Source organism: Paenibacillus caui (genome assembly GCF_019904135.1).
Taxonomy (GTDB): domain Bacteria; phylum Bacillota; class Bacilli; order Paenibacillales; family Paenibacillaceae; genus Fontibacillus; species Fontibacillus caui.
The window spans coordinates 115,056-155,788 of sequence record NZ_JAIOGQ010000006.1 but is presented as its reverse complement, the minus strand read 5'-3'; the positions used below and the strand labels follow the sequence as shown (position 1 = coordinate 155,788).

Sequence of the window (40,733 nt, the reverse complement as noted above, 5' to 3'; positions counted from 1 at the left end):
CTAAAGGATACTAATCTGCTGACCGGACGGGCATACCGATTGAAGCTGGCCCTGCAGGAACTTTGGACGACACCCCACATCTTTGCAGATGTCTATCTTCGGGAGTGGATCGGCTGGGCTACACGTTCCCAGCTCCCGCCTATGATGAACTTGGCCAAAACCATTAAGCAACATGAAGAAGGAATCTTACGATGGTTCCACAGCAAGATGACGAATGGCTTGCTCGAAGGCATAAATGGTCTTGTACAAGCAGCCAAACGTCGAGCCAGAGGCTACCGCAACGTAGAAAACTTGATCGCGATGGTCTACATGACCGCCAATAAGCTCCGTCTTCCGGGGCTCGCGGCACGCCGAGCATAATTCCCCTTACCGCCTTATTACCCCGCTTCAGATGTTGAAACAGCGGTCAAGTTCTTTCCTTGAGGGCTGTTTCAACATCTGAAAATCTCTTAAAGGCGGAAGGGGTTATGAAACTAACATTCAACATTGTACCCACCCAGTAGAGCGAAGAGCCGTGTTAATTAACATTACAACGACTACTAACGCTACAAGAAAAGAACTAGTCAGTTTCTTAATATTCATCATTATATTATCCCTCCCTATATTGTTAATTATAGGATAAAATAAAATAAATAGACTTTCAACCATAAAGAGGTAATATTTTTTTAAGTTTGTGCGATTATATAGAAAAGTAGTGAACTTGAAGTATATTAGGATTTACAAGCCAATCTATAAAAACACTTTATAATGCATAATTTCAATATTATTGCATTTATTTAGACGCAATTAAAATCAAAATGTTGCACAAGTAGGATGACGATTTAGATAAAGGTCTCATTTCTCAACCGTATACTGGGATCAATTCTTAACGATTTCGTTAAGAAGATGCGTATAGATTCACGCAGTTCCGTGATTGGCCGGTCGTCCCTACGGAAGAACGCCTGAGGTACCAAGAATGATTTAGCGGAATGCAAGATGAACGTTGAACCGTACAAAGAAAGTTTTAACAATAGAGGCGAGTTATATTATTGGGGTATTCGGATTTTATGGTGGAATCGACAGTTTAAATTTCCAATTAAATCTAAACTAATTCCTATTTATTTTTCCTCAGCTTTAGTAAGTACGATCTTATATCCATCTACCTCTTCGATGGGAGTAACTTTAACAGAATGCTTCTCCGTTTCAATGGCGCACTTTTCCGATTCTTCTAAAATTTTTTCGTATTCACCCGCACGGATAGATACTAGGGGGATGGTATCCCACATTTCTACAATAAATAATTGTTTCAAAATTTGCGTGCTCCTCTCATTATAAAATTTCCATTAACCCTCAAAAATGGATTCGGAATTGCTATCATTCCACCATAAAATCCGAATACCCCATATATTCAATTCCTCCTTCGCTATATGCGTCAGTAATATGCTTTGCGGCCAGTCATTCGCTCATAATAGGCTCCAATTACCCGTTCCGCTCCCGGAGGTACAGATTCTATGCTTTGGGCATCCATCACCCGTGCAATCGCACCTAACTCTATCTGCCCATGCTGGTAGTTCTTACGCTCGGCAGCATTGTTTGCTGTTTGAATCATCTTTTTCAGATTGGCGAGAAACTTTACTTCTTCCGGATCGGCTACTTCCATGACTTCACCTCTTCCTACGCTGTATGCGTCTACTATTCACTTTGTTTCTTTCCATTATCTTGTAATAATGGATTTTGCCAAGAGATCATTCCACTACAAAATCCGAAGAGCCTATTATTGAAATTGTTCCGTCGAAATTTTATGAATCAAAATTTTGAGATCCGCTTGATCATGTCCCAAAAATATACAAAGGCTGAATCATAACCCTAACCTGCTGTGATCTCTCCTAAGATCTTCTTTAAAACAGGAAAATAGTACAGGACAAAAAGGGGGAAAGTTTCTGCTTACCCGAACCCGAACGTACCTACACTTTGAGTCCAGTTTACTGGAAGCCGAATTTGCTCTTGTATAGACCTGAAGCAATATGAAGAAAAGGTGAATGAAAGATGTTTGGAGTAAAAAAACGCCTTTCGGCGTCCTTTCGTCACTGATCCCAGACATAAATCAGCAATCGGTTCACGGCATAGGCCACGACAAGAACAGCGCCTAGGCCCAGCCGGCCGGCGGCATAGAGAGCTGCGGCGGCCAGCCCGAAGAGAACAATTTCCATGATCAGCTGGAGGGAAGGGGCGATAGAAACTGCGGCTTTGGGGGAAAGGAAAGTTCCCCAGATTACAGCAGCAAGCAGCGGCGTTCCTATACCGAGCAATGCTTGCACAATCCCGTTCTTCCCGGAATGGAAGCCCCAGTAGCCTAAAGAGGCTAACAAACATAATTCCAAAATAAACCGAACCGCTAAATTGGCATATTTGATAATCTCCATGTTTTTGCCTCCGGCATTATTCTTTTTGCGTCAAACAAGTCCGTGAACGAGCTTTAAGCTTATGCTTTGTTAGCCGATTTGGAACGGATGCCTGCAAGAAATATATCAATGAGCAGTTCAAGACTGTCGTCCGGATGAAGCGGGATATTAAAATTCCCCGTTCGCGCAAGCGCCGAGAATCCGTGAAGAATGCTGCGCAGACCGCGGACGATATGAATTGCGGCATCTCCTTCCAGCCCATAGACACGGAAGATCCGAACGATTAATTCAATCGGTTCCTCGCCTGCCTTCTGCGTCTCCGGATCCTGCCAATCCGCAGCGCGAACCGTGGCGTCATACAATCCCGGATGCTCCCGGGCAAAGGTGATATAAGCTTTGGCAATGGCATGAACCGCATCGTCTTCCGAACGCCCAACCGCCGCGAAAGTCATTGCTTCGTTCAATCGCTTCATCCCATAAACCGCAAGCTTGTGCCGCAAGCCAGGGAGCCCATCGATGTGGTTGTATAAGGAAGGCGGGCGAATACCCAGCTTTTTGGCAAGCGAAGCCAGTGTCACTGCATCCAGTCCGTTCGTATCGGCGATTTCAGCAGCGGCCTGCAAGATCTGCAACAAATCAAGACCCAATCTAGGCGACATCCATCTTCAACTCCTCGTTTACGATTTGACCGTGTTATATTCTCCAAGATTTCTTTCCGCTTCTGCAATAGCCCGGTTTATGGCGTTACCAGGCTGCTTTAACAGTTCTCCGTGACCGACGGCCAAAAGCGTGGGCTTCAATTGCTCCAGCTTGCGTGCGCTTTCCAGAGAAACCTGTTTGCTCCAGGTCGCCATCGCGGGAAACGGAAACAAGGGGCGCACCTGACCGGCTACAGCGATTCCGCTTCTAGTTTGAAAAGCATCCCCGGCAATCAATACACCGTTTCGCTTGTCATAAAAGGACACCGATCCCGGCGTATGACCCGGAGAACTAATCGTGACCAAAGAACCGATCTGATCGCCATCCTCCAGCAAAATATCCGGCTTGGTTTGTATTTTACCCGGCTTCGGAACATCGCCCTTGATAGGGGTGTCCGCTTCGCCCGGATCCAGGGACAGGTCTCCAACGAGCAGCCGGGAATCCCTGCGTGAAATATGAACGGGAACATCCGGCAAAGCCTGCTTCAGCGTATCCAGCGCTCCCAGATGATCGCCATGAGCATGAGTCAGCAAAATGCGGGCGATGGGTTTCCCCAATTTAAAAGCTGCCTGCAAAATTCCTTTTGCACTGTAAGGAAGAGCCGCATCAATTAAAGTCAGCCCTTCTTCTTCTTCCACAAAGTAACAATTCACAGGAAAAATACGAGGCAGAAACGTGAGCTGATATAGATTTCCTTCTTTTATCACACGCATTTTCTTCTCCTCCCAGACAAAACTAATAAGATTAGTTTAATAATAACTAATGTTATTAGTTTTCGTCAACTGTTTTTTCCAATACACTTTGGATTTGACGTTCTTTCGTTGTCGCCCGCGATTTTGAAAAAAAAAGCCCCGAAACCCGCCTTTACGGCAGAATTTCGGGGCCTCCTTGCTGATGAGCTAAACCAGCTTACTGTTTAAAAGTTATGCATCCTGAGCTGCAGCCGAAACGGATTTAGCCTGCTTCCGCTGTTTGGCCGACTTATGGAAGTGAAGCAGTTCATACATGGCCGGAACCACGAACAATGTCAGAAGCGTTGCCGTCGTCAAGCCGCCAATAACCACGATGGCAAGACTTTGCGACACGATGCTTCCCTGCTCGGATTGCCGGAACAATAGCGGAAGCATGGCGCATATGGTCGCGATCGCTGTCATCAGGATCGGACGCATCCGCACACTGGCCGCTTCAATAATCGATTCACGAATCGTCATATGCTGTTCGTTATGCTTGATGCGGTCAATCAGCACGATGGCATTGGTTACGACGATACCGATCAGCATCAGGGCGCCGAACAAGGCGGTGAAATCCGGTGAAACTCCGGATACAAGCAGTCCGACAATCGCTCCAATAGCAGCCAGCGGCAGCGAGAACATAATAGCCAGCGGAGCGCGAAGCGTTTTAAACGTGAGCACCATAATCAGGTAGACAAGCCCGATGGAAATCAAAGCCGTCATGCCCAGGTCGCTGAAGTCTCCAGCCTGATCCGCAGACGCCCCTCCTGCAAACAGCGTTACGCCTTTCGGGAGCTCAATCTTGTCTGTCTGCTTTTTAATGTCGGCCCCGACAACGGATACCTTCTTCGGATCCACCTCTGCGGAAACGCGCACATAAGTTTTTCCATCCTTGTGATACAGCAGACTTGGTTCATTATTCACTTCAAGCTTAGCCAGTTTTGAAATCGGAACCGGCCCCCCAGCAGTCATGATCGTCATTCCGTTCAAATCCTGCTCGGTTTTTGGCTGCACCATAGGCTCAAGCATTACATTGGCCGAGTTGCCGTTCAGTTCGATTTGTCCGAGCGGCATCGGTCTCAGCATCGCTCCAAGCTGCTGGACAATTTCCTGACCGCCCGCCTGGGACGGATCCACATTAAATGTAAATACGGGCTTCGTCTCCTCCATATTGCTGGAGACCTTTTGTACCCCATCCAGCCCTTTTATTCCACTTTCAACTTTGGCTGCAACCGAACTTAGGGCATTGAGATCGTCACCGACAATATCGATGTACTCGACCGTTTGGCTGCCGCCAAAAATACCTGACTCATTGGCGGTCAGCGTTGCGCCCTCGTATTTATCTTTTTGCGCCAGTACATGGTCAATCAGCTTTTGCGCGTTGGCGCCTTCCTTGACGGCGATCGTAAAGCTGACTTGTGTAAGGGAGGAGACATTTCCCCACTGCGCCGAGTCGGAGCTGTTTCCGGAACTAAGCAGAACAGTCTTAACCTCTTCCTGTTTGATCAAATCCTGCTCAAGCTGTTTTCCCTTCTCCAGCACATTTCTGACAGGCACATCACTCGGATAGCTGAGCTGGACCGCAACAAATTCGGCGTCCGAAGAATCGAGAGCAGCCTTGGGCATCGTTATATAGGCCGCAATGGAGCCGGCAAACACAATCAGCGTTACCGTTAAAGTAATCCACTTAAACTTAAGGTTCCATCTCAGAAACGAGGCAAACCGGGCAGACGGCTTGGGCTCACGGAGATGCGAGTTTCTCAGCATCCAGGAGCTCAGCAGAGGAACTACCGTCATGGCGACTACAAGACTGGTCAGCAGCGAGTAAGTAACCGTCAGGGCAAACGGCAGCAGAAAGGCTTGCAGCGAACCGCGCAATAGACCCATAGGCAGGAATACGGCAACTGTAGCAATGGTCGAGGAAGTAATAGCTCCTGCGACTTCCTTCGTTGAACTGATGATCATATCCAAAGAGAAGGGCTCTTTCTGCAGCCTTCTGTAAATGTTCTCGATCACAACGATACTGTCGTCCACCAGCCGTCCGACCGCAACAGCAACGGCCCCAAGCGTAATAATATTCAAGGTAATGCCGGACATATCCAGCAGGTAGAGCGTAACGGCAAGCGACAAAGGAATGGCGACTGCCGTTACCAATGTTGCCCGCAGGTTGCGAAGGAACAGCAGAATGACGATTGTGGCGAACAAAGCGCCCATGAGCACTTCTCGCATCATGCTGTTTACCGAATCAACGACCATATCCGAAGTGCTGAATACGACTGCAACTTCCGCATTATTAACCGTTTTGCTGAGATTTTCGGCCTCTTTCTGCACCTTCTTGCCGACATCCACGGCATTCGCGTTGGCTTCCTTGGTTACAATGGCAAACAATACATCCTTGCCGTTGGAACGGCTGATGCTCTCCTTCTGCTGCTTCAACTCGACCGAAGCGACATCCTGTAGGGCAACGCCCGCCGCAACCGGCAGCTTCTTGAGCGTATCGACGCTATCTACGGTTGCCGTGACGTTCACGTTGCCCGCTTGCCCGCCGATCGTCTGCTCTCCGATCGAAGCCGATACGGTTTTGCCTTGAAGCACCGTCATGAGCTGCGGGTAGGCCACTCCTTTGGCTGCCATTTTTTGCGGGTCTGCCTTGACGCTCACAACGGACAACGGTTTTCCGTAAAGGCTGACATTGGCTACCCCTTTAATTTTCTGCAGCGCCGGAATAATCTCTTCTTCAGCAGTTTTGACGTTGGCTTCCGTTAAACCGTCCTTAAACGAAATGGTAACCTCGGAAACCGGGATCATCGAGGTGTTGAGCTGAAGGACGAAAGGCTTCATCACGCCCTGCGGAAGCTGCAGAGAATCGATCGCTTTCTGAACCTCCTGCGTCGCATCCTTCATATTGGTTTTAGAGTCAAAATTCATATTAACCTGAGCATATCCGTCCCCGGAGGTGGAGAACATTCCGGTCTTGCCCTTCACACCGCCAACAGCCTGCTCAATCGGCTTCGTTACTCCGCTCTCCATAGCATGTGCGTTCTGCCCTGGTCCGAGCGCCGTAATCGTGACTTGCGGATTATCCGCCTCCGGCATAAATTCCATCGGGAGCGATGTATAGCTGATCACCCCGACTACGAGGGCCATGACAATCAGCAGCCCAACCGCAGCTTTGTTTGAAAAAGCCCATTTCGTCAATCTTACCATTTCAGTTGTTTTCCCCTTCCACTCTGTGTTTGATTATGTATTTGAACTTTCGCTCCTGTAATTGTAAACGGAGTGAAAGCATTTCAGAAACCGACTATCGGCGGTTTTTGGACCTGGACCTAAGACGGAGGAGAAGTAAGACCCTGGGCTTGGAAAGAAACGGAAGAAGCAATCGATCGCGGGAGAGAGCCGGAAAGTTTTGCATTGGGACCGGCATCGGCAACTGCAGCGGTATGACCAAAACATAACATATTACGTTATAATTAATCCTATTAAAATAATTGGATTTGTGATATTATAATGTCTGTAAATCGATAGGGGCTGCTGTCCTCCTTATCGTAATCAGTTACGACATTATGCATAATTCAAGGGGGAAATGAAGTATTATGGATGCTTTGCGTATCGGCATTAATGTAGCTGTTATGCTTGTTCTGATCGGCGTTCTGTTATGGATGCAGAAGAAGCACATTTCTTTTACAAAACGGGTGTTTACCGGGCTGGGGCTCGGACTCGTGTTCGGGGTTGTCCTGCAGCTGCTGTACGGAGCGGGTTCGGAGGTCATTTCGCAATCCAGCGACTGGTTTAACCTCGTAGGCCGCGGTTACGTCGGCCTTCTGCAAATGGTGGTGATCCCGCTGATCATGGTGTCGATCATTTCCGCGATCATGAACTTGAAAGGCAAGCAAAACCTGGGCAAAATGAGCGGACTGATCATTGCCGTGCTGCTCGTTACGACGGCGATCGCCGCTTCAGTCAGCATCGCAACCAGCCTTAGCTTCGATCTGAAAGCGATCGAAATCACGGCGGGAGACAAGGAGAAGCAGCGGGGCGCTTCCCTGGAGGAACGTCTCGTCGATGTGGAAGACAAAACGATTCCGCAGCAAGTCCTCGACTTTATCCCGACGAATCCGTTTGCGGATATGACCGGAGCGCGCAGTACCTCCACGCTGGCGGTCGTTATTTTCTCCGCCTTTATTGGAGTAGCGGTTCTTGGCTTGGACAAGAAGAAACCCGAGCAGGCCGATTTGTTCCGTAAAATAGTGGAATCCGTATACGCGGTAGTTATGCGTATCGTCACTTTGGTATTGAGATTGACGCCGTACGGGATTCTGGCGCTCATCACGAAGGTGGCGGCCACGACAAACGCGGAAGAAATACTGAAGCTGATCAAGTTTGTAGGAGCTTCCTACGTAGCGCTGATCGTGATGTTCATCATTCACCTGATCCTGCTGGCGCTGTTCGGATACAACCCGGTGCAGTATGTGCGCAAAGTGCTGCCAACGCTTGTGTTTGCCTTTACATCGCGTTCCAGTGCGGCAACGATTCCGCTCAATGTAGAGACCCAAACCAAACGACTGGGCGTGCCGGAGGGAGTAGCCAATTTGTCGGCTACGTTTGGCGCAACGATCGGGCAGAACGGCTGCGCCGGCATTTACCCGGCCATGCTGGCCGTCATGATCGCGCCGACAGTCGGTATCAATCCGATTAGCTGGGACTTCATTCTGACGCTGATCCTCGTCGTTACGATCAGTTCGTTTGGTGTAGCCGGGGTCGGCGGGGGAGCGACCTTCGCTTCGCTGATCGTCCTGTCGACGATGAATTTACCAGTGGCGCTGGCAGGTTTGCTGATCTCGGTCGAACCGCTGATCGATATGGGCCGTACCGCCCTGAACGTCAACGACTCCATCACCGCCGGCGTCATTACCGGGAAAATCCTTGGCGAGAACGATACCGAGGCGTTCAAAAGCAAGGCTGATCTGGACGTCGTGCAGGCGTAAGCAGGCGTTCATCGTCCCCACGAAGATAACACATGTATAAAAGAGCCGTTTCCAGGCCACGAAGATGACCGGGAACGGCTCTTTTTTTACTTGCCGGAAAAGCTGTTCCAAATATTTTGGAACTCGGTAAACATTTGATCCTTAGTAATCTGCTTGCCGATATAAGCCTGAATCTGGCTGGCCATTTGAGAAGTATTGGCCTCATAGCCCGGATAACGCTGCCATAACCATGGAAGGGTCTTGCCTTCTTTGGTGTAAGTCAGAATATCCGCCGCCAAAGGTCCAAGCTGCTCGCTGCTCGCGTTAATGCTCTTGAAGGCCGGAATAAACTTGGCATCGTCAACAAGGAATTTCTTCCCGGCATCGGAGGTAACCATCCAGTTCAGGAATACCTTGGCTTCATCCTTCGCCTTGGAATTTTTGTTCACGACCCAGTAGTTCGGCACGCCGACCTGCAGCTTATCCATCGCCTGCTCATTATCGTTGATCGGCATCGGAAGAAAACCGATATTCAGATCCGGATGGATCTTGTCGATCTGCAGCTGTGTCCAGACGCCTTGCTGCATCATGGCTGCCTTGCCATTGGCAAAATCCGTTACCTGCGTGTTATAGTCGGTCTGCAGCGGGTTCTTCTGTCCGTATTGAACGGTCAGATCAACCAGGTTGGCCCACTCGTTCAGCGTTTCATTCCCGGGGATTTTAGCTTTGGCGGATTTAACGTCCTCGATATAGCCGACAGGGTCCTGCTGCTGGGCAAAACCGACATTGACGAGATGGTTCCCGAGCACCCACCATTCGGCATAACCGTTCTCAAACGGGGTGATGCCTGCCGCTTTCAGCTTCTCTGCAGCGTCCTTCAGTTGGCTCAGCGTTTTCGGCGGCTGGGTAATTCCCGCTTTATTGAACAGGTCTTTATTATAGATAAATCCCCATCCTTCAAGCCCCAGCGGCATCCCGTAAATTTTGTCCTCCTTGGTAATCGGAGGCTTTGCCAGATCAACCATGTCGCTCACCCAAGGCTGATCGGACAAATCCTCAAGATGCTCCTGCCACAAATCAAGGTCGCTAAAACCCGCCACAAAGAAAATGTCAGGCTCGTCGCCGGAACTGAACTTGGTTTTCAGCCCGGCGCTGTAGTCGCAGCCGCCGCCGCAGGTTTCGGGGATGACCTTAACCCCGGTTTCTTTCTCATATTCGGCAGCCAGCTGATTCAGTTGCTCGGCCACTTCTACTTTAAAATTGTACAATTTGACCGTTTTTCCGGAGCTTCCGCTGTCAGCGTTTTCATTTCCGGATGAAGAGCTTTGAGTTTGATTGCCATTGCCGCTGCCGCCGCACGCCGAAACGATCAGCACGAGTAGCAGGGTGAAAATGCCGAGCATGAAACGTTTTGATCTTCTCATCTGGTAAGCCTCCCTAATTGGATTAGATGGACGAGATACTGCATAATCAGTATAATCTGCCACAAAATTTCCTTCTTCTTATCCTTTTACAGATCCGGCCGTAATTCCTTCCACAATTTGTTTCTGCATGAACAGAAACAGCAGTACGATCGGGGCTACGCCCAGCACCAGCGCGGCCAGAGCAAGATCCCATTGTTTGGTGTATTGGCCGAAGAAATTATAGGTAGCCAGCGGAATCGTCTGTAACTCCTTGCCGTTTAGAATCAGGGACGGCAGCAAATAGTCGTTCCAAATCCACAGGCTGTTCAGCAGCACAATCGTGACGGTCATCGGCTTCAGCAGAGGGAAGACGATCCTCCAGAATACGCCATAGGTGCTGCAGCCGTCCACTACCGCCGACTCCTCAATTTCCCTGGAAATAGATTTGATAAACCCGTGATACAGAAACAGATTCAGAGGCAGGCCGAAGCCAAAATAACAGATGATCAGCCCTGTTCTGCTGTTGATCAGATCCGCCATGTTCGCAACCTTCACCAGCGTAATCATGATCGACTGAAAGGGAATGACCATTGCCGCCGTAAAAAGGATGAACAGAAACGAAACTATTTTCCCCGGAGAACGCACCATTTTATAGGCTGCCATGGAGCTCATCACGATCAGTCCTATATTGCTGAACACGGTAATCATAACCGAATTGGCGAACACTTTCGGAAAATCCATAATGGTCCATGCCTTCCGAAAGTTGTCCAGAATAACGGGCGACGGCAGCGCTGATGAATTCGACAAAATCGCCGCATACTCCTTCACGGAGTTGATGATAACGTAATAGAACGGAACAAGAAACAGGATAGCCAGGATCAGCGTGAACATATGCAAAATCATTTTCCCGGGACGGACCGCCAGCTTCCTGCCCCGTTTCTTGTCTAGTGCCACGGAAGATGACGAAACATGTGCAACGGGCCGGTCCATTAAGCCTGCACCTCCTTCCGCTTGGTATAAATCACCTGGGCGGTCGTCACTAGCGCTACGATAATGAAGAACACCAGCGCCTTGGCGGTTCCAAGGCCATAATTATTGTTGCGGAACGCTTCATAATAAATATTCAGAGCAACAGACTCCGTCGAATTAAACGGCCCGCCCTTCGTAAGCGCCAGATTCAGGTCGAACGCCTTGAAGCAGGTGGAAATCGTCAGGAACAGGCAGACCGTGAATGCGGGCATGCTGAGCGGAATAATGATTTTGCGCAGCACGGTCATCCGTGTACCCCCATCGATCCGGGCGGCCTCCAGCAATTCTTTCGGAATATTCATCAAGGCCGCGATATAGATGACCATCACATAACCGGCCATTTGCCAGGTCTGCACGATCACAAGGCCCCAGAATGCCGTCGGCGCGTCCCCGAGCCAGGGAAGCTCGAAGAACGGAAGATGCGTCAGACTGCCGAGCGAAGCAAATCCTTTGACGAAGATAAACTGCCAAATAAACCCGAGAAGCAGCCCCCCAATCACGTTCGGCATAAAAAATATCGTTCTGTATACGTTTCGTCCTCTCATTGCCCGGGTCAGCAGCAGTGCCAGTCCAAACCCGATGAAATTAATGAGAACGAGCGAAACCAGCGTGAATTTCACCGTGAACCAGAAATCTTTCCGAAACAGGCTGTCTGAAACAAGATGCGTAAAATTGTCAAACCCCACAAAGGTCACTTTGGAGCTTACTCCATTCCAGTTCGTCAGCGCGTAGTACATGCTCATGAAGAACGGAATGATCACAATCAGAGTAAAGAACACCAGCGCCGGTCCTATAAAAACCGCATACTCCGAGCCCGATTTCCATCTTCTCGCTGTCACCTCATCCGCACTCCCTTCCTCCCGAATGAAAACGGTTAACTCATTGCAGTTCTTATTATAAAAGACAGGACCAGCCGGCAAATACAAATAGCCGTGACCGATTTTGTGTAAATTATTGATCTTGGAAAAAGGCGGTGCTACACTGAGGACAAGCTGTCAGGAAAGGGATGAGCTGGAAATTCATGTCTATCAAGCACAGTATCCGGAACAAGCTGATAACGTTTTTATCCATTGCCATTATTTTGCCGATCGCGGTCTCTATTCTCCTGTCCTATCTTTACACGAAGGAATCCCTTAAAAGGGATGCCATACGCGAGAATTCAAACATCGTCTATCAAGGAAAAATGAGCATTAGCAATTATTTCGATCTGGTCAACAACATTTCGCTTTCCGCATACAGCAATATCCAAATGAGCAACAGCATTTACGGGATTCTGATCGGCGGTAACGACGACTTCAAAACGGAGCAGGAAATCTACTCCGCCCTGCACGGGATAGCCCAGTCGGACAAGGATATTCGGCAGGTGTATCTCTACTCCGGCAAAGCGAACCGATCTTTTCTGCTTGTTAACGGGTATTTGAAGCGCGTAGAAGGAAGTCCGGGTGTGGCCCCCGGGTTCGTCCCTCCTGTGAAGAAGAGCGATCCCGTGATTGAATCGACGCATCCTTTCGGCGGATACGGCATGAAGGACTTCTCTTCGGGCCCTCCTGTTTTCACGGTCCATCGTCCGATTTACCGCGCGCCGCTCAAAGAGCAGATCGGGCTTATGTCCATTGACTTTAGTCTTGATAATCTCCGCCGGATCTGCGATATGCTCTATACGCGGGGAGCCGAAAATATATACCTGCTGGATGGAAAAGGCGGTGTATTGTATTCCTCCCGTCAGGAGGAGATCGGCGGCACGCTTGCGGACAAATGGATGAGGCATATTCAGGGCCTTTCCGCCGAAACGGGTCATTTTGAATGGGATCAGGACGGTTTCAAAGGCATCACCGTTTACGGAAAAATCACGATGTTCGGTCAGTCGTGGATACTGGTCAAGCAAATTCCCGATCAGTACTTGTACAAAAATGCGCAGCAGCTGCTCATGATCAATGCGCTGGTCCTGGTAACCTTTTTAATCATCGCCATTATGGCCACTGTCTATATTTCCTTCAAGTTGACGTCCCCGATCAAACAGCTGACGAAATCCATCAAACAAATCAAGCTGCGGAAGCTGAAGCTGGACATCGATTCGAAAAGTACGGACGAAGTGGGCGTTCTGGCGGATGCCATCCGGTATATGGTAGAGACGATTGATTCGCTCATCATGCAGGAGCTTCGGCTGGAGCTGGCCAACAAGGACAATCAGTTGAAAGCGCTTCAGGCCCAGATCAATCCGCATTTCATCTACAACACGCTGCAGTCGATCGGAGCGGTAGCCCTGCAAAATAACGTTCCAAAAATCTATTCGCTGACCTCTTCGCTCGGGATGATGATGCGCTATAATATGAACACTAACGAGTCGGTCGTCCCGCTGTCCAAGGAACTGACCCATGTGGAATCCTATATTGAGCTTCAGAAGCAGCGCTTCAAGCAGCGCCTGAGCTTCGTGATGGAGTCCGGGAAAGAGGTGCTGCATGTCAAAGTACCCAAAATGATCCTGCAGCCGCTTGTGGAAAACTGCTTTAAACACGGGTTCGAACACAACAAGGAAGCCTGGGAGATTCGTCTCTCCGTTCAGGCCGAAGACGATGGGGTACGAATCGCGATTGAAGACAACGGGATCGGCATCCCGCAGGAACGCCTTTCGTTTCTGCAAAAGCAGCTGTCCAGAGCTCCGGCTTCCCCCGATACCGGCGGCAGCATCGGTCTGATCAATGTCGTATCCAGAATCCAGCTCTTTTTTAATCAGGAGGCCCGAATTGAGATATCAAACCGCGAGCCTTCCGGGTTTGCCGTTGTCATCTGGTTCCCTGCGGATAAGGAGGAGGAAAGAACCAATGAAAGTGTTGATTGTTGATGATGAAGAGGATGTCAGAGATTCGATAAGATTGCTTGTGGATTGGGATGCGCTCCCGATCGATCGGCTGTATGAGGCGCCTGACGGCGTGTCAGCGATGGAAATCATCAAGCGGGAAAAGCCGGAAATTATTTTCACGGATATGAAGATGCCTCAAATGGACGGCATGGCGCTGGTGGAATGGATTCACGAATATGCTCCAAGCTCCAAGACCATCGTCATTAGCGGCTATGATGACTATCCCTATGTCCGCCATACGATGAAATACGGCGGAATCGACTATTTGCTGAAGCCGATCAACCAAAACGAGCTGCTTGAGTCTCTGCATAAAGCCATTGCCGCCTGGAAGGAGGAAGAGTCCAAGCTGCAGGTGCATATTCGGCAGCTCGTCGAGCGGAATCAGAGCAAGCCCGTATTTCGGGAAAAAATGCTGTCGAGTGCGCTCTCCCAGCCCTCCTACTTCAAGTCGATCCAGGAGGAGCTTGTCAAGGAATTTAACTGGTCCGGCATCCGTCACTGCCAGGTGGTCGTGCTGAACACCGAGCCTTTGCCTCGCGGCACGTTAACCAAGTTTGAAAGCAATCCCGATTTGCTGTATTTCCTGATCACCAACGTCTGCAACGAGGTCATTGGCGAAACGGGCAATGGCTACGCTTTCAGGCACACCGGTTACGAGAATGAGATCGTGTTCATTCTGCTGCGCGATTTTGAGTCCTTGCCGCGAAAGCTGGCCGCAGCCAACGAAGCATTTCGGAAAATTCTGCATATCCGCTTCCATTTTGCCGCAGGACAGGTCAAGCCTTTTCCGGAAGGGTTATGCAGCTCCTTTGACGAAGCCAGGCAAACGTTGAAGGAGATCAATTATTTGCAGGGAAGAACGCGGCTCTATACGTTTTCCGGCGACAAACCTGCGCATGACGTGAGACTTCTGCTCGCCGACTACGGTGATCGGATTTCCCTGGCCATCCGGGGCGGAAACCAGAGGCAGATCGAAGCTGCGGTCGGCAGGTGGATCGAGGCCGTAAACAGCCTTGCGGCGATCACGCCCGAGCATCTGAACAGCTGGCGCTCCGAGCTTTATGTACTGATGAGCAAGCTGTTCCTGGAGGAAGGCGCTCCGCCCCCTTTTCAGGAGAACGACCAGCGCCTAATGTTTCCTTTCGATGAGGAAGGCACCTTCGATATCGCCTTATGGAAGAAAGAGCTGACCATGGCTTGCATGGAGCTGGCCGCCGCCTTGCGGGAGCGGAAGCAAAAGGATCACCATGTGATCCATGAAATTAAAGCGTATATCGACAGCAGCTATGATCAAAATTTGATGCTCCAGGATATCGCCGATCTATTCTTCATCAGCCGGGAGTACATTTCGCGGAAGTTCAAGCAGGAATTTCAGGAAAATATCTCCGACTACATCGAACGGCTTCGGGTCGAGAATGCCAAGGTTTTACTGTCGGGCGACCAATATTCCATTTCCCAAATTGCCGGCATGGTCGGGTATCAGGACAGCCGCTATTTCAGCAAAATCTTTGGCAGATTGACGGGGCTCTCGCCGAGAGAATTTCGGAAAAAAAATAAAGCGCCCGGCAAATGACATCGCCTGCCCAGGTAGGAATGTCATTTGCGGGTGCTTGTTCTCACTGCTCTTTTACCGGATCCAAAATTTCCATTTTGTACAGCTGCGGCGGATTCAGCTGCGGCAGCGTTTCGCGCTCGCCGTGGCTCTCCAGCAGCTTCAGCAGCATCTCGCGCATGACGATGCCCGGCTTATCCGAATACATGTGCGTCTCCAGCCGCTGCGTTACATCAAGCGCCACATTGGGCTCCGTGGACTCCAGCACCTCCAGGTCTTCAGCCACCACGGCGCGGTCGAAGGCGATGACCTTCTCCGCAGGCACCTGCTCCTCCGTATCGTTCCGGAACACAAACTGGGTCAGCATGCAGGAACCTTCTTCGATCGGCGTAACGCAGGTTACGATGGAATTTACCAGACCGGTCGGATAGGTAATATCCGTCTGGCGGATAAATGGCATAAACCATCTGGAATGCGTGGTGCGGACCGTCTCATCGCTTTCCACATTTATCGCCTTGACTTCCTTGTTCAGCTTGTTCGTCACGTTGATCTCGCTGAACATTTCGAAGCCCCATTCGTTCTGAACCAGATTGATCTCCGCCGGAATCGGGTCGTTGTTATCGCCGAACGTATTGTGATGCACGAAAGCGATATGGGCGTTGTCGAACGAGTTCTCCATCATCCGCAGCCCCGAGCAGTTCACCACATGGTAAAATTCATGAATCTGCCGGAAGCCGGGTTCGCCGAACCGCTTGAACTCTGGAATGCCCGTCAAAGGCTCTTCCAGCGCAACCCATACATAGCCGTAGCGTTCCTCGCACCGGTAAGCCTTGATTTTATATACCTTTGGCGGGTTCTCCAGTTTGGATTGGGGAAAATAGGTGCATTTTCCTTCCCCGTTAAAAGCCCAGCCGTGGTATGGACAAACGACGCTCCCGTTTCTGATCGTCCCCTTGGACAGCTTGGCGGAACGGTGGCAGCAGCGGTCTACGGCAGCGGCTGGCTTGCCAGCCTCATCAAGCCACACCACAAGCGGCTGGCCAAACATCGTGATCGGTTTGGGTCCATCCTTCAGCTCGGACATAGGGATGACGGGATAATAGAATTTTCGGAGTACGGGATGTTCGGTTTGCAGCATGAGCTTCTCCTCCTTAACGTAATCTTTGCATGGCGGCCTTAGTGAAAAGGGGAAGCTCCCGCTTCCCCTTATCCAATCCCTATATTATTTTGATGGCAGGAACTGAGTCGTAAACGCCTTGTTGATATCTTCGTTTTTCTTGATGACACCCACGTCCAGAAGCTGCTTTTGCAGTTCCGACCAGCGGGCTTCTGTAATAACCCCTGTTCCCATTGTTGCAGCATCTCCGCCATAGGCGAACTCTGCACCCTTCTCGACACTGTATTTCATCATATCGAGGCTCATATCAGGATTTGCCTTTTGAATTTCCGGGTTGATTTCGTCCGAATGATCCTTGTAGTAGTCCCAGCCTTTAACCGAAGCTTCAACGAAGGCCTTCACTTGTTCTGGATGTTCCTTGATCATCTTCTCGGTCGTAAAGTAAACGCCGGCGTAGATGTTATAACCGGAATCGGCATTCAGCAGAATGCCGTAATCTATCTTTTGCTGATTCAGCGTGTAAGTTTCGGAAGTGACGTAACCCTGAATCACGGCGTTCGGATCGTTGAGGAAGTTCACCAGGGAACCTGTATACTTCATTTCCTGCGCTTTATCCAGCTTGTATTTGTTCTTCATAAACTGCCAGTAGCTTGCTGTCGCTGCCACATACACATCATGGCCGTTTAAATCGGAGAAGTCCGAAATGCCCGACCCTTTATGATAGAAAAGAGCCTGCGGACTTTTTTGGAACGCTGTTGCGATGGCCACAATCGGAATGCCCTGTTCTCTTGCCACCAAAATGTCATCGCCGTTCGCCATGCCGAATTCCGCTTTGCCTGAAGCAACGATTTGGGTGGATGAAACGGAAGGACCGCCAGGCATAAGTGTCATATCAAAGCCTGCATCCTTATAATATCCTTTGGCAAGAGCGGCAAAGTTGCCGCCATGTTCCGGTTCCGGGAACCAGTTCAGAACGAGTGTTGCTTTTTTGACTTCAGGCGCCGCAGAAGCGCCGGAAGCAGCTGGCCCGCTTGATTCTCCCGAAGGACTTGACGAGTTTGACGACTTGCTGCCGCATGCGCTCAAGATGCTCATTAACAGAACAATACTGAGCAATAATACAACACTGCTCTTCCTGGAATTACGTGTGAAATAACCTTTCATGGTTCTCCCCTCCGTTTGGCCTCTTCTAATTTGTGTCTTGATTTTATACAAGGATTATAATTTTCACGTTAAAAATGAGTCAATCTATCTAACATAGAATTGTAATTCTCAACAATTTAAGAAGAGTAAATTGTATTTATTCCAGATATGTCATGTTATATTACACTATTATGTCAGACCGTCCCTATGACAACTCCCAGTTCTTTCAACCACCTGCGGTAGGCGACAGAAAAAATATCGACGCGATGATTCAGTTCGGCCTGCAGATCCAGCGGAAGCAGCTCGGGCTTTTGCGTCTCAATGACACGGGCATCCTGGTCGAAGACGATATCCTGAAATTTGATAAAATTCTCGTCAGGCACATCGAACCCGTAGTTCCGGGATACCATCATAAAGACCTTGCACTCGTCCGCGGACACCGGAGCTACCGTCAGCAATATCCACAGCGTTTGCCCATTGCTCGGATCGGTTTTGGAAAGCCAGCCGGATAAAGGACGATAAACCTCTTTGCGGTATACGTAGGTCGTCCCTTCTTTTTTATCCGAACCCGAATGCGCCACCGGCTGGAAAATCGGGATATTTTCGATATATATCCGGCCATCTTCTTTATGTACCTCGATCGGCGGCAGCTCCGCATAATCCGGATGTCCGAGCAAATCCTGATGAACGAACATCAGATGGGCAAAATCCGTAAAGTTCTCAACGACTCTTGTTCCTGCCGCTTTTACATGGTATGGACCGCAAGGAAGCGGGCGATACTCGGGATTCGCAAAATACTCCAGGTGGGGAACAGGGCCCGAGGGCTCGCCGATGCATACCCAAATAAATCCGTACTTCTCCTCGCAGGCATAGGCTACCGCTTTGGCTCTTGGCGGGATTCTCTCCCCCTTGGGCTGCGCCGGAATACAGACGCATTGGCCGGAGGAGTCGTACTGCCAGCCGTGGTAAGGACAGACCAGGGACTCCCCTTTTATCCACCCTTCCGATAGCATCGCGCCGCGGTGCACACACAAATCCTGCAGGGCATGAACGCCTTCGGAGTTCCGGAATAAAGCGATTCTTTCCCCCAGAAGAATTACGCCCACCGGCTTATCCTTCAGCTCGGAGGCCAAATAGACGGCGTGCCAATCATTTTCCAGTACCGGATCGTGAAGTCTGGTCGTTTGCATGGTATCATCCCATCTTTCTTGTTGGATTATTGTTAGAAGTCGCCGCCGAATACGGGATAACGCGCGGCCAGCTTGCCCCGCAGAACATCGACGCGGCTCTGGGCGCGGCGCAAAATTTCCGCTTCGTCAACGAGCGTGCACTTTCCGCTCTCAACCGCAATTTGGCCGTTGACGATGACCAAATCCACATCATTGCCGTTTGCATTGTATACGAGCGCGGAGCTGACCCGATGAACCGGAGCGATATGCGCCTTCATCAAATCCACGGTTACGACATCCGCTTTCTTCCCCGGCTCAAGACTGCCTAGCTCGTCCTCGCGGCCCATCGCTCTGGCTCCATTGATCGTTGCCATCCGGAGCACATCCATTGGAGGCAGCAGCGTCGCATCAAGCGCGTTCACCTTATGCAGACAAGCCGTAAACTTGAGCACCTCCAGATTGTCCTGGCAGTTGTTGCTGCCGGGTCCGTCTGTGCCGAGCGCCACATTAATACCCATCCGCTGCATTTCGGGCACTCTGGCAACGCCGGAGGCAAGATACATATTCGAAACCGGGCAATGCACAACGGTCGCCTTATGTTTGGCTATCGTCTCAAGCTCTCCGTCATCCAGCCAGATGCCGTGGACGACCTGCGTTTTGTCACCCAGCAGGCCGATATCGTTCAGCAGCTCCAGATTGCGCATGCCATAGTTCTGCATCGTATTGCCGATCTGTTCCTTCGTCTCCGCCACATGAACATGGGAAATCAGATTGCGGTCCTTGCTGAATTTGGCCGCTTTCTCCAGGTAAGGGCGGGAGCAGGCGTATAAGTTAAGGGGACCGAGCGCGATGCGGATCCGGTCCGACGCTTCGCCTTCCCAGCGGTCCAGCAGCTCATCCGTATGGCTGAAAATTTGCTCATCCGTTTCGCGCAGACGGTGCTCTCCGCAAAGATCCGATCCTCCTCTGGCCAAATGCCCGCGGATTCCCGAATCTGCAATGGCCCGCAGGACCCCTTCCGTATTCTCCAGAGAAGTATGGATATAATGATGGTCCATTAGATACGTAGCGCCGGATTTCAGATTTTCCATGCAGCCGATTACAGCGGCCAAATAAAAATCCTCAGGTTCCATCGCGACGCTGATCGGCCAAATAATTTCGCGCAGCCACTGCGCAAGCGGCAGATGGTCCGATACCCCCCGCATGAAGGTCTGGAACAGATGCGTATGGGTGTTGACGAGGCCGGGAATGACGGCCTTGCCTTCCGCATTGTAGCGAAAGGAAGCCTGTTTCAGCAGATGATCCAGGCTTCCATCCTCTTTCCATTCGCCGACCTCGCGAATAAGGTTGTTCTCGATGTACACATAACCGGGCTTGAAAATCCGGTTATCCGGGTCCATCGTCAGCACCGTGCCGTTATAAATCAATTTTGCGCTCAACGCACAGCCCCCTCTTTGGCCGGAGCGGTCACCGCATCATAGACGTCAAGCGCCGCCTGCAGCGCCTCTCCGGCCGGCAGCTTGTGCCCGCAGCGAATCAGGACGGCTTCCAGCGCGCCGAGCAGATGCAGGACATTCGTTTGGCGGCAGCTGTAGCCCATAGTCCCGATCCGCCATATTTTTCCTTTCAGCGGCCCAAAAGAGCTGGCGATTTCGATCCCGAAATCCTGCAGCAGCTTTGTTCTTACTTGCTCTCCGTCAATGCCGGCAGGGATGCTCACACAGGTCACGACCGGCAGCTTGGAGTCCGGATCTCCGTACAGGCATAATCCCATCGCCGCAAGTCCCGCCACCAGCGCTTTTTCATGCAGGCGATGACGGGCGAAGCGCTCCTCCAATCCTTCAGCCAGCACAATTCTTACGCCTTCGCGCAGCGCATATAGCATGGAGGTCATTTCGGTATGATGGTTCAGCCGGGCAGGGCTCCAGTAATCCTGCAGCTGGCTGAGGTCCAGATAATTGCTCTGGATTTGCCGAAGCTTCGGCCCTGAAGCCGCAGTTCCGGGCTCGTCCGGCTCCGTCCGGAGTCCCCGTTCTACTTGTTTGCGGGCGTTGATTTTGCGTTCTGCCCGTTCATTGTAAGTCACAGGAGCCATGCCGGAAGGAACGGAGATGCATTTCTGGCTTCCTCCGATCACCGCGTCGATTTGCCATTCATCAGTCAGGACCGGAACTCCCCCGATCGTGGCGACCGCATCGACGACAAGCAGGGCGTCCACCTCGCGGCAGGCCGCTCCGATTCCCTCCATAGGCTGCATCCGTCCGGTAGATGTCTCTCCATGCACCATAGCCACGACATCGGGACGATATTCTTTAATGGCGGCTATGACGTCCTCCGGCGCAAAGACGGTTCCCCACTCCCGTTCGATCGTTACCACTTTGGCGCCGCAGCGTTCCGCAATCTCATGCAGCAAATGACCGAACCGGCCGTAAATCGGGATAAGCACGGTATCGCCGGGCTCAATCAGGCTGGTCAGCACCGCTTCAATGCCGGAGCGGGAAGTGCCGTCAACCGGGAAAGCCCAATGATTGGTTGTCTGAAACAGCTCTCTCAGCATCTCCATTACGTCGTTCATCATATCCGTAAACTCGGGATCGAATTGGCCCAGGACCGGATACGACAAAGCTCTTAGCACTCTGGGATCCACTTCAACAGGACCCGGTGTCATAATCGTTCTTTGAGACGGCGAAAATTCCGCATATGGTTTCGTCATCGTTAACCCCCCTGTCAATAAGCAAGTTGATGAAGCAAGACAGCAAGCAAAGCGGCGCCTTCGGTCAAATGCTCCGGAGAGGTGAACTCCTCCGGCGAGTGGCTGATGCCGCCGCGGCTGGGAACAAACAGCATCGCTGACGGGCAAAGCGAGGCAAGCAGCTGGGCATCATGCCCGGCACCGCTCACCATCCGGCGGTAAGGCAGCTTGAGCTCGCCGCACAGCGATTCGAGCCGCTCCTTGATGGCGGAGTCCATAGGCACGGGCTCTGTTTCCAGCTGCAGCTGCAAATCCAGCCCCAGCCCACGTTTGCGGGCGATCTGCTCGAACGCCGTGCTCACTTTGCTGCAAAATGCCGTCAGCTCCTCCTTCGTATCATGGCGAATATCCAGCGTAAAGCTGACTTCGCCGGGAATGACGTTGGAGGTGTTCGGGCTGGCGGCAATTTTGCCGACCGTCGCCACGAGAGGGTCGCCGGCTTCACCCGCCATGGCCTCCAGCCTAAAGATCATTTCGGCTGCGCCGGCCAGCGCATCGCTGCGCATATGCATCGGCGTCGTCCCGGCATGGTTGCGCTCGCCGGATACCGTAACGGTATACCGGTGCTGGCCGACGATCGTTTCCACGATCCCGATCCGCTTGTTCATCCTCTCCAGCGCAACTCCCTGCTCGATATGCAGCTCAATATACATGCCGAGATCATCGCGCAGCGGACTTTGCTGCTCAGCAAGCCCAAACCCGGCGCCCAGCATCGCTTCCCGCAGCGAGATTCCCGCTTCGTCCCGTACCTTCCCGGCTACGGCCGGATCATGAAATCCGGTCACGCTGCCGGAGCCCCAGAACGTTAGCGGAAAGCGGCTGCCTTCTTCCTCGCACAAGGCGACGACTTCCAGCGTTCTGGACGGCTGCCCGAACTTCTCCTTCAGCTGGGTGAGCGCGGTCAGGCCTGCGGCTATGCCAAACGCGCCGTCATATTTTCCTCCGCTGCGCACCGTGTCGATATGAGAACCGGTCAATATAACCGGCAAATCGGCATCGCGTCCGGGAAGCCTTCCGTACAGATTGCCTACACGGTCAAAATGGACCTCGAGACCGGCCTCCCTCATTTTATCCGCCAGAAAGCTTTGCGCTTCTACCCAGGGCTTCGTATACAGCAGTCTTGTCACACCGCCGTCCTCTTCCATGCCAAAGCCGGCCAGTTCATCCAGCAGATTCACTACTTCGGAAAAGTCGGATTTATCCTGCAAAAGATGGGGCGAATTCATGCGAGAGGCCCCCTTTCCGCATTCCCGCCTGACGCCTGCGCCGGAGCGATCCATTTCCCTTCCGCTTTCGAAACGATTCCCTGGCCTTCGCGGTACACGGCACGCCCTCTGCAATAAACCTCCGTAACCTTGCAGGAAAAGGTTCTTCCAATGTACGGGCTATGCGGATGCCGATGCAGCAAATCCTCCCGTGAAAGCGTGTAGTTCCGGTTCGGATCGATAAGCACCAGATCGGCGTCAAACCCTTCGGCGATCTCTCCCTTGCGGGGATAGAAGCCAAAACGTTTAGCCGGATGCAAAGAGAGCAAGCGCGAAATGGCCGGCAGCGGAATTCCCCGTTTGTGCCAGCCTTCATCAAGCATCAGCTCCAGGCTGTTCTGCGCCCCGGCAATGCCTCCCCATGCGTCGAAAAAGGTTCCGTTCGCCATATCCTTCATGGATTCCGGACAAGGCGAATGATCGGATGTGATGAAATCAATCTTGCCCGCTTCAAGCCGTTTCCAAAGCTCCGCCTGCCGCGCTTCATCCCTCAAAGGCGGCGCGCATTTGGCCACCGGTCCAAGCTCCTCCATATCGGATGCCGTCAACACCAGATAGTGCGGACACGTTTCCAGCGTGACATCCATTCCGCGGCGCTTGGCGGCGTCGATCACATCCACCGCTTCCGGCGAGCTGATATGAACAAAATGAAGGCGGCAGCCGGTCTGCTCCGCAAGCTCCAGCGCTTCGGACACCGCCTCGACTTCAGCCTCCACCGGGCGCGATTCCACAAAAGCCCTGGCATCCGTCTTGCCTGCGGCTCTGGCGGCTTCCGCGAGCTTCGAGGTCATCTCTTCGCTTTCCGCGTGCAGGGCAAGCACGCCCTGTGCCGCGGCGATGCGTTTCATGCCTTCGTGCAGCGTCTTTCGGTCGACTTCGCGAAAACGGCCTTCCCCTTCTCCGCCCGGATTGGACATAAAGGCTTTAAAGCCGATAACGCCTGCTGCGGCCAGCCCCTCGATCTGATCCAGAAAGCCGGGCATCAGGCCGCCCCAAAAAGCATAGTCGACGGCGGAACCTTCCGCCGCCAGGCGCTCTTTGATTTCAAGCGCGGGAAGGGTGACGGTAGGCGGATTTCCGTTGAGCGGCATATCCGCAAACGCGGTGCATCCGCCCGCAGCCAGAGCTGCGGTTCCGGTCTCAAAACCCTCCCAATGCCCTAAATTCGGTTCATTGAAATGAACGTGAGCATCGATCATGCCGGCCATAACGAGCCGCCCCTCCGCATTGACCGTGTCTGCCGCAAGATGGGATTCGATATGGTCTGCGAGTGCCGCTATTTTTCCGTTTTGAATGCCGATGTCCATTTTACGAACCTCATCAGGAAGAACGACCAAACCTCCGTGTATGATCAAGTCGTAGCGATCGCTCATCATTCCGCCCTCCTCCAAATGTAGTTCTTTTAACTGCCCCGATATGTGCTGTAGCCGCCAGGAGCGACCAGCAATGGAACATGGTAATGGGCTTTGGGGTCGCTGACCCGAAAGCGGATCGGGACCTGCTCCAGAAACAGTTCTTCTTCTTTAAGCCCGAAAACCGGGCTTTCCCTGAAATAACCGCCGGCGTCAAAAACCAGCTCATAAAGCCCGGCTTCAAGGGCGCCTTCCGAAAGCAGCGGCTGATCCAGGCGGCCGTCCGAATTTGTGTCCGCCTCACGCAACAATTGCCTGCTCTCTCCGTCCAGCCTGAACAGCCTGATATGCATGCCTGCCGCCGGAACACCTCTGGAGATGTCAAGCACATGCGTGGTGAGTTTGCCCGCCATTCAACCTACCTCCAGCAATTTTTTTAATACGGCATTCCTGCCTCTTAATCTGGCTGTTAATCCGACTGTCAACCGACGATAATGTTGTTTAGTCTGATTTCGGTAATGCGCGCAATTTGTTTCATCGCCTGCTTACGCTCGGCTTCATAGCTGTTGTCAAGCCTTTCTTCCATGGACGCAACGATGTCCTCCTTGGTTTTCCCGGTAACGGCGAGAATGAAAGGAAAGCCGAACTTCTCCATATAAGACTGGTTTAAACGGGTAAAGCGCTCGAATTCCTCCGTGGAGAGCTGGCCCAGGCCGGCGCCCTGCTGTTCTTTGGCAGAGTAGGCGCCTACTTTCATGCGGGTGGCAAGGTTGGGATGCACCCGGATAAAGTCAAGGATTTTCTCCTCCGGCGATTCCTCAACTACGCGCAGCATCGCTTCGTGCAGCTCCCGAACCGACGCGAAAGGCTTCGCCTCAAAGGCACCCTCGGCTACCCAGGGAGAATGTTCGAAGACGCTGCCGAAAACCTCTACGAATTCAGGCTTCGACAGCGCATTGATCTCGGCAATCGTCAAATTCATGATCTTCCTCTTTTCTCCAGTGATTATTTGGCAATACGCCGCTGTGAATAATCAATCTTCGTCCGGAAGGACGCTTCTGACATCATTCTGAACGCTGCCGCCTGTGCCTGTAAAGCGATTTTTTCCTCATCCAATCCTACAAGCCTGCCCTCTTTAACGACGACTTTGCCGCCGACGACGGTCATATCAACGGACTGCGACAAGCCTGTAACGATTGGGAGCGCAGTATCGTCAAACAGCGCACCTGCGAAGCCGAGCTGGCGGGTATCGATCATAAACAAATCGGCCGCTTTGCCAACTTCGAGTGAACCGATATCGTCTTCCCATCCCAGCACCGAGGCTGATCCCATCGTAGCCAGATGCAGACTGTCCTCAGCGCTGATTGACAGCGGTCCGTGCATAAGCTTGTGCAGCAAATAAGCCGTTCTTGCTTCCTGCAGCATATTGGATCCGTCGTTGGAGGCAGAGCCGTCCACCCCCAGTCCAACCTTTACTCCCGCCTTAAGCATATTCATGATCGGGAACACGCCGGAGGAGATCTTCATGTTGCTGGTCGGACAATGCGCAATCCCGCAGCGGTGCGCGCCCAGCCGGTGAATTTCCCCTTCATTAAAATGAATGCCGTGCGCAAACCAGACATCCTCGCCCATCCAGCCGTTTTGCTCCAGAAAATCAAGCGGTCTTGCCCCAAGCTTCTCCAGGCAAAAATCCTCTTCGTCGATCGTCTCCGCCAGGTGGGTGTGAAGACGGACCCCGTAGCTTCTCGCCAGATTAGCGGATTCCCGCAGCAGGTCTGCCGTAACCGAAAACGGCGAACACGGCGCCACGCCTACACGAACCATGGCGAACCGCTCTTTGTTGTGGTAACGCTCAATCACCCTCTGCGTATCCTTCAAAATAACGTCTTCGCTTTGGCATACTTCGTCCGGCGGAAGCCCGCCTTTCGAACGCCCTAGACTCATGGACCCGCGGGTCGGGAAAAAGCGAATGCCCAGCTCTCCCGCCGCCCGGATTTCCTCGTCGATGAGCTCTCCCGAAATGCCGTTCGGGAAGCAGTAAAAATGGTCCGCGGCGGTCGTGCATCCGCTCTTCAGCAGTTCGCCGAGGCCAACCGCGGCGCTGATATAAACATCCTCAGGGCGCATATGCCGCCAGATTTCATAGAGTGTAATGAGCCAGTCAAACAAGGTGCAGTCCTGGGCAAACGGTATGTTGCGCGTCAGCGTCTGATATAGATGATGATGCGTATTGATGAGTCCGGGATAAACGATTTTGTGGCTGGCATCAATGACGGTGTCCGCATCCTCGTAGGGAATGTCTTTTCCCATCGCAATGATCTTCTGACCGTCCGCGTACAGGCTGCCCCCTTCGATCCGCCGGCGCTCCCCATCCATCGTTACAATTGATTTCGCATTTTTGATCAGCAATGTGGACATAGGCTCTCCTTGGAATTCGCGTTTTTTTGGACTGGTGTTTATCCGATTTTGCCGGGATTCAGCAGACCAAGCGGATCATTGACCTGCTTCTTGAGCCGCATGCTGGATACAGCTCCCCGGCCGCCGTTATCCAGCATCCAGGTGTGCGGGTCATAAATTTCGACGCCGTTGGCCAGAAACTCATCAATGATTTCGTACAGTCTTGCTTCCGTCGTAAAACGAACCACCGGCAGCGCGTTCGGCGACAGCACGCCTCCGTTTCGGATCCATTCGAAATGCATCAGCACTTCGTCCCCGAATTTCTCCTTGAGGATTTTGACCTGCTCCAGGTAGCGTCCCGGCGCAAATCCCGCCTGCAAATAAGTCCATGCCGGATCAGCCGTAAGCGCCCACAGCGTCGTGTGGTTCCAGGTGAAGTCCGAAAGCCCCATCGTTTTACGGTAACGCGCCGCTTCGATCACATGACCGGTCTTCCCGCCATAACGCTTCGCGAGCTCCGCCGTTTTATCCAGCGATCCATCCGCGATTTCAACGAAAACAACCGCAGCGTCCGGCTCAAGCACCTTGGCTAGCGGCTTGAAGAAGGACGGCAAGGGCCATTCCATCGGACTGACCAGTCTTTTCGGAATGGACATGTCCTCGCTCAGCGCTTCGCCAAACTCGACCGCCCCCATAAAATCCGCAAATTGAAATACAACCTGCACCCAATCCGTTTTCTGGGCCAGCGGAATGACGACCTCCGTTACAACCCCGGTTGTTCCGTAATTATGGATATAGTTGATCAGATCTTCACCTTTCACGACAAGCTTCTGCGGATGCTCCTCCATGGTGTAGGCCGTCACCTCAAGCACGTTGCCGTCCCACAAATTGCCCCAGGTTACGGAGCCTATGCCGCCCGAGCCGCCGCACACAAATCCGCCGATCGTCGCTTTGGCGAAGGTGCTGGGATAGATCCGCAGCTCCTGGCCCGCTTCTCTGGCCGTGCGCTCCAGCACGCCCATACGGACACCGCTTTGCACCCGCGCGTAGCCGTCTCCGAGCTCAACAATTTGGTTCAGCCCGCTCATATCGAGCACAATTCCGCCCTGCAGCGGAACAGCCTGGCCATAATTGCCGGTTCCGGCTCCGCGAACCGTTACGGGCACCTGAAGACGGTAAGCCAGGGCCATCGCCTGCTTGACCTCTTCCTCATTTTGCGGAGCAATGATGACATCGCCGCGCTTATCCTTCAGCTTTTTGCCGAGAACCGGAGAATACCAGTAAAAGTCCTTGGAGAACTTTTCAATGGATTCCTCATCGGTGTAGAGCTTCGCCGTCCCCAGGCTTTCATTTAAGTTCAAGTCCGATTTCCATTCGACCGACATGCTCGCCACCTCTTTCTGTGTGTAGATAAAATGATCTCTAAATGATCTATTGTTACTCTGCTCTGACCGGATTCCGAAGCGGCATGAACCCGTCGATCCGGCACTCCGCCGTGTCGCCTTCATGGATTTCGATGGAGCCCGGCGTTCCGGTCATCATGATGTCGCCGGGAAGCAGCGTCATCATTTTGGAGAAGAATGATACGATAAACGCAGGCGAATAAATCATATTCGCAACGCGGCTTTGATGAACAACCTTTCCGTTCAGCGCCGTTTCAACCGAAAGGTTTTCCAGATCGGGGATTTCGTCAGGCGTAACAAGCTGCGGGCCGAAGCTGAAGAAAGTGTCAAAGCTTTTGGACCTTCCGAGAAAACGCGGATTTCTCGCATGAATATCCTGTGCAGTCATATCCAGCGTCGTGGTATATGCAGCGATGAATCGGTGCGCCTCTTCAGGCTCGATGTTTTTGCAGGTTTTGCCGATCACGATGCCCAGTTCCGCTTCAGCCGTAACCCTGTCCGATTGCTTCGGAAGCACGATGGCATCCTCTTCGCCGATCAGGCTCGTGTTCGGTTTCATAAAGCAAATGGGCTCCTGGTCGGGAGGCGTGACCGCCATCGCTTCGGCTTTCTCGACATAGTTGGCGCCAATCCCCCAAATCTTGCCCGGATTGCGGTAGGGGGGAGCGTACCTCAGATCGCCGAACGTCTCCAACTGCTTGATTTGCCCATAGCTTTTGCTCTTGTACCAGCCCTGGATTTCTTCCAGTTCGCCGAATTTCAGAATGTCGAGCAAATCCGTATGCCACCGTGTTCCTTCGGCTTCATTGATGCTGCGAATTGCGATGTAACTGCCTTCCGTTATAATGGCTGCCTCTTCGGCGCCGCCGTGAATGACCGATGCTAGCTTCATCCTGTTAAACCTGCGCTTTCTTGTCCCTGACGTCCGAGACGGAGAAGCTGCACAGCTCCGTAAAGGCTTGGGCCAGACAATCGGTCACCCGCTCCTGAATGATTCGGCCTTTCTCCTCACTCGCAAGAGTGGCGTCTCCGCAAACTCCGCTCTCCGAGATATCCGGCGTGCGCCAGGCGAAACGGATTTTGCCTTCAATGGTCAGGAACCGGTAATCCGACATATCCGGAATATCCTTGACCGCCCATTCATCCTTAACCCAGCCCGGCTTGACAGCCTTGACGATCGAGGTTTCGTAGTCGCCGCCATGAATCCCGTATTCCAGCTCTTCCGCCGAGATCAAATCGCTAACGTCAGCCAGAGTCGAAGGGCTGAGTGAAAATACGGTCATGCCCGTTTCAATCCGGATTTCGCGCGCAACGACATTTAGCAAGTCGGTATTCCCGCCATGCGTATTAAAGAGAAGAAGTTTATGAAACCCGCTTGCCACGAGGCTGCGGGCAATGTCCATAATCACGCCTTGAAGGGTTGCGGCCGATAAGGAGATCGTTCCCGGCATCCCTATATGCTCATTGCTTTTCCCATAAGAAACCGGAGGCAAAAGCCACAGTCCCGCATCCCGATCCGCTTTATCCAGCGCCTGCGTCAGCGTCGCTTCGGCGATCAGCGTGTCGGTCATGACCGGCAGATGCGGACCATGCTGCTCCACCGCTCCTACCGGAAGGATGACCAGCGCTTTTTCCTTATCCATCTCGCGAATTTGCTTGCTTGTCAGACGTGGCAGAAACCGCTCTTCCCAAGCCCTGCCTTCATATCGCATAAACATCGGAATACTCCCCTTTATAGTTAAAATTAAGCCGATTTCGCCGCTTCCACCAGAGCGGGAGCCAGCGTTTCGTGGATCCATGCCAGAAGCTCACCGTCGAGGCCCCTGCCCGCGATGAAGGATAGTCCGATCGGCAGTCCGTCCGGTTCGGCAAAGGGAACCGTCACCTGCGGAAATCCGGTAAGTCCGGCAATGCAGGACAGCTGCATGACCCGGGCCCGCGTATGTTCAATTTGTTCGGAGACAAGACCGAGCTGCGGTGCCTGACAAGGCGCGGTCGGAATAATCAGCAGTCCGTCGTCTCCAAGCAGTTCTTCCATATATGAAGTGATTTGCTTGCGGACGGCTTTCTTCCGCTCGAAATCTTCCTGCGGAATCGTCTTCGTCCAGGCAAACCGCTCTGCAATATCCGGTCCGAATACCGGATGTTCTTTCTCAATCCATTCGCCATGCTCAGCCCAGATTTCATATCCCTGAATAGTCCGAAACGCCTGGAACCATTCAGGCAGTCCCTTGTCAGCAAGCGTCATCCAGTTTCCCTTACCCAGCAAGCTCTCAATTACCGGCACCGCTCCAAGAAGCGTTCCCCGGGATCCCGGCTCCAGCGTGTCCCAAGCATCGGACGCAAAATGAATCCGCTTAAATGTTCCAGTACCCTTACCGCTCTTCCAAGCTTTCAGGGCGTCTCCCACTTGGCGCAGCGTCTTTGGATCCCGGGCCATCAAGCCCACGGTATCAAAGCTTCTGGCCAGCGGAATGACGCCTTCTGTAGGAATCAGCCCGTGCGTCGGCCGAAAGCCGTACAATCCGCAATAGGAAGAAGGAATACGGATCGATCCTCCCGTATCGGTGCCGAGCGCGAAGTCGACCATGCCTGCCGCAACCGCTACCGCCGAGCCGCTGGAAGAACCGCCGGGGATCCGCTTTGGATCTTTGGGGTTCACCGGAGTTCCGTAGTGAAAGTTCTCGCCGTTCAAGCTGAACATCAGCTCATCCGTATGAGCCATACCTTGAAGCCTCGCCCCCTGCGCGAGCAGCGCCTCGACAACAGCCGCGGTCGCCTCGGCGGGTTCGTGTGTCCTCAGCCAATCCGGATTTCCGGCCGAATTGGTGTGCCCTTTAATCGCAATTACATCCTTGACGGCGAACGTCAATCCTTCTAAAAATCCTGTTCCGGAAGGCTCAACACTGAGATCCTCCTCGATGAAAGCATTCCACTTGTCTGACTGCATACCAAGCCCTCCATCTGCTATTTTCCTTTCAATACTGCCAGGTCGTCTTCGTCAAGGCTGGCAACCGGACCGGATTTGATCAGATCCGAAAACTTTTCATCAGGTACCATAGTTGTAAGCACATACAGCCGACCCTTGCCCGTGTTCCGCACCTCATGATTGTTGCCTGGCGGAACAATGAAGAAGGAGCCGGTCTTGATCGGCATTTCCATATCGCCCACGACGGCAATTCCCTCGCCGGAGATGACGTAAAAATATTCATGGGCCACCGCATGCTCATTGGGCGGCGTCTTCCCGCCTTCGTCAAAGATCTCGATGACCGAAACAAAAGGAACCTGCGTACGGTCGCATAAAAGCACAAATTTGTTGCTGTCTTTCGGAGAAATTTTACGGACAGGACACTGTTCGAAATGACCTGCAACCAAACCTTCAATCGCCATCGTTCATCATCCCTTCGTCTTTGCCGCGGCTATCCCGCTTAGTAAAGCTTCCGAGTCAGATACAAAGCCGTAGCATTGCTTGATATTGTATAAGGTTGCTTCGATGCAAAAATCCGGTGAGCTGGTAGCGCAGCAATCGTTCAGTAAAATCCCTATCTGGCGCTACATGGCCGATTCATGCCAGGATCTGAGCAGCCATTTGGATATGGCATTTACGATCAGGAAGAAAGCAATGCCGAGAATCGAAGCCGCCAGGCCGCAGGCAAACAGGTAAGGCGTTTGCAGATGGGTCGAAGCCATCGTAATCGCGTAGCCGAGGCCGCCGTTCCCGCCGCCGATCCCCGCTATATATTCGCCGACGATCGCGCCTACTACGGACAGGGAGCAGGAAATCTTCAGTCCGGCCATGATATAAGGAAGTGCCGCCGGAAAGCGAAGGCGTATAATCGTTTGGATTTTGCTGGCGTTATAGAGATAAAACAAATTTTTCATGTTCTGTTCGGTAGAATTAAGTCCGATCAGCGTATTTGATAGTATGGGGAAGAAGCTGATCAAAAAGGCGATAACCACAATCGCATTCATGCCGGCGCCAAACCAGATGACAATGATCGGCGCAACGGCGACGACCGGAATCGTCTGCAAAATAATCGCGTACGGATAAACGCTCCGTTCCACCATTTTCGACAGCGCCAGCAATACCGCAAGGGCAATGCCCAAAACGACGCTGACCACAAATCCGACAACCGCCTCCGTAATCGTGGTGCTGACGGAAACCATCAAATTATGCCAGTTATCCGACGCAGCCCTCACAATATCGGATGGCTTGGGAAGAATGTATGGCGGGGTTCCGATCAGTCTTACGACCAACTCCCAGCCGCCAACGAATATTATAAATACTACGAGAGACGGAATGACGCCACTCATTCCCTTTCTCAGCACGTCTTTGAAAGACTGGCCAGACCGCGATTTGGCTGACGGTTCTGCGGAAACGGACTGTACGGGCTCACCAAGTGTTCCTGCTGCCTTATCCACGTTCAATTTCTCCTTTCGAAACGGCGCTGCCGTATAGTTTAATGTTGTAATTCTTCCGAGATTTTGCGAACGTATTCGCCGAACTGCGGCTGCGTGCGGAAATCATGCTGCCGCGGGAACGGAAACGGAATATCGACCACTTCGGAAATCTTCCCCGGTCTTGGTGTCATAACGACAACCCGGGTTGAAAGGAACACCGCTTCAAACACATTGTGCGTAATAAACAAAACGGTCATTTTCTGATCCTGCTGCCAAATATTCAGCAGCTCATCCTGCAGGATCTGCCGCGTAATCTCGTCGAGAGCGCCAAAGGGTTCGTCCATCAACAGCAGCTTCGGCCGCGAGATGAGCGCCCTGGCGATGGAGACGCGCATTTTCATACCGCCCGAAATCTGGCGCGGCAGCACCTTGCGGTAGTCTTTCAGGCCCACCAGCTCCAGCACCCGTTCTCCCTCTTCAACCCGCTGTTTTTTGGGTACGCCCCGCAGCGTAAGCGGCATCGTCACATTATCTATTAATTTGGCCCAGGGAAGAAGCGTATGCTCCTGAAAAACAAAAGCGATTTCGTTGTGCTTCCGCGCTTCCTTGGGTGAAGTTCCAAGAACGGACAAATTTCCGGAGGTAGGACCCGTCAATCCGGCAATCATATTAAATATTGTAGACTTTCCGCATCCGGACGGTCCGACGAAGCACAGAAATTCTCCCTCACCTGCTTGCAGGTTCGCATGCTGGACGGCCACCGTTCCGTTCGGGTACACTTTGCCGACATCTTCAAGACTAACGAGCGTTTCGCCGGTTACAATCTGCCCCTTCCCCGGTTCCGCAGCTGTGAACATTCCCATCGTTCCATTCCCTCCTCGTTCATATCGAGCTAACGTTTTAAACTAACTTGTGTCACATTTTATAACGCAAGCGAGGAGACCAACAATCATTTTGACACACTTTTGTAAATAAAAACAAAGAAAACGCCTTGAAAGAGGGACGATTTACAATTTTAGAACCTATTCATGTAATGTTTTATTACACAATAAAAAACCTCGCGCAAAGTTCAACACCTGCACGAGGTTTAATCCTACCTGTCTCCTTACGGAACAACAGCTTCTTATTTCTCCAAAAATCCGGTTGTGCGCAGCGACTTCGCCACTTTGGCCACCCGGGTGCCCAGGCGGCCGGCCATGACAAGCTCCCGCTCATCGGGCGTTCTGGAGCTGTCCGGTCCGGCAAGCGTAGAGGCTCCGTAAGGAGTGCCGCCAATGGGGTCGGCCGTCAAATATTCTGGATTTTCCGTATAGGGGAGCCCAACAATCAGCATGCCGAAATGAAACAGCGGCACCATCGCCGTGAGCAGCGTCGCTTCATGCCCGGTGTGGATCGAACCGGCGCTCGTCATGATGCCCGCCGGCTTGCCTTCAAGCCCGCCCGAACCGCACAGATCGGTGGCGAACTCCAGAAAGAGCTTGACCTGCGACGGCATCGACCCGTATCTCGTGGGGAAGCCCCATACAATACCGTCCGCCCAAACCAAATCGTCATTGGTCGCAATCGGAATGTCCTGCTGCAGCGCAAGCGCTTTTTCGTATTTCTCGAAACGGGCTACCGTCTTGAACCGGGTGCCCAGCACGGAAAAGTCCGAGCCCCTCTCCCTTTTATCCAGATAGGGAGTACGGTTGTTCTCGGATTCCATTTCCGGGATACGGCGAATCCTGACTTCACAACCGGCCTCCTCCGCCCCCTTTGCCGCCGCTTTTGCCATCTCGAAAATATGACCATAGGCGCTGTAATAGATAATCAGTACCTTTGCCTGGCTCATGACTTGCTCCCTCCGTTCTCTATGAATTCCTTTGCCTACACGCTCACAATGCCGGGGCGGAATGAAAATTGGGCGGAGATTTCCTCCCAGCTCCGGTTAAGTCCCGGGTCCAGCCATCCGGTTTTGGCCATGGCCAGCTTGATGCAGCTTCCTCCGCGGCAAATCCAGCGCCGTTCCGGGAGCTGGGTGAACAGCTCTTCGGGAGTCTCACCGTCAAGCACCACAAAGTCCGCTTTGCCGCCGACTTTGACGCCATAATCCTCGAGCCCCAAAATGGTAGCAGGCGTCTCGGTCATCATGCGCAGCAGCACGCGCAGATCTGCGGGTCTTCCCATGTGCGCCGCATACGCCGTGAGCAGTCCGATCTGCAGCAGGTCGCCCCGGCCAAAAGGATGGAACGGATCGTGGATGTTATCCGAGGCCGTTGCAAGCGGAACGCCGGCTTCGAGCAGCGCTTTAACACGGGTCACCCCTCTTCGCACCGGAAAATCGTCGTGTCTTCCCTGCAAATACATATTGGCTCCCGGCAGCGTCACGGCGAACAGTCCGGCCTCCACCATGCCGGCGATCAGCGGCTCGGCTTCGGCCCAAGTCATGGCAGCGAGCGAGCACAGATGATCGACGGTTACGCGGCCTGAATACCCGAGCTCGATCGTCCGTTTCGTCATGTAAGCGAGTGTCTTGACGGTCGGATCGTCGCTCTCATCCGTATGGAAATCGACCGGACAGTCGTACTTCTCCGCAAGCTTGAAAATGCGGTCAATGTCCGCTTCAGGCGTAGGCGACAGATGCGGGGCGCTTCCGATACCCGTCACGCCCATGCGCAGCGCTTCCTCCGCGACACCCAGCGCTTCGTCCGTCAGCACATTATAAGGGAGCAGCGGGAACAGCTGGATATCGACAAAAGGAGCCAGCTCCTCTCTGGCCTCCAAAGCCGCCTCTACCGTGCGCATCACTACATCTGCGCCATATTTGGCATGGAAATCCAGGTGGGTCCGCATCGCGGTCGTTCCGTACGATACGGCCTGCATAGCCGAGCGCTTGAAGCGCGTTTTGATGTCGGCTTTGGTGATGTTCGGCACGAAATTGGAGTAATTAAGCACCGCTTCCTCCAGCGTACCCGATACATTCCCGACCTGCGGCAGGCAAAAGGACTTATCCAGATGCATGTGGGCGTCGACAAAGCCCGGCAGCAGCGTTTTGCCCTGCAGATCAAGGACAGGAACCTCCTGCCCGTCCCAATTGTCGATCAAAACGGCATCCGCTGCGGGCAGCTCTTCACTCTGCGCAGTGACCTCCGTCCATTTGCCGTCTTGAATCTTGAGCGTAAACAAGCTCATCTCGTCAATTAGCGGAAGACTTACATTCACCAGCTTGATTCCTGTTTGCACCTTAAGCCAACTCCTTTTCTGCTTGAGATTGAGGATTTCCCGTAGTCCCCTTTGTCGGTTGTCACTTGTCACTTGTCGCTTGTCGTTTTCTTTTTATCTCACCGGCAGTTCAACAACGGACGCCGCTCCCGGACGGCTTGACACCGCAACCGTAGCGATATGAAGGTCTGCGGCCGAAAGGCTGCCGGCATCCCGGACCGGCGCGCCGTTCGGATGGCGGATCAGGATCGGGAACGCGCTTCCAGTCAGCTCCAGCCGCAGCGCCGCGCCTTTAGGAAACTCGGCTGCAAACGGCCGCATGGGGATGTCCGCTTCTTCCCAAGGGCTGATCCCTTCCGCGCCATCCGCCTTGCCGATCTCGGTCCGTCCGACAGACAGAAACGATGCCGTTCCGTCCGGCAGCAGCATGGTCAGCACGGCAACCAGATCCGTCGGTCCGTCCATCGCCTGGCAGGATACCTTGACCTTCGGGGCACCGATCACGTTCAGCGGCTCCTCGAACGATCCGCTCGTATAAACCAGAATTTCCGGGCGGTCCTGCTGAACGCTCCGGTCATCAGGCAGCCAGGAAGATAGCTGCATAGGCAGTCTTGCATCATAAACAAATACATCGGGGGCGGCATTCTCTTCAATGTCACCGGCGGCAGCCGTCAGACGGCCCCCTCCCAGCGCACCGTTTGCCGGCGTTTTGGCCGATGATAAATAAAACGGTTTGCTTTCGGCTCCACGCGTCAGGTCGGGCAGAGCTTCCGCTTCCTTCCACTCCATGCTTCCCCGCTCGTAATAACGGATCGGCGGCTCTTCAAACATGCCGTTGTCCCTCTGCCCCTTCAGCCAATAGTCAAACCATTGAACCTGTCTCACATGCATATTGCCTCCGGCATCCGGTCCATGGTCTTTTCCGCCCGGCTTTCTTCCCCAAGGAATATGTACCCAAGGACCGATATCCAGCTTGTGAAAGAAGTCGGCCGAGCGGGTCTGCCCCTCAAGCTTGCTGTAGGACTGAAGCGTACCGTCCAGGAGAAAATCGTACCAGCCTCCGATATGAAAAGCCGGAACAGGCTTCTCAAGAAACCGCCCCATCCAGTCCAGCCGCGCCCAGTATTCGTCGTACTCCGGACGGTTCACCCAATCGAAATACGCCGGGCAATATTTCTCCAGAATCGGATGGCCCGCGTTGTAGGGCAGCTGCCCCAAAACCGCTCCCGGATTCCCCATCACCTGCGAGCAGTAGCTTTCCGCCTCAGTGTCGCCGGCCCGCCGGGCGGAATCCCGCGCGAGCTGGTAAGCCCACGGCAGGGCGCTCTGGACATAAAAGCTGCCGTAAGGATACATCCAGCCGTGATAAAGATCAGCGGCGCACATGCTGGGCGCGATGGCGTATAGCTGCGGCGGATGCTGCGAAGCGGCAGCCCACTGGGCCGAGCCTTGGTAGGAGAAGCCGTACATACCGACGCGACCATTTGATTCCGGCAGCTCCGCCGCCCATTTTACGGTATCGAAGCCATCCTCGGCCTCATGCATAAATGGGATGAACTCCCCATCGGAATCCCCTCTCCCGCGCACATCCTGAACAACCACGATATATCCCTGGCCCGCATACCAGACCGGGTGGGCATGGCTGACTGTTGAAGCGATTCTTCGTCCATAGGGCTGTCTTAGCAAAAGCACGGGATACTCCCCTGAAGCCGCTGGCCGATACACATCGGCATAAAGCGTCACTCCGTCCCGAAGCACACAAGGGACCTTCCGTTCAACCCTCACATTTCCAAACTCCAAATCCGCAGCCCCTTTCAATTCCAGGATTTTGAACATTTTTATGTGACTTTTTATAACATATTAAAAAGGGGGATCACAGCCTAAAAGCATCTTTTTGTATACCACGACAATGAAAGCGGTATAGTATCGGTAATTTTACGAAATCAGGTCCTTCCCATGTTAGCTTATATAACCTCGATCTGTAGGGCAGATATATTGGCGTAACCAAGGACATGGACTTAAAGCCGGCCACCAAGCAGAAGCACTCTCAAAATTGATCGCAGGCAGGAAAGGAGCCCAGGTTACAACAAAAGCACCTTCAATTCCACGTGCAAAGTGGAGATGAAGGTGCTTTTTATGGTGAAATAAAGCTCTAAGCGATGGACCAAGCAGAAACGGAAAAGCCGTCCTTTACATTTGAAAAATCACAAATCGGCTTTTGGGACAGCCCCTCAGGGTTTACCAGCCGATGGCCGATCCGTCGCAGCGCGGATCGCAGCCGCCGAGGCGGCTGCCGTCCTCTTTGATCATAATGGCCTGCGCGTGACCGGTAATGCCGTCGTAATCGCCAACATGTTTCACCGCATGTCCGGCAGCCTTCAGTTTATCGGCGACTTCGGAGGGGATCCGGCTCTCCAGCTTGAGCTCCTGCGTTGCTTCTCCCCAGGTGCGTCCCCAAACCCACCGCGGCGCGCTGATCGCTTCCTGCGGGTCCATGCCGTAATCCACCATTCTCGTAAGCAGCGCGGTCTGCGTCTGGGGTTGTCCTTCCCCGCCCTGCGTTCCGTACAGCAGATATGGGCGATCCTCCCGCATGGCCATGGCCGGCATCAGCGTGTGGAACGTCCGTTTCCGCGGTTCCAGCGCATTCACATGATCAGGGTCAAGCGAGAAGAACGAGCCCCGGTTCTGGAGCAATATGCCTGTTTCTCCGCCCACAAAGCTCGATCCGAACTCGAAATAGAGGCTTTGGATGAAAGATACCGCGTTGCCTTCGCTGTCGACTACGGCGGCGTACGCCGTATCGCTGCCAAGCGGAGCACCGTCAAGCGACAGGGCCCGCTGCATATCAATCTGCGCCGCAAGCTTGCTGCAGTAGGCTTTGTTAATCAGAGAATGTACCGGAATATTCCGGAAATCCGGGTCGGTCAGCTCGCGGTTCCGGTCCCTGAAGGACAGTTTCAAGGCTTCAATCAGCAGGTGATAATATTCATAGGAACCATGCTCGATATTGCCCATATCGAAATTCTCCACAATATGCGCAGCCATAATGCCCGTAAAGCCCTGCGAATTCGGCGGCATTTGATGCAGGCGAAAGCCGCGGTACGAACCGGTAAGCGGAGTTACCCAGTCGCCGGAATGATCGGCGAAATCATCGGCAGTCAGCACACCGCCGGCATTTGCAAGGGATCTGGCGATTTCCAGGCCAATCTCCCCCTTATAGAAGGCGTCCCTGCCTCCTGCTGCGATTTTTTGTAAGCTGCGGGCCAAATTGTGCTGTACAAACCGGCTTCCGCGCTTGGGTACCGCTCCCGCCGGAGCATAAATCGCCGATGTTTCCGGCATGCTCAGCAGCATTTCCAGACGTTCCGCCGTATTGTTGTGCTGGTCCAAAGAGAACGGAAATCCTTTCTGCGCATAAGCAATAGCCGGCTTTAGAACCTCGGCCAGCGTCATTCGTCCATAGGCGTCAAGCACCGCCGCCCAGCCGTCCACCATTCCGGGCACCGTTACCACGCTGCGGGCTCCCCGATTCGGAATAGCTTTCTCGCCCAAGTAGGCTTTACGGGTCGCCTGATAACCCGATCTCCCGCTGGCGTTATAGCCGCGCACGGATTGTTCCGACTCGTTGTACATGAGCCAAAAGGAATCGCCGCCGAGTCCCGTCATATGCGGATATACGACGGCCAGACACGCGCTGACCGCAACAGCCGCATCATAAGCGTTGCCTCCACGCTCCAGAATTCTCGCCCCTGCCGTTGAAGCAAGGGAATGCGGACTCACTACCATAACATCTGTCCCAACAGCCGAACGCAGCATGTCAATCTCCCCTTCAACTCGAATTGCTAACTAAAATATCATGAACCTCGCGGTTCGCACAATCCTTATTTCAAAAAAACGTAAACAAAATTAAAAATAAATATTGATATAGAAACCATTAAAGAATATATTTATACAAAACGAAATTAATTGATACCATTTGCTTTCGTACCGAAGCGTGAATCAATCAAATTTCCAATTTTTGATTATACAACAAGCTGCAAAGGAGAAAAAATGCATGAAACATGACTACGGAGATTTATGCGCCGCGATGCTGCGGACCGGACTTCTTGGTTTCGGGGGCGGCCCATCGACCATACCGCTGTTCCGGCATGAAGCCGTAACCCGGTATGCCTGGATGGAGGACGAAGAGTTCGGGGAAGTGCTGGCCATCGCCAATACGCTGCCCGGACCGATTGCCACAAAGCTTGCCGCTTATCTGGGATATCGTCTGAAAGGCACACCCGGCGCTGTCATTGCGGTTTTGGGACATATCCTGCCTACGTGCCTGGCGATGGTGCTGCTGTACTCCTTTATTCAATTTTTCAGTTCTTCACCGCTTTTAAGAGGAATGATCAATGCCGTGACCCCGGTGATCGCCGTCATGCTCGGCCAAATGGGCTATCAGTTTGGCGAAAAGGCCGTCAAAGGACTTGGGATCTATGCCGCTGCCGGTTTCTTCCTGATTTCTTTTGTTTTGCTGGAACTCGTCAAGGTTCACGCCGCCATCGTCATTGTCCTGTTTCTGGCCTACGGGGCCTTTCATTACAAGCTTCTTGCGAATCGAAAGGCGGCAGGCGCCAAGAAAGGGGAGCGAGGCTTATGATTTGGCTGTATTTGCTGCTCGGCTTTTTCCTGTCCAATCTGTTTGGATATGGAGGCGGGCCGTCTACCATTCCTTTAATGTACCGTGAAATTGTTCCGCATTACCATTGGCTTACGAATGCCGAATTTAACGATATGCTGGCTCTCGGCAATTCCCTTCCCGGTCCGATCGCCACCAAAATTGCGGCTTATGTAGGGTATAGCACCCTGGGATGGTTCGGTTTTGCCCTGGCTATTTTCGCCACTGTCGCGCCATCCGCCATCGCCTTG

36 protein-coding genes (1 of these 36 only partly in view) are annotated in these 40,733 nt (G+C 52.8%); 6 read left to right on the top strand and 30 right to left on the bottom strand.

What is annotated here, in order from left to right:
• A partial coding sequence (locus K7397_RS05705; protein WP_223066972.1) for a transposase occupies positions 1 to 360 on the top strand: 360 nt, incomplete at its 5' end.
• 737 nt (positions 361 to 1,097) lie between these two features.
• On the opposite strand, the gene K7397_RS05700 is transcribed toward K7397_RS05705, so the two are convergent.
• The 6 genes from K7397_RS05700 to K7397_RS05675 all read right to left on the bottom strand — a co-directional run bounded on the left by K7397_RS05700 (position 1,098) and on the right by K7397_RS05675 (position 7,018).
• Complete coding sequence (locus K7397_RS05700) at positions 1,098 to 1,289, bottom strand: hypothetical protein (protein WP_223066971.1); 192 nt, start codon at positions 1,287 to 1,289, stop codon at positions 1,098 to 1,100.
• A 122-nt stretch (positions 1,290 to 1,411) separates the two neighbouring features.
• On the bottom strand, positions 1,412 to 1,639 hold the full coding sequence (locus K7397_RS05695; protein ID WP_223066970.1) for a hypothetical protein: 228 nt from the start codon (positions 1,637 to 1,639) through the stop codon (positions 1,412 to 1,414).
• Positions 1,640 to 2,063: 424 nt separating this feature from the next.
• A complete protein-coding gene (locus K7397_RS05690) occupies positions 2,064 to 2,402 on the bottom strand; it encodes a YrdB family protein (RefSeq protein WP_237690699.1) in 339 nt (112 codons plus the stop codon).
• Between the two features lie 59 nt (positions 2,403 to 2,461).
• On the bottom strand, positions 2,462 to 3,040 hold the full coding sequence (locus K7397_RS05685; RefSeq protein ID WP_223066969.1) for a TetR/AcrR family transcriptional regulator: 579 nt from the start codon (positions 3,038 to 3,040) through the stop codon (positions 2,462 to 2,464).
• Between the two features lie 18 nt (positions 3,041 to 3,058).
• Positions 3,059 to 3,793: an MBL fold metallo-hydrolase gene (locus K7397_RS05680; protein WP_223066968.1), complete on the bottom strand. Its 735-nt coding sequence runs from the start codon at positions 3,791 to 3,793 to the stop codon at positions 3,059 to 3,061.
• Positions 3,794 to 4,003: 210 nt separating this feature from the next.
• Positions 4,004 to 7,018: an efflux RND transporter permease subunit gene (locus K7397_RS05675; RefSeq protein ID WP_223066967.1), complete on the bottom strand. Its 3,015-nt coding sequence runs from the start codon at positions 7,016 to 7,018 to the stop codon at positions 4,004 to 4,006.
• A gap of 386 nt (positions 7,019 to 7,404) precedes the next feature.
• Here K7397_RS05675 and K7397_RS05670 point away from each other — a divergent pair, with 386 nt between their 5' ends.
• Entirely contained in the window at positions 7,405 to 8,796 is a 1,392-nt protein-coding gene (locus K7397_RS05670; protein WP_223066966.1) for an L-cystine transporter, read from the top strand.
• An 86-nt stretch (positions 8,797 to 8,882) separates the two neighbouring features.
• Here the strand turns inward: K7397_RS05670 and K7397_RS05665 are convergent, their stop codons facing one another.
• The 3 genes from K7397_RS05665 to K7397_RS05655 all read right to left on the bottom strand — a co-directional run bounded on the left by K7397_RS05665 (position 8,883) and on the right by K7397_RS05655 (position 12,046).
• Complete coding sequence (locus tag K7397_RS05665) at positions 8,883 to 10,199, bottom strand: ABC transporter substrate-binding protein (RefSeq protein ID WP_223066965.1); 1,317 nt, start codon at positions 10,197 to 10,199, stop codon at positions 8,883 to 8,885.
• Between the two features lie 78 nt (positions 10,200 to 10,277).
• Positions 10,278 to 11,081, bottom strand: coding sequence for a carbohydrate ABC transporter permease (locus tag K7397_RS05660; RefSeq protein WP_223066988.1), 804 nt, complete (start codon positions 11,079 to 11,081; stop codon positions 10,278 to 10,280).
• An 86-nt stretch (positions 11,082 to 11,167) separates the two neighbouring features.
• On the bottom strand, positions 11,168 to 12,046 hold the full coding sequence (locus K7397_RS05655; RefSeq protein WP_337926676.1) for a carbohydrate ABC transporter permease: 879 nt from the start codon (positions 12,044 to 12,046) through the stop codon (positions 11,168 to 11,170).
• Between the two features lie 182 nt (positions 12,047 to 12,228).
• Between K7397_RS05655 and K7397_RS05650 the strand changes: the two genes are divergently transcribed.
• Together K7397_RS05650 and K7397_RS05645 are read left to right on the top strand one after the other, a co-directional pair.
• The gene (locus tag K7397_RS05650; protein WP_223066964.1) at positions 12,229 to 14,049 is read left to right on the top strand and encodes a cache domain-containing sensor histidine kinase; all 1,821 of its coding nucleotides are present in this window, start codon (positions 12,229 to 12,231) and stop codon (positions 14,047 to 14,049) included.
• Positions 14,030 to 15,640 (top strand): response regulator, encoded by a 1,611-nt coding sequence (locus tag K7397_RS05645; RefSeq protein WP_223066963.1) that lies wholly within the window; start codon positions 14,030 to 14,032, stop codon positions 15,638 to 15,640. The genes K7397_RS05650 and K7397_RS05645 overlap by 20 nt, the downstream gene beginning before the upstream one ends.
• Before the next feature lie 43 nt (positions 15,641 to 15,683).
• Here the strand turns inward: K7397_RS05645 and K7397_RS05640 are convergent, their stop codons facing one another.
• The 21 genes from K7397_RS05640 to ggt all read right to left on the bottom strand — a co-directional run bounded on the left by K7397_RS05640 (position 15,684) and on the right by ggt (position 39,638).
• Positions 15,684 to 16,757, bottom strand: a complete 1,074-nt coding sequence (locus K7397_RS05640) for an aromatic ring-hydroxylating dioxygenase subunit alpha (protein ID WP_223066962.1) — start codon at positions 16,755 to 16,757, stop codon at positions 15,684 to 15,686.
• A gap of 84 nt (positions 16,758 to 16,841) precedes the next feature.
• A complete protein-coding gene (locus K7397_RS05635; RefSeq protein WP_223066961.1) occupies positions 16,842 to 17,900 on the bottom strand; it encodes an ABC transporter substrate-binding protein in 1,059 nt (352 codons plus the stop codon).
• A gap of 173 nt (positions 17,901 to 18,073) precedes the next feature.
• On the bottom strand, positions 18,074 to 19,069 hold the full coding sequence (locus tag K7397_RS05630; protein ID WP_223066960.1) for an aromatic ring-hydroxylating dioxygenase subunit alpha: 996 nt from the start codon (positions 19,067 to 19,069) through the stop codon (positions 18,074 to 18,076).
• Between the two features lie 32 nt (positions 19,070 to 19,101).
• Positions 19,102 to 20,487 carry an amidohydrolase family protein gene (locus tag K7397_RS05625; protein ID WP_237690698.1) on the bottom strand — a complete coding sequence of 462 codons (1,386 nt, stop codon included), beginning with the start codon at positions 20,485 to 20,487 and terminating at the stop codon, positions 19,102 to 19,104.
• Positions 20,484 to 21,761, bottom strand: a complete 1,278-nt coding sequence (locus K7397_RS05620; RefSeq protein ID WP_223066959.1) for a pyridoxal-phosphate-dependent aminotransferase family protein — start codon at positions 21,759 to 21,761, stop codon at positions 20,484 to 20,486. The genes K7397_RS05625 and K7397_RS05620 overlap by 4 nt, the downstream gene beginning before the upstream one ends.
• Before the next feature lie 14 nt (positions 21,762 to 21,775).
• Positions 21,776 to 23,026 carry an allantoate deiminase gene (allC, locus tag K7397_RS05615; protein ID WP_223066958.1) on the bottom strand — a complete coding sequence of 417 codons (1,251 nt, stop codon included), beginning with the start codon at positions 23,024 to 23,026 and terminating at the stop codon, positions 21,776 to 21,778.
• Positions 23,023 to 24,438: an allantoinase gene (locus K7397_RS05610; protein WP_223066985.1), complete on the bottom strand. Its 1,416-nt coding sequence runs from the start codon at positions 24,436 to 24,438 to the stop codon at positions 23,023 to 23,025. Before K7397_RS05610 ends, allC begins: the two co-directional genes overlap by 4 nt.
• Positions 24,439 to 24,467: 29 nt before the next feature.
• Positions 24,468 to 24,830, bottom strand: a complete 363-nt coding sequence (gene uraH, locus K7397_RS05605; RefSeq protein WP_223066957.1) for a hydroxyisourate hydrolase — start codon at positions 24,828 to 24,830, stop codon at positions 24,468 to 24,470.
• A gap of 68 nt (positions 24,831 to 24,898) precedes the next feature.
• Positions 24,899 to 25,399, bottom strand: a complete 501-nt coding sequence (gene uraD, locus K7397_RS05600; protein WP_223066956.1) for a 2-oxo-4-hydroxy-4-carboxy-5-ureidoimidazoline decarboxylase — start codon at positions 25,397 to 25,399, stop codon at positions 24,899 to 24,901.
• 23 nt (positions 25,400 to 25,422) lie between these two features.
• Entirely contained in the window at positions 25,423 to 26,835 is a 1,413-nt protein-coding gene (locus K7397_RS05595; protein WP_223066955.1) for an 8-oxoguanine deaminase, read from the bottom strand.
• Between the two features lie 38 nt (positions 26,836 to 26,873).
• Complete coding sequence (locus tag K7397_RS05590) at positions 26,874 to 28,199, bottom strand: FAD-binding oxidoreductase (protein WP_223066954.1); 1,326 nt, start codon at positions 28,197 to 28,199, stop codon at positions 26,874 to 26,876.
• 52 nt (positions 28,200 to 28,251) lie between these two features.
• Positions 28,252 to 29,109: a fumarylacetoacetate hydrolase family protein gene (locus tag K7397_RS05585; protein ID WP_223066953.1), complete on the bottom strand. Its 858-nt coding sequence runs from the start codon at positions 29,107 to 29,109 to the stop codon at positions 28,252 to 28,254.
• Positions 29,110 to 29,113: 4 nt separating this feature from the next.
• Positions 29,114 to 29,935 carry a creatininase family protein gene (locus tag K7397_RS05580; protein WP_223066952.1) on the bottom strand — a complete coding sequence of 274 codons (822 nt, stop codon included), beginning with the start codon at positions 29,933 to 29,935 and terminating at the stop codon, positions 29,114 to 29,116.
• Positions 29,936 to 29,961: 26 nt separating this feature from the next.
• Positions 29,962 to 31,167, bottom strand: a complete 1,206-nt coding sequence (locus K7397_RS05575) for an amidase (RefSeq protein WP_223066951.1) — start codon at positions 31,165 to 31,167, stop codon at positions 29,962 to 29,964.
• Positions 31,168 to 31,184: 17 nt separating this feature from the next.
• Positions 31,185 to 31,607, bottom strand: a complete 423-nt coding sequence (locus tag K7397_RS05570; protein ID WP_223066950.1) for a cupin domain-containing protein — start codon at positions 31,605 to 31,607, stop codon at positions 31,185 to 31,187.
• Positions 31,608 to 31,769: 162 nt separating this feature from the next.
• Positions 31,770 to 32,546, bottom strand: a complete 777-nt coding sequence (locus K7397_RS05565; RefSeq protein ID WP_337926680.1) for an ABC transporter permease — start codon at positions 32,544 to 32,546, stop codon at positions 31,770 to 31,772.
• A 131-nt stretch (positions 32,547 to 32,677) separates the two neighbouring features.
• Positions 32,678 to 33,481: an ABC transporter ATP-binding protein gene (locus K7397_RS05560; protein WP_237690697.1), complete on the bottom strand. Its 804-nt coding sequence runs from the start codon at positions 33,479 to 33,481 to the stop codon at positions 32,678 to 32,680.
• A 260-nt stretch (positions 33,482 to 33,741) separates the two neighbouring features.
• Positions 33,742 to 34,449 (bottom strand): NAD(P)H-dependent oxidoreductase, encoded by a 708-nt coding sequence (locus tag K7397_RS05555; protein WP_223066949.1) that lies wholly within the window; start codon positions 34,447 to 34,449, stop codon positions 33,742 to 33,744.
• A gap of 35 nt (positions 34,450 to 34,484) precedes the next feature.
• Positions 34,485 to 35,840 (bottom strand): amidohydrolase family protein, encoded by a 1,356-nt coding sequence (locus K7397_RS05550; protein WP_223066948.1) that lies wholly within the window; start codon positions 35,838 to 35,840, stop codon positions 34,485 to 34,487.
• A 93-nt stretch (positions 35,841 to 35,933) separates the two neighbouring features.
• The gene (locus K7397_RS05545; protein WP_237690696.1) at positions 35,934 to 37,655 is read right to left on the bottom strand and encodes a CocE/NonD family hydrolase; all 1,722 of its coding nucleotides are present in this window, start codon (positions 37,653 to 37,655) and stop codon (positions 35,934 to 35,936) included.
• A gap of 402 nt (positions 37,656 to 38,057) precedes the next feature.
• Positions 38,058 to 39,638 (bottom strand): gamma-glutamyltransferase, encoded by a 1,581-nt coding sequence (gene ggt, locus K7397_RS05540; RefSeq protein ID WP_223066947.1) that lies wholly within the window; start codon positions 39,636 to 39,638, stop codon positions 38,058 to 38,060.
• Between the two features lie 238 nt (positions 39,639 to 39,876).
• Between ggt and K7397_RS05535 the strand changes: the two genes are divergently transcribed.
• Together K7397_RS05535 and K7397_RS05530 are read left to right on the top strand one after the other, a co-directional pair.
• Positions 39,877 to 40,464, top strand: a complete 588-nt coding sequence (locus K7397_RS05535; protein ID WP_223066946.1) for a chromate efflux transporter ChrB — start codon at positions 39,877 to 39,879, stop codon at positions 40,462 to 40,464.
• Positions 40,461 to 40,733 carry the 5' portion of a chromate efflux transporter ChrA gene (locus K7397_RS05530; protein WP_223066945.1) on the top strand. Its footprint extends 267 nt past the window's final position, so the window shows 273 of its 540 coding nt (coding positions 1-273); it begins with the start codon at positions 40,461 to 40,463; its stop codon lies beyond the right edge, outside the window. The genes K7397_RS05535 and K7397_RS05530 overlap by 4 nt, the downstream gene beginning before the upstream one ends.

Excerpts from the sequence above, each read along its gene's own strand:
- K7397_RS05635 (WP_223066961.1), bottom strand. The coding sequence starts at position 17,900 with ATGAAAGGTTATTTCACACGTAATTCCAGGAAGAGCAGTGTTGTATTA.
- K7397_RS05610 (WP_223066985.1), bottom strand. The coding sequence starts at position 24,438 with ATGAGCGATCGCTACGACTTGATCATACACGGAGGTTTGGTCGTTCTT.
- allC (WP_223066958.1), bottom strand. The coding sequence starts at position 23,026 with ATGAATTCGCCCCATCTTTTGCAGGATAAATCCGACTTTTCCGAAGTA.
- K7397_RS05665 (WP_223066965.1), bottom strand. The coding sequence starts at position 10,199 with ATGAGAAGATCAAAACGTTTCATGCTCGGCATTTTCACCCTGCTACTC.
- K7397_RS05645 (WP_223066963.1), top strand. The coding sequence starts at position 14,030 with ATGAAAGTGTTGATTGTTGATGATGAAGAGGATGTCAGAGATTCGATA.
- K7397_RS05595 (WP_223066955.1), bottom strand. The coding sequence starts at position 26,835 with ATGTCCACATTGCTGATCAAAAATGCGAAATCAATTGTAACGATGGAT.
- K7397_RS05580 (WP_223066952.1), bottom strand. The coding sequence starts at position 29,935 with ATGTTTATGCGATATGAAGGCAGGGCTTGGGAAGAGCGGTTTCTGCCA.
- K7397_RS05585 (WP_223066953.1), bottom strand. The coding sequence starts at position 29,109 with ATGAAGCTAGCATCGGTCATTCACGGCGGCGCCGAAGAGGCAGCCATT.
- K7397_RS05590 (WP_223066954.1), bottom strand. The coding sequence starts at position 28,199 with ATGTCGGTCGAATGGAAATCGGACTTGAACTTAAATGAAAGCCTGGGG.
- K7397_RS05680 (WP_223066968.1), bottom strand. The coding sequence starts at position 3,793 with ATGCGTGTGATAAAAGAAGGAAATCTATATCAGCTCACGTTTCTGCCT.
- K7397_RS05575 (WP_223066951.1), bottom strand. The coding sequence starts at position 31,167 with ATGCAGTCAGACAAGTGGAATGCTTTCATCGAGGAGGATCTCAGTGTT.
- K7397_RS05630 (WP_223066960.1), bottom strand. The coding sequence starts at position 19,069 with ATGCAAACGACCAGACTTCACGATCCGGTACTGGAAAATGATTGGCAC.
- K7397_RS05545 (WP_237690696.1), bottom strand. The coding sequence starts at position 37,655 with ATGTTCAAAATCCTGGAATTGAAAGGGGCTGCGGATTTGGAGTTTGGA.
- K7397_RS05695 (WP_223066970.1), bottom strand. The coding sequence starts at position 1,639 with ATGGAAGTAGCCGATCCGGAAGAAGTAAAGTTTCTCGCCAATCTGAAA.
- ggt (WP_223066947.1), bottom strand. The coding sequence starts at position 39,638 with ATGCTGCGTTCGGCTGTTGGGACAGATGTTATGGTAGTGAGTCCGCAT.
- K7397_RS05535 (WP_223066946.1), top strand. The coding sequence starts at position 39,877 with ATGAAACATGACTACGGAGATTTATGCGCCGCGATGCTGCGGACCGGA.
- K7397_RS05650 (WP_223066964.1), top strand. The coding sequence starts at position 12,229 with ATGTCTATCAAGCACAGTATCCGGAACAAGCTGATAACGTTTTTATCC.
- K7397_RS05555 (WP_223066949.1), bottom strand. The coding sequence starts at position 34,449 with ATGAGCCAGGCAAAGGTACTGATTATCTATTACAGCGCCTATGGTCAT.
- K7397_RS05670 (WP_223066966.1), top strand. The coding sequence starts at position 7,405 with ATGGATGCTTTGCGTATCGGCATTAATGTAGCTGTTATGCTTGTTCTG.
- K7397_RS05620 (WP_223066959.1), bottom strand. The coding sequence starts at position 21,761 with ATGACGAAACCATATGCGGAATTTTCGCCGTCTCAAAGAACGATTATG.
- uraD (WP_223066956.1), bottom strand. The coding sequence starts at position 25,399 with ATGAATTTGACGATTGCCGAGATCAATGCGCTGTCGAAGCCTGAATTC.
- K7397_RS05690 (WP_237690699.1), bottom strand. The coding sequence starts at position 2,402 with ATGGAGATTATCAAATATGCCAATTTAGCGGTTCGGTTTATTTTGGAA.
- K7397_RS05640 (WP_223066962.1), bottom strand. The coding sequence starts at position 16,757 with ATGCTGCAAACCGAACATCCCGTACTCCGAAAATTCTATTATCCCGTC.
- K7397_RS05660 (WP_223066988.1), bottom strand. The coding sequence starts at position 11,081 with ATGATTTTGCATATGTTCACGCTGATCCTGGCTATCCTGTTTCTTGTT.
- K7397_RS05685 (WP_223066969.1), bottom strand. The coding sequence starts at position 3,040 with ATGTCGCCTAGATTGGGTCTTGATTTGTTGCAGATCTTGCAGGCCGCT.
- K7397_RS05675 (WP_223066967.1), bottom strand. The coding sequence starts at position 7,018 with ATGGTAAGATTGACGAAATGGGCTTTTTCAAACAAAGCTGCGGTTGGG.
- uraH (WP_223066957.1), bottom strand. The coding sequence starts at position 24,830 with ATGGCGGGCAAACTCACCACGCATGTGCTTGACATCTCCAGAGGTGTT.
- K7397_RS05560 (WP_237690697.1), bottom strand. The coding sequence starts at position 33,481 with ATGGGAATGTTCACAGCTGCGGAACCGGGGAAGGGGCAGATTGTAACC.
- K7397_RS05570 (WP_223066950.1), bottom strand. The coding sequence starts at position 31,607 with ATGGCGATTGAAGGTTTGGTTGCAGGTCATTTCGAACAGTGTCCTGTC.